We start from the raw sequence: 57671 nt of genomic DNA, 5'->3' as shown, positions 1-57671 counted from the left end.
AAAACTGATGATAGAACTGTTTAATTCTCCTACACTTATGAGTGTGTCTTTTTTATAATCTCTAATTAATATTTCCTTAAATTCAATATCTCCATTGAGCTGCAAACCAACTTTGTTGATATTAATATCTGTTTTAAATTTTCTGTTTAAGCGATTTGTAGCGTACTTACCTAAATTAGTCTGCACAGCAGGTATACCTAAAATTAAAAACACAATAAGAAAAAGAAGTAGCATAATGCCTACTATTTTTCCTATTATTTTGAGTGTCTTTTTGATAAAAATTATGCTTAAGAATTGATGAAATCTTCACTACATTTGCTATTATATTACGTTTGCAAGTAGTACTTTAGACTATACCTGGTAAAATTAACAATTATTGTGCCTATCTAAGACAATGAAAAAAGAAAATATTTATATTTTAGGTATAGAATCATCTTGCGATGATACCTCAGCAGCGGTATTGTGTAACGACAGTATTTTAAGTAATGTTGTTGCAGACCAAAAAATACACGCTGAGTATGGTGGCGTTGTACCTGAGTTAGCCTCTAGAGCACACCAACAAAATATTGTACCTGTAGTGCACCAAGCGCTTGAAAAAGCTGGTATTTCTAAAGACCAACTAAATGCTATTGCTTTTACAAGAGGGCCGGGTCTAATGGGCTCTCTTTTAGTAGGCACTTCTTTTGCAAAATCATTGGCCTTTGGTCTAAATATTCCACTCATAGATGTTAACCATATGCAAGCCCACATATTGGCTCATTTTATAAATGAAACCGATCATAAAACACCTCCGTTTCCTTTTTTAGCAATGACCATATCTGGTGGCCATACCCAAATTGTAAAAGTAAATAGCCATTTTAATATGCAAGTTATAGGCGAAACCATAGATGACGCTGTGGGTGAAGCTTATGATAAAAGTGGTAAAGTTTTAGGCTTAGGGTATCCAGCAGGCCCAGAAATAGACCAACGAGCACAACGAGGTAACCCTAAAGCTTATAAATTCACAAAACCAAAGGTAGATGGGCTTAATTTTAGTTTTTCAGGCTTAAAGACTGCAATTTTATATTTTGTACAACGCGAAACTAAAGCCAATACAAATTTTGTCCAAGAAAACTTAAATGATATTTGTGCTTCTATTCAATATACCATTATTGAAATTTTGATGTATAAATTAAAATTAGCAGTAAAACAAACTGGCATAAAACACATTGCTATTGGTGGTGGCGTGTCTGCAAATTCTGGTATTAGAAAAGCACTCAAAGAAGCAGAAAGCAAACACGGCTGGACGACTTATATCCCAAAGTTTGAATACACCACAGACAATGCTGCAATGATTGCTATTGTTGGTTACCTAAAGTACTTAGAAAACGATTTTTCTGATTTTGATGTTATGGCAACAGCACGATTAAAACTTTGATTATGCAACTATTTTACAACGCATATATTTCCGAGAATGTTACTAGTTTTAGTTTTGACAAAGACGAAAGTAGACACATTGTAAAAGTACTTCGTAAAAAAATTGGAGATGCGTTACACATTACAAATGGTAAAGGTTGGTTATTTGAAGCAACGCTAACATTGGCCGATCTAAAACACTGTTGCGTAACCATTACTTCTAAACGCTTACAACCCAAACGTAATTTTAATTTACACTTGGCTGTAGCACCTACAAAAATGAATGATAGGTATGAGTGGTTTTTAGAAAAAGCTACAGAAATAGGAATTGAAGAAATCACACCAATTATTTGTGATAATAGCGAACGTAAAATTGTAAAATTGGAACGTTTTGAAAAAATTATTCAGTCTGCGATGAAACAGTCCTTACAATATTATTTACCAAAACTGAACAAACCTGTACACTTTAAAGATTTTATAACGAAGGATGTTTCAGACCATAAGTTTATAGCACATTGCGAAGACACCAATAAAAAATCTTTAAAGTCGCAACTTACCAAAGAGAACGATATTACCATTTTAATTGGTCCAGAGGGTGACTTTAGCCCTATAGAGATTGAACTCGCCTTAAAAGCAAATTACATTCCTATAACACTAGGAACAACACGTTTGCGCACAGAAACTGCCGCTATAACAGCATGCCATTCCGTCTCCTTTAGTAATGAATAGTTTATAGTGCTTGCCGATCGGCACCTGTAATATCCAAAGCTTTATCTTGCACAACAACGATTAAGGATATATGGTCATTATCTTCAACAATTTCGGGAATTTGTATAGAACCTTGGCCTAAATGATTGTTGAGCTCAAGGTATGTTTCGTTTACTACTATGTTAGAATTAATCAGCTCTCTATTTTTATTTTCACCGCGTTTTACAGAAGTTTTACGCTCATTAATTACTAAAATACTTCTAAAATGTTTATCTGTAATATCGCCATCGATATGATAATGAAACTTCACTAAATTATCAAGTTTTGAAATTTCAGATAGTTTAATGTGGTTTATGTTTTTCTTTTTAGAATAATGCGCAATTTTTTCATTTACCAAACGCTTATCAGAACCAACTATATGTTCCTTACCATTAATTACTAATTGAGGTTTATAAATGGTACTACTATTAAATTTTAGTCCGTATATGCGCTGCTTTTCTGTATAGGTCGATTTACTAAAGGGATCGTTCCAACCTATATAATTCCAATAGTCTACATGATAAGATAGTGCTATTATTTCGTCATTTTTCAATTGATTAAGATATTCATCTGCTGGCGGACAACTTGAACAGCCTTGAGAAGTAAAAAGTTCTAAAACTACTACATTTTCATCTTTTTCTAGTTTTTCTACTTTTTCCTTACTATACAATAACAACGAAACAATTAAGATCTGAATTACAAATAATGAAAATAATGTGGACTTCATATATTTCTTTTTAAATTTACATTATGATACGTAGGTCGAAAAAAATAAAACCACTTACAATTACATTTGTAATTTCTGTCTTTTTAACATTTTCACAACTTAAAGCGCAAGATGTTGCCGTACTTAAGTACAAAGGTGGTGGAGATTGGTATAGTAATCCTACCGCTTTACCCAACCTAATAAAATACTGTAACGATAATATAGATACTAATATCAACGAAAACATCCAAACCGTTGAAGTTGGTAGTACCGATATTTTTCAATTTCCATTATTGCATATGACAGGTCATGGTAATGTGTTTTTTAATGATGATGAGGCTAAAAATCTTAGAAACTATTTAATTTCTGGTGGATTTCTTCATATCGATGATAATTACGGTATGGAGCCTTATGTAAGAAAAGCACTTAAGACTGTATTTCCTAATAATGAATTAATAGAAATATCAAAAAATCATAACATTTTTAAATCCGCTTATGAGTTCTCTAATGGCCTACCAAAAATCCATGAGCACAACGGTAAGGCTCCTCAAGCTCTCGGTATTTTTTACGAAGGACGTTTAGTATTACTTTTTACTTTTGAAAGTGATCTTGGTGACGGCTGGGAAGATCCAGAAGTACATAATGACCCAGAAGACGTAAGAGAAAAAGCCTTAAAAATGGGAGCTAATATTGTAAAATATGCTTTTGAGAATTAGTTATAAGATATAGTAAGCTAGAGAAAAGCAATTAACTGAATGATGATGCCATACAAAACCGTTTGTAAACACAATATCTAATACCTTACCTCCAACCTCTCAAGTCTAACTTCTAACTTCTAAAAATTGCAGCACACCCACTATACCGCTACCTTTAAAAAACAAAAACATCCTATCAGTTTAGTTTGCGATAATATTAATAATGCCCCAAACATTGGGAGTTTATTTCGTATTGCAGACGCCTTTAATATTGAAGAACTTATCTTTTGTGGCGATAACGTACCATTAGGCAAGCGCATTACCAAAACATCGCGTTCTACCCAAAAATATGTTAAGCATAAGCTTAATACAGATATTAATGCCGTTATTAAAGCTTTAAAAACTTCAAATCATTATATAATAGCTTTAGAGATTACCGATCTTAGTATTGAACTCAATCAGTTTAAACTAAAAACGGATCAGCCATTGGCACTAGTTCTTGGTGATGAAAACTTTGGTATTTGTGAAGATGTTTTACATATGGCAGATACTGTAGTACATATTAACATGTACGGCAATAATAGTAGTATGAATGTAGCACAAGCAACTAGCATTGCGCTTTATGAAATAACTAATCAGCTTAATTACTGAAATTTATCTTATAATCTGTTAGGTTTTAAAATCCTTATAGGTATCAAACATCATTTTCTATATCTTTAAACCATGAAATCAAAAACCATAGCTAACGGTATTTTAAGAGCATTGGGTATCATTATTGCTATTGCACTGGTCTTGTTCTTTTTGTTCAAAATACAATCCGTAATTATCTATATAGCCGCAGCAGCTGTTATATCACTTATAGGACGACCAATTGTCCTTTTTTTAAGACGTAGATTAAAATTTAACAACACCGTGGCCGTAGTGGTTACTATGATACTGTTTGTTGGCTTGCTCGTTGGGCTAATAGGTATGTTTATCCCTTTAATTTCTGATCAAGGTAAAAATTTAGCTTTACTAGATTTTAAACAATTGGAAGGTAATATTAATAAACTGTACCTGCAGGTTTATGACTATTTTGAGTTTAATAATATTGATGTTCAGCAATCCATAAAAGACTCTAATATTTTGTCTAAACTAGATTTTTCTTTAATCCCTAATTTCCTCAATAATCTTATTAATGGCTTAGGTAGTTTTAGTATTGGTTTGTTCTCTGTACTATTTATTTCATTTTTCTTTTTAAAAGATAGCCAGTTATTTGAAAACGGCATTATTGCACTTGTTCCTAAAGGGAATGAAATGCGCTCTAAACGCTCATTGAATAAAATTAAAGATCTCTTATCGCGCTATTTTGTAGGACTCATCTTTCAAATTTTAATTCTTTTTATCATCTACACTATTGTGTTATTAGTTTTTGGGATTGACAATGCGGTAGTCATTGCATTTTTATGCGCACTACTCAATTTAGTACCTTATGTTGGCCCTTTAGTAAGTGGGTTTCTTATGCTGCTACTCAGTATGTCTAGCAATCTTGGAGAAAATTTTAGCGAGGTGATTTTACCTAAAACATCTTATGTAATGATTGGGTTTATCATTGCGCAATTGGTAGATAATTTCTTTAGCCAGCCTATTATATTTTCTAAAAGTGTAAAATCGCATCAACTAGAAATATTCTTAATTATCATTATTGCTGGTATCCTATTTGGTATAGCAGGTATGATTGTAGCAGTGCCTTCATATACTGCTATTAAAGTGATTTTAAAAGAATTTTTATCCGAATATAAGATTGTAAACAAATTAACAAAGGACTTATAAATTTATCATAACCGTTTTATAGAATCAACTTAAAACGCTGAGGTTAAATAACGTTAAATCTTATACTTTAATATAAATATACTGTTGAATAAAAGGCTATTAAATACTGAAATTCAAAAATTTATAAACGACAATTTAAATTCAGACGTTTCTAGTTTATTACTAAAAGGTATTAATTTTAAAAACATATCACCTAAAGAAATTATAGAACAAATAGAGTCTAAAAAACGATCTCAAAAGAAACTTCCTACTTGGTTTAAAACCTCAAAAATTTACTATCCAAATAAATTGAATATAGAGCAAACCTCATCAGAACTAACTGCGGAGTATAAGTCTAAATTAATTTCGGGTCATAGTATTATTGATCTAACTGGTGGCTTTGGTGTTGATTGTTTTTATTTTTCAAAACAAATTAATGAAGTAACGCATTGCGAAATAAATACCGAACTCTCTAAGGTTGTTGCGTTTAATTATGAATCTTTAAATGTTACAAACATAAAATGTATTAACAAAAGTGGTATCGATACTTTAAAACAAATTAATACTCAGTTTGATTGGATTTATATAGACCCATCGCGGCGAGATGATGCTAAAAAGAAAGTGTTTTTACTATCGGATTGTACACCAAAGGTTAAGACCTTTCAGGGTTTGTTTTTAAAATATGCCAAGCATGTAATGATAAAAACTTCTCCGTTGCTAGACATTAAGGCAACTAAAAATGATTTAAAACATGTTAAAGCACTACATATCGTTGCTGTTAATAACGATGTTAAAGAGTTGCTTTGGGTTTTAGAACGCAATTATACATCGCAATTAACAATTAAAACCATTAATCTTTCTAGATCAATTCCGCAAATATTCGACTTTAATTTTAATGATGAACCTACTGCAGAAGCCAAATATAGTCTACCACTCAGCTATCTTTACGAACCCAATTCTGCCGTTTTAAAAGCTGGTGCTTTTAACAGCGTTAGTAACGCCTTTAATATTGCAAAACTGCATAAGCACTCACATATTTATACATCAGACTCACTCATAGAGTTTCCTGGTAGACGATTCAAAATAGAAAATGTAATTCCATTTAATAAGAAGGCCTTTGCAAAGGAAAAGATTAGTAAAGCCAATGTCACAACACGCCATTTTCCGCTGTCTGTTGGTGACATTAGAAAGAAACTAAAAATAAAAGATGGTGGGCTGCACTATCTATTTTTTACTACAAACATAAATGACGAAAAAATAATCTTAATTTGCTCTAAAATTTAAAAATGGAAGAATCCGTAAACACATAAGAGGTAGCGTTATCAGGATTAGAACGCGTATTAAGGCCAGTAAATAAGCTAAATGCAGGTAATATTAACTGATACGATGTTACTTGATAACAGGGTAATTTTAATCGTTGTTTTCCTTTTCCATTTATCAAAACACCAGGATGTGTGTGCCCTGAAATAGTGAAAGTCTCATTATTTTGAACCTCGTTAGCATGAATAAACTTAAATGCACCTGTGACTAATTCAGTGACAACGTCAATGTTTAATTCATCCATCAATCGCTTAGACTGTCTGTCATGATTTCCTTTAATCAATATAAGTTGAAGTGATTCAAACTGGCTTAACCATTGCCTAAATGTTATCATATCCACATTACTTTCGGCATGAAACAAATCGCCTACAATCCATAATTTAGCAACGCCAAAATGCTGTATTAAGGTCTTTAAACGTTCTAAATCCTTTTGAAGAATATCATCTGGCATTGGTATGCCATTACGTCTAAAATGCGCAGTTTTACCAATATGGATATCAGACAAAATCAGTGCTCTTTCCTTTTCCCAATAGATAGCACGTTGATTCGTAAGGATTAATTCCTCATTTTTGATGGTTATATGTTCTGTAATTACTTTCAATCTAATCTAACTTAAATGCCTGTTCTTTAATGCGCTGTATGCGTTTATCCAAATTTTCATTACTCATGGTACCACGCAAACTATCCACCTTTAACGGAAAACTTAAAGGTGTAAATGACTTGGCGTGTTTCACAATGATTTTACTTTTGGATATTCGTTCAAAGGCCTGCTGCAATCGTGCTTCCTCTAACTGTTGATTAAAGACTTCGGTATAGGCTTGTCTCAATAATAAATTGTCGGGTTCATAATCTTCCAATACTCTAAAAATGAGTCCTGAGGATGATTGTAAGCTTTTATTGTTCTTTCGTGTTCCTGGTTGCGATTGCACCACCAAACCTGCTATAACGGCAATATCTCTAAACTTTCGCGATGCCATTTCTGAGGCATTAATACTCGCAATAACATCATCCATTAGATTGTCTTTGCTTAATAAAGCTTCAATAGTTTTATCATTAACAGGAATTGGTTGGTCACTCAACAATTCAAAGCCATAATCATTCATAGCAATTGTAAAGGTTATGGGCATTATTTTACTAATACGATAAGCCATTAATGCCGAAAACACCTCATGAACCAAACGACCTTCAAATGGATACATAAATAAATGATAACCATCCTTGGTTTCTATCAATTCAACCAAAAATTCATCTGATTTTGGTATATGGGAATGCTCATCTTGTCGGCTTACTAAAGGATTTAGGAAGCGTAATTCTTTTTCTAATCTCCCAGGTTCTAATGCATCTGAGAGTTTCAACCTTAAATAGTGACTCAAGTTAGAGGTTAAAGGTAAGCGACCACCTAACCAACTTGGTGACACGGCTTTTTTTGCTTTACTCCGTCTTACCAATACGGTCATATCTTTTATTTGAACCAATTCTAATATGCGACCTGCCAAAATGAAACTTTCACCAGGTTTTAATTTAGAAACAAAAAATTCTTCAATCATACCAATGTAGCCACCTGAAAAATACTTTACTTTCAGGTTAACTTCACTCACTATGGTACCAATATTCATTCGATGCAACATACTAATACGTCGGCTTTTCACCTTGTATTTACCATCTTCGTCTAAAATTACTTTATGAAATTCTTCATAAGAATTTAACGTTTTTCCGCCTTTAGTAATATAATGTAAACACCATTGCCAGTCGTCTTTGGTGAGGTACTGAAACGCATAAATTTGTTGAATACGACTGAAAAGTACTTCTGAATTAAAACCTTCGCCTACAGCTAAAGTGACCATAAATTGCACTAAAACATCAAAGGTTAACACCATTGGGTCTCTAGATTCCATTTGCTTTTCCTTAATGGCTTGCTTTAGTGCAGAAACTTCTACCAATTCTAAAGAATGTGTAGGTACGAAGTAAATTTTAGAACGCTCAAATGGTGAATGCCCACTTCTGCCAGCACGTTGCATAAAACGCGCAATACCTTTTACCGAACCAATCTGAATGACACAATCTACAGGTTTAAAATCCACACCTAAATCGAGTGACGACGTACACACCACTGCTTTTAAATAGCCTGAAGCAATATTATCTTCAATCCAATTTCGAAGTTTTTTGTCAATAGAACCATGATGTATTGCTAACAGTCCAGCCAAATCGGGTTGAGCATTTAACAATACCTGATACCATAATTCGGCCTGTCCTCTGGTGTTTGTAAAAATTAAAGTCGTGGTGTTGGCCTCTATAATCGGTACTATTTTATCCGCCATTTTTGTGCCCAAATGGCCTGCCCAAGGCAAAACTTCAATCTCATCTGGAAGTACCGAGATGATATCTAATTTCTTGTTTTGCTTGGCAGTCACTTGAGTGACTTTTAAATTTGAATAAGGCAACAGAACTTGTTTTGCGTCTTCTAAATTACCAATAGTGGCTGTAATTCCCCAAATACGAAGCTTTGGTGAATAAAATCGTAATTGCGAAATAGCCAATTCTGTAAGTACACCACGTTTATTTCCAATAAGTTCATGCCACTCATCAATAGCGACACACTTTACACTTTTAAACCATCTGGAATTCTTCTTTTGAGAAAACAACAAATGCATCGTTTCAGGCGTAGTGAGCAACACATCTGGCATCATTCGTTCCTGCTTACGCCTCACAGCTGTTTGTGTATCGCCATTTCTAACCTGTACGGACCAATCTAAACCAATATCGTCAACAGCTTCCGTCATAGCCTTGGCCAGATCCTTAGCCAATGAACGCAGTGGACTAATCCAAAGTAATTTTAAGCCTTTGGGATACTTTTCAGGATGATTCAAATAATCGATGATCACAGCTAAAAAGACGGAAAAGGTTTTACCAAAACCTGTTGGTGCCACGACCATACCAGAATAGCCATTAGCATACCGTTGCCACGTCTGCAACTGAAACGGAAAAGGTGCATGCCCTTTTTCTGCCATCCAAGTGTTTATTATTCGTAAGCCTTCGCTGTCTCTAAATTGACTCAAGGTGCTGTGATTAATTGTTTAACGGTTTCTATGGTGTCAATCTCTTCAACAGGTTTATCTTTGCGCCATCTTGAAATTCGTGGAAATCGTAATGCTACACCAGATTTATGACGATTACTTAATGCTATGCCTTCAAAAGCAATTTCAAATACCAATTCAGGTTTTACCGTTCTCACTGGTCCAAATTTTTCTATGGCATTCTTATTTACCCATTGTGATATTTCTGTGATTTCCTTGTCTGTTAATCCTGAATAAGCCTTTGCCACAGTAACTAAGGCATCATCCTTTTTAACAGCAAATGTATAGTCTGTATATTTTGAACTTCGTCGTCCACTACCCTTTTGTGCATAAATCATTACTGCATCAATGGTTAAAGGATCAACTTTCCATTTCCACCAATCGCCTTTTTTTCGACCTGTGTGATATGGTGATTTCTTCTGCTTTAGCATTAATCCTTCGCTATTAATGGTTCTGGAATTATCTCTTATAGCATGAAGCTCTTCCCATTTTGTAAAATCAACTATAAAGGATAATTTAATATGGTTTGGTAGAGCTACTGAATTAAAAATAGATTCTAGCCGTTCTCGTCGTTGAGCAAAAGGTACTTCCCTAATATCATTACCATTGTATTCTAAAATATCATAAGCTTTAAACCCAACAGGAACGTCTTCTAAAAGTTTCTTAGTAACATTCTTTCGATTGAGCCGTTTCTGTAAATCGTTGAATAGCAACACATCATTGTCTTTCATGGCCAGTATTTCGCCATCGATTACAAAATCATCCTTAAAATTGCTCATAGCTTCCACCAACTCAGGAAACTGCTTGGTCACCAACTCTTCACCTCGTGACCATATATAGATTTCATTATTTCGCTTCACAATTTGCCCACGAATACCATCCCACTTCTGCTCAACTATCCAATCCTTTGGTTCACCTAATTCTGGTAATTCCTTTTCTAAAGCATAAGCCAAACAAAATGGATATGGTTTAGAATTATCATAATTGATATGACTACCGTTTATCAACTCTTCAAAAGCAATAGAATCTACATCCCAATTACCAATAATACTATGCATCAATTGGTTAGCATCAATATTTGTAAGCTTTGCTAATGCATTTACTAAGGTCTTTTTTGAAACACCAATTCTAAAACTACCACCAATCAATTTATTAAAAATGAGTCGTTCTTGTTGATCTAAACCAGACCACGCCTCTAACACAAACGTTTTCTTCTCATCTTCCGTTTTGGGCTTTAAGGCTTTTAATTCGGTCATCCATTCGTGTAAAGACAAGTCTAAGTTATGATGGGGTTCAGGCAACAATAAGGCCATGGTTTCGCCCAAATCACCAACGGTACTGTAACTTTCTAAAAATAACCATTCTGGTAATTGCGTTAGTTCCATACACCATTGACGCATCAGTGTGGTTTTGACGGGCCGTGATGGTCGCTTCCCAGTAAATAAGGCAATTAACCATAATTTATCTTTGTTTGGGGCAATTTTAAAATAGTTGACCAAAGCTTCAATTTTAGCATTGGTTTTGTTGGTGATTTCTATGGCGCTAATGAGGTCTGAGAATAGCTTCATCTTATTGCCGCGATAGTGGGAATCTCTTCCCGGTTAGTCGAATCACTTTCTAAAAACACCCCTAAAGTCCCCTCTAGGGGACAATTCCTCTTTTCAAGATTAATGCTCTTGCAAATTTTATACATCAACTTTGTTTTCTTTTATTTCTGCTTTTGCTAAAGCTTCATCGCCATATTCAGTAATGAGTTCATTGGCTTTAATTCCAATCTCATTCAAATATTTTGAAAATACGGCTTGCGAACCATGCGTAACATATACTTGCTCTGCTTCTGAAGCCTTAACAGCATCTATTAAACCATTCCAATCTGCGTGGTCACTTACAGCAAAACCAGCATCTACAGCTTGCCAACGTCGGTTTCCTCTTATCTGCATCCAACCAGAGCAAATGGCAGTTGCAGGATTTGGTACTCGTTTAAGCATTCGAGAACCTAAAATTGCTGGTGGTGCAATGATGATTTTATTTTGAAGCGTTTTCTTATCTAAATCTACTGACCATAATTGAGTTTCAGGAAGTTGAATTCCTGAACCTGATATAGCTTGATTTAAATTATGAATAGCACGATGTACATAAATAGCGTCACAGCCTTCTAAAAGCGACATTAAACGCTGTGCTTTTCCTAACGAATAGCCTAAAAACACGGAAGTCCTATTGTTAGATTGATTTGTTTTTACCCAATGGTGTAAATCTTGTTGAAGTGTTGCCTCCTTTTTCCAATGGTATATTGGCAAACCAAAAGTGCTTTCAGTAATAAAGGTGTTGCACTTTATGGATTCGAACGGTTTAGTGATAAAATCCGGTTGTGTTTTATAATCGCCAGTGAAAACAACCACGTAGCCTTTATATTCTAATCTGATTTGAGCAGAACCTATGACATGACCAGCAGGATGAAAACTCACTTTTACACCATTTACTGAAATAGCCTTGTTATAAGGTAAACTTTCAATATTGATATCTACGCCCAAACGATGCTGTAAAATTGCTTTAGAATCGTCTGTGCAGAGATAGTGCTTCATTCCCCACCGTGCATGGTCTGCATGCCCATGAGAAATAATGGCAAAATCTACAGGATACCAAGGGTCTAAATAGAAGTTGCCCTGCGGACAATAAATTCCTTTTTTAGTAAATTTTATAAGATTTTTTTCGGTTGACATCGCATAACGAAGCTATTGAAAAAGACACGAAATTATTGATAAGGTTTCGTTAAATTTAGATTATAAAAAGCCTTTTTGAGCGACGAGCATTTCTTCTCCCCATAATTGCACAAGAAAGGTAATGTCGATCGGAAAAAAGGAAGATGAACCATCTGTATTATATTTTACAGGACATTCTATGCGATTACCTTCAATAATTTTGCATTTATTCTCTTTGTTATCTGAAATATAAATTGCTTTCAAATCGAGTTTTTCATAAACTCTTTTTAAATCTATGATGGCGTATTTGACGAAACTAGTAGCTTCATCACATTCAGTTTTAGCACTATCTATGATGCCATAGGTAAAATAATGGGCTTTCATTTTATAGTATTCAGATTCATGCCTATCCTCTACTTTGTTTGAATCTCTTCGATATCTAATCGTAAAGTCCGAAAAATTCTCATACTTTTTCTCTCTAAACCGTTCTTGTACACTCATTATATCATCGCCATTTCTAAAAACATAATCAATGCCATCCATCATATCAATATACTTCGCATAATCTTTACGCAGCTTTACTTCCGTCCAGTTAAGTGGCTTATAAATGAGAGGAACTGCAAGCTTTTGATGCACGTAGTCTGTAAAAGCCCTATCCTTTAAATATTTAGACATGTTTACAAAGTATAATAAATAAACGATATAAGAAAGGCTTCTAATATGTTTGCATTTTAATTATATTTAACAACCTATTAAATAACACGCAACAACTGATATTTAAATAAAATGGAACTACTCGGAATTGACATTGGAGGTTCAGGCATTAAAGGAGCTATTGTTAATATTGAAACTGGTGAACTAGTTACTGAGCGCCATCGTATACCAACGCCTGAAGGAGCAAAACCTTCTGACGTAGCAAATATTGTAAAGGATTTAGTGGATCATTTTAACTGGAAAGGAAGCGTAGGTTGTGGATTTCCTGCTTTGGTTACTCATGGTGTTGCCCACACTAGTGTAAACATTCATAAAAGCTGGAGAGGTGTAAATGTAGAATCGCTTTTTGAAAAACGAACAGGTCTAAAATTTAAAGTAGCCAATGATGCGGATGCAGCAGGCTTAGCAGCAATATCTTTTGGATCTGGTAAAGGAAAAAAAGGACTGGTGTTTATGATTACACTAGGAACAGGTATTGGCTCTGGTGCATTTTATAATGGTCAGTTAATCCCAAATTTTGAATTAGGATCCATACCTTACAAAAAATACAAACGTATAGAATACTATGCCGCTAATTCTGCAAGAAAAAGGAATCATCTTTCGTATACAGAATGGGGAAAACGTGTTCATAAATTTCTTCGTTTAATTGAAAAATTATTCTCTCCAGATTTAATTATTATTGGTGGTGGTACAAGTAAAAATTTTGATGAATTTAAAGATCAAATACGAATAAAAACTCCCGTTATCCCTGCAGCTTACCAAAATAATGCTGGTATATTGGGTGCCGCTTTATTGGCAAAATAATATCCAAATTTTTAGTAAACAAAAAAGCCGCCTCTGTTAAGAAATGGCTTAATGTGATCGCGACAGGATTACTTTATGATCCAAAGCCTTCCGCTTTTAAAATAGTTCAAACAAAAAAACGCTCAAGTAAACTTGGCGTTTTTTCTTATCGAACTAAGTATTCGTGATCGCGACAGGATTCGAACCTGTGACCGTCTGCTTAGAAGGCAGATGCTCTATCCAGCTGAGCTACGCGACCATTCAAAGATCAGTTATGCTGATTTTGAAAAGAGTTAATGCAAAACGTATTACTTTTTGCAAAAGCTTAAAATAATTTTTGAGAAACTAAATTTCAACAAATCTTATTTAAGCTATTTGTCGGGGTGGCAGGATTCGAACCTGCGACCTCCGCGTCCCAAACGCGGCGCGATAACCGGGCTACGCTACACCCCGAAAAATCGGTTATCATTTTGCGGAGAGACCGGGATTCGAACCCGGGCAACACTTACGCGTTGACAGATTAGCAATCTGCTCCATTACCACTCTGGCACCTCTCCTAAAATTATTTAAAGAACGTTCTTTAAAAATGCGGTTGCAAATGTAGCTTTTCAATTTTAAGAACGCAACAAAAATTTTTAGTTTTTTATAATAAACTTTAAGATTATTCGGGATACTCAATCCTTAAGTGATAAATATTAGCAAGCTTATGTTTTAAGACCTTCTTTATGGACTGAATTTCTTTAAAGGTAATATTAGCATTTAAAAACTGACCACTTTCCATCTGTTTATCTATAATGTTCTCTACAAAGTCATTAATCTTTGCTGTTGTTGGCTCTTTTAAACTTTTAGATGCCGCTTCAACACTATCACACATCATTAAAATAGCGGTCTCTTTACTAAATGGCTTAGGCCCATTATACTTAAAGTCTTCTATATCTGTTTCCTCTGCTACAGCTTTCTCTTTCATATAAAAATAATAGACAACACTTGTTCCATGGTGCGTTCTTATAAAATCAATAACCCGATCTGGAAGGTTATTCTTTTTAGCAATTTCAATGCCTTTAAGAGTATGCTCAATAATAATTCTGGCGCTTTCTTTACTAGACAATTCGTTGTGTGGATTAATGCCTGTACTTTGATTTTCTGTAAAAAAAGTAGGGTTAACCATTTTACCTATGTCGTGGTATAAGGCACCTACCCTAACCAACATGGCATTTGCACCAATCTCATTTGCAGAGGCTTCTGCCAAATTAGCAACATTTAATGAGTGATGAAATGTGCCTGGCGCTTTATCAGAAAGTTCTTTTAAAAGTTTTGTGTTTGTATCTGACAACTCTAAAAGGGACACATCTGAAACTAAACCAAAAATCTTCTCATAAATATATATCAGTGGTTGAACAAATAAAGTCGCTAACCCACACAAAATAAAAAGACCAAATGTTTCCCATTTTAAACTAGTTACCTGTCCTTCTTGAATTACAAAAAAAGCAAAATATGCAATAATGTAGATGAGTGTAATCTGACCTACTGAAATAAAAAGATTCGCTCTTTTATACAATTCAGACACGGTTAAAATGGTTACAATTCCTGCTATGATTTGAAGAAACATATACTCGTAACTATTTGACACAATAAATCCTAAGAGTAATACTGTTAAGACATGTGCAAAAAGCCCTAGTCTAGCATCAAAGAACGCCTTTAAAACTAAGGGTAAAATACAGATAGGCACAACATATATATATTGTGAATTAAAATTAATAACCAAAGTGGTTAAAACAATCATTAAAACAATGTTAAAGAAAATAAAAGTTACTTTAGTATTGTTTAAAAACACATCCATTCTATACTTACGTAAAAAGAGTAGCAACATCAGTAAAGCTAAAGCCACCAAAAGTGTATAGGCTACTAAAACCCAGTTATAATTTGTGGTATTCCAAGCCTGAGATTCGTACTCAGACTTTAGTGAATTTAAAATATTATACTCTTCGTTTTCTACGATCTGCCCTTTAGATATTATCAATTGATCTTTATTTATAGAACCTCTAGTCGCTGATATCTTAGATAATTCTTCCTCTAAAGCATTTAGGGTTAAACTTTCGTTAAGCGTTATGTTAGGTTTTATAATATCAAAAAATAGAGATATCATTATGTTGCGCATATCACTAGAGATTGAATTGGCAAAATGATCTTCTAATGTTCGACGTAATTCTCCAATCTTAATTAAATCCTCGTAAAGTAGTTGCTTAACCACAGTATTAGAATTACTAAGAATTACAGGCTTTTTATTGGCATAGCTATAGTCACTATCTAAAATTCCATTAAGATATAATTGATTAATTAATGATTTTCCGGATTTGTATAATCTTGAAGTATTGGAATCTATAGTTAGTGTGTCAGTAAAAACCTGATTAAAACGAGCTTCATAATCCTTTAAAACCAAGCTCTTTACTTCTGATTTAATATCAAAATATATAGAAGCATTATCTTCTATTTCTAATCTTTCATCATTAATTTCTGCTTGAGATTTTTTTATTGCAAAATTAAAAGGTGCATATAAGTTCTCGGATTGCCATGGCTTTCCCTTTTCAAAGGTATATCTAAATTTTCCTGTTTTTGGAAATAGGTAAACTATAAAAAGCGTCGTTAATAAGAACAAAAGCAACTTGTATACTAGAGCATGATTCTTATACCACTTATTTAGAATTTCTTTCATAACAATCAAATGTAACAAATATTAGAAATTTAGAGCTCCATAATCTCCTAACATTCTAAATTTATATCAAAAATTGATTAATTTCGTAGCACTAATTTTAAATTATTAAAAATGAACAAGGACGTCGTTATCGTTTCTGCAGTGAGAACTCCTATTGGTAGTTTTTTAGGTGATTTATCTAGCATACCTGCACCTAAATTAGGCGCCACAGCTATTAAAGGTGCACTAGATAAAATTAACTTAAAACCAGAGATGGTTGACGAGGTTTTAATGGGTAATGTGGTACAAGCTGGTACTGGCCAAGCTCCTGCAAGACAAGCTGCGATTTATGCTGGTATCCCTAACACCGTTCCTTGTACTACTGTAAATAAAGTTTGTGCTTCGGGAATGAAAGCCGTTATGCAAGCTGCACAAGCCATTAAATTAGGTGATGCTGACATAGTTGTCGCTGGTGGTATGGAAAATATGAGTGCCATACCACACTATTACCACGCAAGAAGCTCCACTAAATTTGGCTCAGTTACTTTAGAAGATGGCATGCAAAGAGATGGCTTGGTAGATGCTTACGACAAAAACGCTATGGGTGTCTGTGCAGATGCTTGTGCTGTAGAATATAATTTTTCGAGAGAAGATCAAGATGCTTTTGCTATTCAATCTTATGAGCGTTCTAAAGCGGCTTGGGATGCCGGAAAATTTACTGATGAGATTGTCCCTGTTAACGTTCCTCAAAGGCGTGGTGATGATTTAATTATTGATAGAGATCAGGAATATACCAATGTAAAAATGGAAAAAATTCCGGCACTAAGACCTGCATTTACAAAGGAAGGCACAGTAACGGCTGCAAATGCTTCTACTATTAATGACGGCGCCGCTGCAATAGTTTTAATGAGCCGAGAAAAAGCGGAAGAATTAGGGCTTAAACCAATTGCGTCTATAAAGAGTTATGCCGATGCTGCGCAAGATCCTAAATGGTTTACAACAGCACCAGCAAAAGCGTTGCCTAAAGCACTAACAAAAGCTAATATTGAAATAGACGATGTTGACTATTTTGAGTTTAATGAAGCATTCTCAATTGTTGGTTTGGCTAATATGAAAATATTAGGACTTAATGACACTAAGGTTAATGTTAATGGAGGAGCTGTTTCATTAGGCCATCCATTAGGATGCTCTGGCGCTCGTATTTTAGTCACTTTAATACATGTACTTCATCAAAACAACGCCAAGATTGGAGCTGCTGCCATATGTAATGGAGGAGGAGGCGCCTCTGCTATGGTTTTAGAACGTCCTTAATATCTTTTTATGCAGTACGGCATTTGTAATCTTGGAATAGTTCCTATACGTTTAGAACCTAGTGATACTAGTGAAATGGTAACGCAGTCACTTTATGGCGATTGTTTTAAGGTTTTAGAACAACGTAAAAAATGGAGTCGTATTCGTTTTGCATTTGATAAGTATGAAGGATGGATTGATAATAAGCAATATATAGAAGTTAATCATGATGTTTATAAAACCCACGTTGATTTAGGTTTAAACCTAGCTTCGGATTTAGTAGAATATGTTTCTGATACCTCAAATCAACTTTATCCAATTCCTATTGGCTCTAACTTAAATTGTATTGACACGTTTAACCACCGTTTTGATGGAAACCGAATAACTTCTAAAAGATCTAAATCTCACTTAATTAGTACGGCATTTTTATATTTAAACGCTCCTTATTTATGGGGCGGAAAAACCCCTTTTGGCATAGATTGTTCTGGGTTTACACAAATGGTTTATAAATTGAATGGATACGTTTTATTAAGAGATGCATCACAACAAGCTAGCCAAGGCTCTGCTTTAAGTTTTATAGAAGAGAGCGAACCAGGTGATTTGGCTTTTTTTGATAATTCCGATGGCCAAATTATACATGTAGGTATAATTATGGAAGATAACTATATTATCCATGCCCATGGCAAGGTGCGTATTGATCGTTTAGACCATAGTGGCATATATAACGTAGAAAGAAACACCCATACACACAAGCTAAGAGTTATTAAAAAGATTATATAAAAAAAGCGACTTGTAATAAAGTCGCTCTTTTTATCCGTAAGGTATTTTTAGTTTCCACCAGCTGAAGATTCTATAGCTTCAACTTTTGATTTCATTGTTTTAAACATTTCTGTTTCCCCTAATGCACTGTAAATATTCATTAATGTCCTAGCCGCATCTACATTAGTAGTATTAAGTTCTAAAGCCTTTTCTAAATAAGGAATAGCCTTTTTATATATTTGAGAACGTTCTTCCTTCAGTTCGTCATAACGTCTATTATCAGCTGAGCTCGTACCTAAGCCATTCATTTCTTCAACAATTGCAGCTTCTCCCTGTAGTATAACAACGGCCAAATTATTGTAGGCATCAACGTAATTTGGGTTTAATGCAATGGCTTTTTCATAATATTTCATGGCATCTGTTACATTATTACCTTCAGCTGCTAAAACGCCTAAATTATAAAATAACTCCGCATTATTAGGATCCTTTCGGGTAGCTTCTTCCATCAGATTTTTAAACTTATCTCTATTGCCCATTTTTAAATGCACATTAGCTTCAGATAATATTAAACCTACATCATCAGGGTTTTCAGATCTGGCATCTGCCATCGCTGCAAGAGCCTTCTCATCTTTTCCTTGAGCTACATAAATTAAAGCAATATTTTTTACAATTTCAGCTTTTTTTGATTCGCTCTTTTTATCTATTGGCTTGGCATAAGTTTTTGACTTTACCGCAAAATCTCTTGTAGTCTTATCACTAAATGCTTCTTCTACACCAGTTTCTACGTTGGTAGCGTAATAATTCATTTTTACTCCAGAATAATTCATATTCTTAAGCTTTAGATAGTTCTCTAATGCTAAATCATAATCTTGCACGTTAACTGCTGATGACGCCGCATAATATAAATAAGCGGTGTCTTTAGGCGACATCATATAAGCTTTACTAAATTTCAAAGCTGCAGCTTTATAATCTTTATTATTGATGTCGTTATTAGCCTTTGTTAAAAAGGCATTTAATGCGGTCTTTTTAATTTCGGTTGCCTCTGCGGTATACTTAAGTTTACCTAATTTAGATTCTAAATCCGTAAGCTTATTTAAAGCAATAATAGCATTGTCTACATCGGCATCTGATCCACTTCCTATAAGTGCCTTTGCCTTTAATAAATAATACTTGGCCTTTGTTTTATCGTCCATATTACCTATTAGGGCATCGGCAGCAGTTACTGCTGACTTGGCATCTGCAAAATTCGATTTTTTTAGTGCTTTTTCTAGGGCTTTTACTTCATCCTTTTGAGCAAAGGACATGGTTGCAAAAACTAGCGATAGTATTAAGGTGAATAACTTTTTCATTGTTTAATAAATAAATTTTGTTGTTAATTTTAGTTTTCTGTTTCATTAGTATCAAGAGCCGTGCCATTTTCTGTAGTATCTTGGTTTTCTGATACTTCAATATCGCTCTCGTCGGTTTCTTCATCTTCATCTTTCATCACTTTAGCGACTGCTGCAATAGAATCTTTACCTTTTAAGTTAATGAGTTTAACACCCTGGGTTGCTCTACCCATTACTCTTAAGTCGGCTACTTCCATACGAATCGCTATACCAGATTTATTGATAATCATTAAATCATCTTCGTCTGTAACGTTCTTTATAGATACTAAATTACCTGTTTTTTCTGTTATAGAAATAGTTTTTACACCTTTTCCACCTCTATTGGTAACTCTGTAATCCTCTAAACTAGAGCGTTTTCCATAACCGTTTTCAGACACTACAAGAATATTACTTTCCATGTCGTTTACTGCAATCATACCTATGACTTCATCTTTTTCATGACCTAGTGTAATACCTCTTACACCAGAGGCATTTCTGCCCATTGGCCTTGTTTTAGCTTCTTCGAAACGAATGGCCTTACCAGACTTTAAGGCTAACATTACTTGACTTTCTCCTGTGGTTAGTTTGGCTTCTAATAAGGTATCATCTTCTTTTATCGTAATGGCATTAATACCATTGGTACGTGGTCTAGAATACTGTTCTAAAGCTGTTTTCTTAACCTGACCTTTTTTGGTTGCCATTATGACATAATGACTGTTAATATACGCTTCATCCTTCAAGTCTTGAGTACAGATAAAGGCCATTACCTTATCATCTTGCTCAATATTTATCAAATTCTGAATTGCTCTACCCTTAGACGTTTTAGTGCCTTCTGGGATCTCATAAACACGCATCCAGAAACATTTTCCTTTTTGTGTAAAGAATAACATGTACTGATGGTTTGTACCTACAAATAAATGTTCTAAGAAATCCTCGTTACGGGTTGTAGAGGCTTTTTGCCCCACTCCACCTCTATTCTGTGTTTTATATTCTGTAAGTGACGTTCGTTTTATGTACCCAGCATGAGAAATTGTAATAACTACTTTCTCGTTAGGTATCATATCTTCGATACTTAAATCCCCACCTGCATATTCTATTATTGAACGACGCTCGTCTCCATACTTATCGCGCACAACCTCAAGTTCTGACTTAATAATATCCATACGACGATCTTTCTTTTCTAAAATATCTTTAAGATCTTCAATGGTTTTCATCAATTCGTCATACTCAGCCCTTAGTTTATCTTGCTCTAGTCCGGTTAATTGACGCAGACGCATTTCTACAATCGCTTTGGCTTGTATTTCAGTTAACTCAAAACGCTCAATCAACTTGTTTCTTGCTTCTTCAGCATTGGCAGACGCTCTAATAAGTGCAATTACTTCGTCTATATTATCTGAGGCAATAATTAAACCTTCTAATATATGAGCGCGTTCTTCTGCTTTACGCAGCTCGTACTTTGTGCGTCTAACCACTACCTCGTGTCTATGCTCTACAAAATAATGTATTAACTCTTTTAAATTTAAAAGCTGAGGCCTACCATTTACTAAAGCAATGTTGTTGACACTAAAAGAAGATTGAAGTGCTGTATATTTATATAATTTATTTAGAACAATATTAGGAATAGCATCACGCTTAAGAACATAAACAATACGCATTCCGTTTCTATCCGATTCATCTCTAATGGTAGAAATCCCTTCTAGTTTTTTATCATTAACCAAATCAGCAGTCTTTTTAATCATGTCTGCTTTATTAACTTGATAAGGAATTTCGTTTACGATGATGCACTCGCGTCCATTTACTTCTTCGATATTAGCCTTGCCTCGCATTACAATACGACCACGTCCTGTATGAAATGCTTCTTTAACACCATCGTACCCATATATAGTACCTCCAGTAGGAAAATCCGGTGCCTTTACATGTTGCATTAACTCATCAATTTCAATATCATTATCATCAATATATGCAATTGTACCATTAACAACCTCTGTGAGGTTATGAGGTGGCATATTAGTCGCCATACCAACTGCAATACCAGAAGCTCCATTAACTAATAAACCTGGTATGCGTGTTGGCAATACTGTTGGCTCTTCTAAGGTATCATCAAAATTTAACTTATGATCAACGGTGTCCTTATCTATATCTGCTAGCATGTCCTCAGAAATCTTACGCATACGTGCTTCTGTGTAACGCATTGCTGCAGGACTATCACCATCTACAGATCCAAAGTTTCCTTGACCGTCAATTAACATATAACGTAGACTCCATTCTTGTGCCATACGAACCATGGTGTCATAAACGGATGTATCACCATGAGGGTGATACTTACCTAAAACCTCACCAACAATTCTCGCGGACTTTTTATGCGCTGTATTAGCCCTAACACCAAGCTCATGCATACCATATAGTACACGTCTATGCACCGGCTTAAGACCATCTCTTACATCTGGTAACGCACGTGACACAATGACTGACATTGAGTAATCAATGTAAGCCGATTTCATTTCATCTTCAATGTTAATTGGAATGAGTTTTTCTCCTTCTGCCATATATAAAATTAATTAGTATTCGTTGTAGGTTTTCAAACCGTGCTAATATAAGAATTTCGGCAGTGTTAAGAACGGATAGAAAAACAGTTTTTAATAGTTTTTATTAACAATTTTTAATATCTTTTTAGTTAATAAGTATCCTATTATTTACTTTGATTTGAAATGCTTTTTTAGTCTCTTCGTCTAAGTATAATATTTAAGGTATGGTTTTTGACATGTACCTCATATGTTTTTATTATTTTTAATGCAGAAAGGAATATACTATGGACGATAATTTTTCCCCTAGAGTAAAAGATGTTATAGCATACAGCAAAGAAGAGGCCCTACGTTTGGGTCATGATTTTATAGGTACTGAGCACTTAATGCTTGGGTTATTGCGCAATGGTAATGGTAAAGCCATTGATATTCTTGGTTCATTGGACGTAGATCTTAATCATTTAAGAAGAAAGGTTGAGATTTTAAGTCCAGCAAACCCAAACATCACCACAATATCTAACCAAAGAAAAAACTTGCACTTAACAAGGCAAGCAGAGCGTGCTTTAAAAACCACCTTTTTAGAAGCAAAATTATTTCAAAGTACGTCAATAAATACGGCACACTTACTATTGTGCATTTTAAGAAATGAAAATGATCCTACCACAAAGCTTTTAAACAAGCTAAAGGTAGATTATGATAACGTAAAAGAAGAATTTAAATCTATGATTACAAGTGACGATGATTACCTAGACGAACCAAAAGCAGAATCCTTCTCAGACGATGAAATTAACGAAGAAGATTCTAAACAACAAAACCCTTTTGGTGGCAGCACCTCTGGTAAAACAAATAAAAAATCTAAAACTCCTGTTTTAGATAATTTTGGTAGAGACTTAACTATTCTTGCCGAAGAAGGCAAACTAGATCCTGTTGTAGGCCGTGAGAAAGAAATTCAGCGTGTGTCCCAAATATTAAGCAGGCGTAAAAAGAATAACCCATTACTTATTGGTGAGCCAGGTGTTGGTAAATCTGCAATTGCAGAGGGCTTAGCCCTGCGTATAGTTAAACGTAAAGTATCTCGTACACTCTTTAACAAACGTGTTGTAACACTAGATTTAGCCAGTCTAGTCGCAGGAACAAAATATAGAGGTCAGTTTGAAGAACGGATGAAAGCTGTTATGAACGAGCTAGAAAAGAATGATGATATTATTCTTTTTATAGATGAAATTCATACCATTGTTGGTGCTGGTGGCGCAACCGGAAGTTTAGATGCTTCAAATATGTTTAAACCAGCTCTAGCTAGAGGCGAAATTCAATGTATTGGAGCAACAACTTTAGATGAATACAGACAATATATTGAAAAAGATGGAGCATTAGAGCGCCGCTTTCAAAAGGTCATTGTAGAACCTACTTCGGTTGAAGAAACTATTGAAATCCTTAATAATATTAAGTCTAAGTACGAAGAACATCATAACGTTGATTATACGGATGAAGCTATTGAAGCTTGTGTAAAACTAACAAATCGTTATATGACAGAACGATTTTTACCCGACAAAGCCATAGATGCATTAGATGAGGCTGGCTCTCGTGTTCATATAACAAATATTGATGTACCTAAACAAATCCTTGAATTAGAACAACAACTTGAAAAAGTTAAAGAAACTAAGAATACTGTTGTAAAAAAACAGAAATATGAAGAGGCCGCAAAATTAAGAGATGATGAAAAACGTCTCGAAAAAGAATTGGCTACCGCACAAGCTAAATGGGAAGAAGAAACTAAACTACATAGAGAAGTTGTTACCGAAGACAATGTAGCCGATGTAGTATCAATGATGACAGGCATTCCTGTAAACAAAATAGCGCAAACCGAGCTTAATAAGTTAGCACAACTACCAGAACTTATTAAAGGTAGAGTTATTGGTCAGGATAATGCTGTTGCTAAGGTTGTAAAAGCCATTCAAAGGAATAGAGCTGGTCTTAAAGACCCAAATAAACCTATTGGTTCGTTTATATTCTTAGGCCAAACAGGTGTTGGTAAAACACAATTAGCTAAAGTGTTGGCGCATGAGTTATTTGACAGCAACGAGGCTCTTGTAAGAATAGATATGAGTGAATACATGGAAAAATTTGCTGTATCTAGGCTTATTGGTGCACCTCCAGGTTATGTTGGCTATGAAGAAGGTGGACAGTTAACCGAAAAGATTAGACGTAAACCTTATGCTGTTGTGCTTTTAGATGAAATAGAAAAAGCACATCCAGACGTGTTTAATATGCTACTACAAGTCTTAGATGATGGTTACTTAACAGATAGCTTAGGTCGTAAAATTGATTTTAGAAATACAATCATTATTATGACGTCAAATATCGGCGCTCGAAAACTAAAGGATTTTGGTACTGGTGTTGGTTTTGGCACCTCAGCAAAGGAGTCTCAAGAAACAGACTATGCAAAAGCTGTTATAGAAAATGCACTGAAAAAAGCATTTGCACCAGAATTCTTAAACAGAATTGACGATGTTATAGTATTTAACGCTTTAGAGAAAGAAGACATTAATAAAATTATTGATATTGAATTAGTAAAATTAATTTCTAGAATCAAGGATTTAGGTTATAATCTTAAACTTACAGACAAAGCAAAAGACTATATTGCAGATAAAGGATTTGATAAGCAGTATGGGGCAAGACCTCTAAACAGAGCTATTCAAAAATATGTAGAAGATGCATTAGCAGAAGAAATTATTAATGCAAAAATCCAAGAAGGTGATACCATTACTATGGATTTAGACACTAATAATGATGAGCTAAAAATAAAAGTAAAAAGTTCTAATGAGACTACAGAGTCTTAATTAAAAATAACAGTAAGGATTAACTAAAAAAACTCCTTCAATTGAAGGAGTTTTTTTATTGGCCCTAATCATAGAATAGTGCATAACCATGAAAGACTTCCTCACTTTCGACTTTTGTGACATGACAATTTATGACAAATATGTCGTTGTTGTTATAAAAGAAGGAATCAACATTACACCAGAGCACAATATGATTTTGGTTAATGTTACTGATAAATATTTTGCTAATAAACCCTTTGTTTACATTACCCATCGTGTTAACTCGTATTCAGTAGATCCGAAAATCTATTTTGAAACGGCTAAAATCGAAAATTTAAAAGGATTTGCTGTAGTTTCAGAAAACCATCAGGCTAAGGTAAACGCACAAATAGAAAAGTTATTTTTTAATAAACCATTTGAAATTTTTTCGAGTTTAGAACAAGCTTTTAAATGGGCAGTCGCTTTGGTCAATTAATCTTAGCTGCTTTTAGTGTTTGTCTACTCCATAATTATTTAAAAATAACTCTTCTACTTCAATATCAACATCTCTTAAAAATTGAATTGAAGCCTCAATATCTATATGTAGTATTTGATCTTCTTTTATAAACGGTACTACCTTTCGATAATGTTTTAAAAACGATTCTAATAACGGTGACGTTTTGTGAGGTCTTCTAAACTCTAAAGCTTGCGAAGCATTCATTAACTCAATAGCTATAATGCGCTCTACGTTTCTAATGAGCGTATACGCTTGTGTTGCCGCATTAGCTCCCATACTAACATGGTCTTCTTGCCCATTACTAGAAACTATACTATCTATACTGGCTGGTGATGCCAATTGTTTATTGGCACTAACAATACTTGCTGCTGTATATTGTGGGATCATAAACCCTGAATTTAAACCAGGATTATCCACCAAAAATGCAGGCAATCCTCTTAACCCAGAAACAAGCTGAAAAATACGGCGCTCAGATATATTACCAATTTCAGCCATAGCTATTTTTAAGTAATCCAAGGCCAATGCTAAAGGCTGCCCATGAAAATTTCCTCCAGATATAATTAAATCTTCTTCAGAAAATATATTTGGATTATCGGTAACCGAATTAATTTCGGTTAAAATCACTTTTTCAACAAAATCTAAAGTATCCTTTGTTGCCCCATGTACTTGAGGGATACAACGAAATGAATAAGGGTCTTGTACGTGTTGTTTTTTTCTTTTTATAAGCTCACTATCCGCTAAAAGCTCATTAAAACGCTTAGCAACTTTACGCTGCCCTGGATGTGGCCTTACTTCATGCACCAGATCATGAAATGGATCTATTCTTCCATCAAACGCATCCAAAGAGATGGCTGCCACGATATCTCCCAAGTACGAGGTTTTATGAGACATTAACAAAAGATAGACACCGTAAGCACTCATAAACTGTGTTCCGTTTAATAATGCTAAGCCTTCCTTTGCTTGGAGTTGTATAGGTTGCCAGCCAAAATTATCTAATAATTCTGACGCGTCATAAACCTCTCCTTTATGCACAACATTACCTTTGCCTAATAGTGGTAGAGCCAAGTGTGCTAGCGGTGCCAAATCACCAGAAGCACCTAAAGAACCTTGTGTGAATACAAACGGAAAAATATCATTATTAAAAAAATCTATAAGACGCTCTACTGTTTGTAATTGCACACCACTATGTCCATAACTCAAAGATTGAATCTTTAGAAGTAGCATAACCTTAACAACAGATTCTGGAACACGATCTCCAGTACCACAAGCATGAGACATGACAAGGTTTTCTTGTAGTTTGGTTAAATCCTTATCAGAAATCTTTACATCATATAATGAACCAAAACCTGTATTTATGCCATACATAGGTGTTTTATTGGTTGCTAATTTCTCATTTAAATAAGTCTTACACGCATTAATACTTGCTATAGAAGCTTCTGAAAGTTTTAGCTTTTTGTTATCCTTAAAAATGTTATATATCGTAACAATATCTAACTTCTCTGAGGATATAATATGATAATTAGCCATTACGTGTAAATTACTTATCTCAAAATTGAGAATAAAATTTGATTTTGCAACGCATTGTTAATAAGTCAGTTCTACGTTTTTTTAAAATTATGTTTAGTATCAAAAAAAAACCTTCATTACTAATCAAGGCTTTATCTACTAATCTTGTTTTTGTTTTTGTTTCTCGCCTTGGGCTTGTTCTTGTTCTGGTTGCTTAAATAAGTCTATATAGGCTATTCCTAATGCTTCAATAATATGGCTAGCAATTAAACTTTGATAACCAAAATCTTCTAAAGATATATCCGCAGACTTACCATGTAAGTACGTACCAAAAATAGTTGCATCTAACGGTAAATAACCTTGAGCAACCAATCCTGTTATTATCCCTGTTAATACATCACCACTTCCTGCAGTTGCTAAACCAGGATTTCCTGTAGTATATATATATAACTTATCCCCAAATACCGTTATAGAATTAGCTCCCTTAATTAGCACAATAACGTTGTGTTTGTTAGAAAAGGCCTTTACTTTCTTTAGTTTATCAAAATCGTTAGACCAAGACCCTATTAATCGTTCTAGTTCTTTTGGATGCGGTGTTAATATAGTTTGCTCTGGCAATAGTTTTAAAAGTGCTTTCTTTTTTGCTAAACAATTTAAACCATCAGCATCTATTACTAATGGCAGTTTATTTGATTTTAGAAAGACTTCAAAAGCATTTATTGTAGCGTCAGCAGTACCCATTCCTACACCTATTCCAACAACGCTAGGTTCTATATCAAAATGAATTGTATCTATTAACTCTTCACCATTTGTAATAACCATTGCTTCTGGTAAAGACGCTTGTATACTATGGTAACCGCATTTAGGAATATAAGCTGTTACCAAGCCTGCGCCAGAACTTAAAGCTGCTCTACTTGCTAAATTTACAGCTCCAATTTTACCATAACTACCTCCCACTATTAAGGCATGACCAAAATCACCCTTGTGAGCAAATTTATCTCTCGGTTTGTAAATTGGTAAGACCTCAAATTTAGAAATGAGTTGAGCCTCTGTTTCGGTCTGCATTAAAAATGCTCTATCTATACCAATATCTATAACTTCCCACTGTATTGTATACTTAGCGGTTTCAGGCAAAAAGAAAACTAGCTTAGGCGATTGAAAACTTAAAGTATAATTTGCAAAAACAACAGCTTCATTATCTTCAACTGCCTTATCAGTATATAAACCAGATGGTATATCTATAGAAAGGGTAAATGCCTTTGAGGCGCTCCAAAGCTTAAATAAACCTACAACCCAATCATTAGGTGGCCGATTAAGCCCTATACCAAATACTGCATCTACTATAATGTCTCGCTCTTCTATAACGATATCTGAATAATCGCTTCCGCAACTCAGCACGTTTGGCCAATCTTTGGTAACATCTTTTATTCGATCATAATTGGTTAAAAAGCCTTTAGTTCGTTTATCACTACAATTTACAATATAAGTAATCACATTATAACCGTGGGTTATTAAATGCCTTGCTAAAACTAAACCATCACCTCCATTATTTCCAATACCACAGAATACGTGTATTGGTACCTGTGCACCCTGCATGCGCATATGAATCCAATTAAAAATTTGGGTTCCTGCACGTTCCATTAAATCAATAGGTGATATATTTTGTCGTTCTGCTGTTAATTTATCACCTGTATAAATTTGTTCTTTAGAATATAGCTTCATGTAAATTATTTAATACCTTCTATTTTAGGCTAATTATATTTCGTTTTTAGGATTTAAAACGTCACTTTTTTGACAAATCTTCAAAAAGAAAGCATTTGTTTGTTTCTATCCGTAAATGTAATACATTTGATGCTTTATGCCTACAAAATTAAACATATCATCAACTCAAAAGCTCACCTTAATGATGTCTTTTTTTACGGTTATAATTTCTTCTATTATTACCCTTTGGGGTAATTTATAAGTATATGCTCTCCGACCCTTTTTTGTCCTATTCGATATTTTTATTATTACAAATTTACAATTATGAAAATCCTAAAATTTGGAGGAACCTCCGTAGGCTCTGCCAAAAACATAAATAAAGTTATATCCATTCTTAAAGCACAATCAGCTGATTCTAAAATTGCTGTCGTTGTTTCTGCTGTGGGTGGTATTACAGATAAATTATTAGAGGCTGCAGATTTAGCATGCCAAAAAGATCAAAGCTACATAAAATGCTACAATGCTATTTGGTCTAAACACAATAAAGTTATTGAAGGTTTATTTGATTCGTTTAAAGATAACGCAAGCATTAAAGAAAAGCATAATGAATTGTATGATTTAATTTCTGAAAAATTAAGTAGCTTTAAAGAACTTTTAGATGGAATTTACTTAATTAACGAGCTTACACCAAAAACCAAAGACAAATTATTAAGCTTTGGCGAACAATTATCTTCCACCATAATACAATACGCTCTAGTAGCTCACAATCTAGATTCTGAAATTAAAAATTCTCAAGAACTCATTGTTACGGATTCTAATTTTAACAAGGCTAATGTTAATTTTAAAATAACCAATTCTAATATTGAATCATACTTTAAATCCAATACTAATGCCATCGTTTTATTGCCTGGATTTGTATCAAAATCTACAACTGGCGAAATAACAACACTTGGACGAGGCGGATCTGACTATACAGCCGCAATAATAGCATCCGCATTAAACGCTAACGAACTTCAAATCTGGACAGATGTTAGTGGCATGTTTACAACAAATCCAAAATTAGTAAAGCAAGCTGCTCCTATTAGCGAGTTATCTTATAAAGAAGCCATAGAGCTTTCGCATTTTGGTGCCAAAGTTCTTTATCCACCAACCGTAATGCCAGTTCTTAAAAAAGGTATTCCTATACGTATTAAAAACACTATGGATCCAGAGGCGATAGGCACCACAATAATAGAAACCGTAAAAAGCAATGGTTCGGTCGTAAAGGGTCTTAGTAATATAGAAAATATTGCGCTTTTAACACTGCAAGGCAATGGTATGGTAGGTGTTCCTGGCTTTAGTAAACGCTTATTTGAGACGCTTGCACAAGAAAAGATTAATATTGTCCTCATTACGCAATCCTCGTCTGAACATTCCATCTGTTTTGCAATCTCAGACAGTGATGCTCAGCGTGCAAAGGAACTGATTGATACTGTTTTTGAGTATGAAATTACACTTCAGAAATTAGATCCAATTGTTGTTGAAACTAATTTATCAATCATAGCCGTTGTAGGTGATAAAATGAAAAGTCACCAAGGCATCAGTGGTAAAATGTTTAGCACCTTAGGAAAAAATAATGTAAATATTAGAGCTATAGCACAAGGAGCTTCAGAACGTAATATATCTGCTGTTGTTCATAAAGACGATGTAAAAAAAGCACTAAACAGCCTGCACGAACAATTCTTTGAAATTAAGAATAAACAAATTAATCTTTTTATTGCTGGTGTAGGTAACGTCGGAGAACGATTAATTGAACAATTGAAACAACAGAATTCCTATATTAAAAAACATTTTAAAATCAATCTCAGAGTTATTGGCTTATCCAACTCGCGTAAAATGCTTGTTAACGATGAGGGAGTTGATTTGAGCAGTTGGAAAAATGACCTTTTAGAAGGTGAGGACGCCACTTTAGACGGATTTTTTAATTATGCCAAAAAGCTTAACCTAAGAAATTCTGTATTTGTTGATATCACGGCTAATAAAGATGTTGCAAACATATACTCTAACTACTTAAAACAAAGTATTTCAGTAGTTGCGTGTAATAAAATTGCCTGCTCAAGTTCTATTGAATATTACAATGATTTAAAACAACTATCTAGGCAATATAATGCAGCTTTTTTGTTTGAAACTAACGTCGGCGCTGGGCTTCCTGTTATAGACACCTTAAGACATCTCATAGCGTCTGGTGATAAGGTACATTCTATAGAAGCGGTTTTATCTGGTAGTCTTAATTTTATATTTAACACGTATAATGACAAGACTACATTTTATGAGGTCGTAAAACAAGCACAGGAAGAAGGGTATACAGAACCAGATCCAAGAATAGATTTAAGTGGTATTGATGTAGCGCGTAAAATTTTAATTTTAGCAAGAGAAAGTGGCCATTTAATAGAGTTAGAGGATATTAATATAGATAACTTTTTAACCAATAATGCCGTTAATGCAACAACCGTTGCCGACTTTTTTGAAACACTAAAATCAGACGAAAGCCATTATCAAAGCCTTTATAAATCTGCCGTAAAAAATAACAGTCAATTAAAGTTTGTAGCAGAATTTAAAAACGGAAAAGCCAAAGTTGGTTTAAAAGAAATCCCAAAAAGTCATCCCTTCTTTAATCTAGAAGGAAAAGATAATATTGTAATGTTCTACACCCAACGTTACCCAGATCAGCCAATGATTATTAAAGGTGCAGGTGCAGGTGCAGATGTTACTGCTTCTGGTTTGTTTGCTGATATAATGAGAATTGCTAACGGCTAGTTCACAAATTAAGCACCCATTAGAAATGAATAACGAAATAAGACTATTTTCACCTGCCACAGTAGCCAATGTTGCCTGCGGATTTGATGTGCTCGGCTACTGCTTAGACGCTATAGGTGATGAAATGGTAGTAAGAAAAACTGCAGAAAAAGGTATAAGAATTACTAAAATTGAAGGTTATGATTTACCATATGAAGCAGAGAAGAATGTTGCTGGTGTTTCTGCATTGGCCATGTATGAAGCCTTACAACCAGATTGTGGTTTTGAGATAGAAATTTATAAGAACATTAAACCCGGAAGTGGAATTGGCAGTAGTTCTGCTAGTGCCGCAGGTAGTGTTTACGGTATGAATGAATTATTGGGAAAACCCTTAGATAAAACAAAGCTTACCTACTATGCAATGAAAGGGGAAGCACTAGCTAGCCAATGCGAACATGCAGATAATTTAGCACCAGCTATTTTTGGCGGCTTCACTTTAGTAAAGAGCGCTTGTCCTTTACACGTTTTAGAGTTACCAACACCGCCAGATATTTTTGCCACTTTAATTCATCCACAAATTGAAATAAAAACCTCTGAGTCTAGAGCCATCTTGCCAAAACAAATTCCACTTCAACATGCTATTACACAATGGGCTAATGTTGGTAGTCTGGTGCATGCACTACACACCAATAATTACGACCTACTAAAAGAAGCCTTAATAGATGTTGTAATTGAACCACACCGTAAACAACTCATTCCGCATTTTGATGCTGTTAAATTAGCAGCTAACAATGCTGGTGCATTAGGTTGTGCTATTTCTGGTTCTGGACCTTCAATTTTTGCATTGAGTAAAAGTGAAGCGACTGCAAAAGCCGTAGAATCTGCTATGCAAGAGGTTTACTCAAAAACAGATATAGAATTTGAAACGTACGTTTCTAAGATTAATACCCAAGGTATAAAAACATTATAATGAATTATTATTCACTTAATAGAAAAGCACCTCAGACTACCTTTGCGGATGCTGTAGTTAGAGGCTTAGCGCCAGACAAAGGTTTATATTTTCCGGAATCTATAACACCATTAGAAGCTTCATTTTTTGAAACTATTAAGGACAAATCTAACGCAGAAATAGCGTTTGAAGCTATTAAGCAATTTATCGTACCCGAAATACCAGAAGCTGTTCTAAAAACCATAGTTGAAGACACCTTAAATTTTGATTTTCCTATTGTAAACATCGACAAAAATATTTCAACATTAGAGTTGTTTCATGGACCAACAATGGCATTTAAAGATGTTGGCGCACGTTTTATGGCAAGATGTCTAGGTTATTTTAATAAAAATAACACCAACGAAGTTACCGTTTTAGTAGCTACATCTGGTGATACAGGCGGAGCTGTAGCCAATGGTTTTTTAGGAGTAAAAGGGGTTAATGTGGTCATATTATATCCGAGTGGTAAAGTTAGTGATATACAAGAAAAACAACTCACAACGTTAGGCCAAAACATTACAGCTTTAGAAGTTGATGGTGTATTTGACGATTGCCAAGACATGGTAAAACGTGCATTTATGGATGATGAACTGACTAGCAAAATGCAATTAACGTCTGCCAACTCAATTAATGTAGCACGTTGGTTACCGCAATTATTCTATTATTTATTTGCATACAAACAATTAAAAGGAACCTATAAGGATATTTCATTTTCTATTCCTAGTGGTAATTTCGGAAATATTTGCGCAGGCATGGTAGCCCAAAAGCTAGGTTTGCCAGTTAAGCACTTTATAGCGTCTAATAATGCAAATGATACTGTTGTTAAGTATATGGATACAAAATCTTATGAACCAAAACCATCGGTACAGACAATTAGTAATGCCATGGATGTTGGTAATCCAAGTAATTTTATCCGTATACAAGAACTGCACAATAATGATTTTGAAGTCCTTAAAGCAAATTTATCATCCTACAGCTTTTCAGATACAGATACCAAAACAGCACTTTTAGAATTATTTAAAGATTACAATTACATAGCAGATCCGCACGGAGCTGTTGGCTACTTAGGCGCTAAAACGTATTTAGAAACTAATGATAGCCATGTTGTGTTTTTAGAAACAGCACACCCTACTAAATTTTTAGATGTTGTAGAGGCAGTTATAGAAGAAAAGGTTGAACTGCCTAAACAAATTGAATCTGTTATTCATAAAAAGAAAGTAGCAATACCTATTAATTCTTATGATGCACTAAAATCGTTTTTAATAGAGAGAGCATAGTGTAATATCCTATTTGAGCTTAGCCTTTAGTTTTACATAGTTAAAAAAATATTTTCTTTCTGTAAATAGAGTACTAATTAAATTTCATTTTAACCTAAATATAGGTGACTTATGCCTTTTTTATAAGCTAGAGGTTTCAATTAATTACATTTATAAAGTAATTACAATTTATAATGAAAAGACATACTAGTTTTATTGTTTTGGTTGGTTTGTTTATGGCTTTTGTTAATAGCCAAGAATTAACCTTACAAACAAATCTAGATCCTGCGGTGAGCGAAACATCTGGTCTCATTTTTATTAACAACAGCCTTATTACACATAACGATTCTGAAAACACCAATCAACTTTTTGAAATTGACGCGTCTAACGGCAATGTTATAAGAACAGTGACCATTACAAATGCTACCAATGTAGATTGGGAAGATATAACACACGACGATACTTATATTTATATAGGTGATATTGGTAATAACAGCGGCACAAGAACAAATCTTAAAGTCTATCGTATTTTAATTGCAGATTTTTTTGCAAGTAATACCGTTACTGCTGATCTTATAAATTTTAGTTATAACAATCAAACCAATTTTACCCCTAGCCCATTTGCAACAGATTTTGATGCTGAAGGGCTAATACACTATAATGAGAACCTATATATATTCACTAAAAACTGGGTAACTACAAACACAAACATTTACATGCTACCTAAAACAGTTGGTGACTATAGTATCTCACCAATGGATACAATAATAGTAGAAGGATTAGTTTCGGGTGCGGAATTTAACCCAAACAATAACGCTATTTTATTAACAGGTTACGATAGTAATGGTGCTTTTATTATTGAACTAAAGGATTTTAGTTCTGGATTATTTTCTAATGGTAGCGTTTCAAAAATAGCACTTAGTGTACCCAATAATTATTCACCTCAAATTGAAGCTGTTACTGTAATAAATGAGCAGGATTATTATATAACGGCAGAGCAAAGCACCAGTAATGCTTCGGGTTTGTATACATTTAGTACCTCTACCCTAGGTACTTCAGATTTGCAATTGCCTAAACTCTCGTTTTATCCAAATCCTGCTAACACTATAATTACGCTAAATACCAATAATCTTAAGGCAGACATATATGACACCAGCGGTCAGTTAATAAAAACTTCTGAGGAAAGACATATTGATGTATCTAATATCTCACCAGGATATTACATTACTAAAATTGAAGATAAAACCAATGGTAATTTGGTTTACAAAAAACTTATTATCAACTAATTAAACAGCCTTACCAAGAGCTCTTTTAGTAAATCTCCTTGGCTTATATTATTAGCACCTACACCCTTACTCTTAATATCGAATTCTCGTAATAATGCAATATTAGCACTAACCTTTTTCATAGGGTAATTGCGAGCAGCCGTTAAATACTCATTTACAAAATAGGGATTGACACGTAAAGCAGAAGCCACACTTCTTGGGTTTTTATCAGACATGCCATGTAGATGCAATAGTTGCGAAAAAAAATTAAATAACAACGCCACTGTTACTACAATTGGATTATCCTTTGGATTATCTGCAAAATGCTTTGCAATTTGGTAGGCCTTAATAATATGGCGTTCACCGACGGCTTTACGTAATTCAAAATTATTAAAATCCTTACTAATACCTATATTTTCTTCAATATGATCTGGTGTTATTTGCGTCCCTTTTGGCAATATTATCTTTAGCTTATTTAGCTCGTTATTAACTTTACTTAAATCTGTACCTAAAAACTCAACCAACATTAGTGCTGCCTTAGGAGAAATTTCATAACCATCACCTTTTAGCACACGTCTAATCCAATCTGGCACTTGGTTTTCGTAAAGTTTTTTACTTTCAAAAACTACACCTCCATTTTTTGTAATGGCTTTGTAAAGTACTTTACGCTTATCTAACTTTTTATACTTGTAATTAACAACGAGTACGGTTGTAGGCTGAGGCTGTTCGGCATATTTGGCAAGTTTTTCTATAGTTCTACTTAAGTCTTGTGCTTCTTTCACAATGACCACTTGCCGTTCTGCCATCATAGGATAGCGCTTGGCGTTACTGACAATATCATCTACACTAACATCGCGTCCATATAATACCATTTGATTGAACCCCTTTTCAGACGCTTCTAAAACATTATTTTCAATAAACTGAGAAATCTTATCTATGTAATAGGCTTCTTCACCCATTAAAAAATAGATAGGCTTAAGATCCCCTTTCTTTATTGCTGTAACTAATTGTTTTACGTCCTCCAAAAGCTTAAATAGTTTGCTGTTGTGGTATTATAATTTTAATTTTGTGCAGTGCAAAAACTCAACTTTCCAAAGTTTGAATACCGATTCAAAAGTACAGAAAATAAAGTTTCTATTTTTGATGTTATTCGGAAAAAATTCATCATTCTTCAGCCCGAAGAATGGGTAAGACAGCATTGTGTTCATTTTTTAATTGAACATAAAAAATATCCTAAATCTCTAATCAATGTTGAGAAAGAATTAGCTATTAATGATCTAAAAAAACGCTACGATGTTGTGGTCTTTAATCCAGATGGTAGTATTTTTATAATTGTTGAGTGTAAGTCTTATGATGTTGCAATATCTCAAAACACTTTTGATCAGATCGCACGTTATAACTTAGCTCTAAATGCTAACTATTTAATGGTAACTAATGGTATTAATCATTATTATTGCCAAATGGATAAAATTAACCAACGTTATATTTTTTTAAAAGACATACCGCAATATTCTAAAACATAAGTGTACGATTACAAAGACATAGCAATTGTTATACTCAACTGGAACGGTAAGTTACTTTTGCAGCAATTTTTACCTTCGGTTACTGCGTTTTCTGGCGACGCCAAAGTTTATGTTGCAGACAATGCATCTACGGACAATTCTGTGGGTTTTGTAACAAGCCACTATCCGCAAATAGATATCATTATTAATTCTACAAATGGTGGTTATGCAAAAGGCTATAATGATGCTCTAAAACATATTAAAGAACCACTACTTTGCTTATTAAACAGCGATATTGAAGTTACAAAAAACTGGCTACAGCCTATTTTAACAGCGTTTAACAGTGATGCTAAAACCGCTATTGTACAGCCAAAAATTTTAGACTTTAAAAATAAGTCTAATTTTGAATATGCTGGTGCTGCAGGTGGTTTTATAGATAAATATGGCTACCCGTATTGCAGAGGACGAATTTTTGATACTGTTGAAATTGATAAAGGCCAGTATAACGACCTAACTGATATTTTTTGGGCCTCTGGTGCCTGTTTTTTCATAAAAAATAAAGCATTTAAAGATCTCAATGGTTTTGACGAAACCTACTTTGCCCACATGGAAGAAATAGATCTTTGTTGGCGAGCATTTAACAACGATTACAAGACAAAATATACAGGTACCTCTGAAGTATACCACGTAGGTGGAGCCACGCTTAGCACTACCAATCCAAAAAAAACTTATTTAAATTTTAGAAATAGTTTATTTACGTTAGTAAAAAATACAGACAAACATGTTTTTATAAGAACAGTAATACGAATGAAGCTCGATGGTATAGCTGCTTTACGGTTTTTAATACAACGCAAACCATTATACTTTTTGGCCGTATTAAAGGCTCATTTTTCATTTTACAAAAACTTACCTAAATTATTAGCTCAACGCAAAAAAACTCCCAAAAAGGCTAATTATTTTAAGATCAAATCCGTAGTTTGGTATTATTTTATAGCAAAAAACAGAACTTTTTAGTGGTTTATAAAAATTGTTAAATTTTATGTTAATCCATGTATACTACTGTCTTCTTTTCTATAATTTTGGGATGTTACAATTAACGATTTAAACTATATTATCAAATTATGAAAAAACTAATGTTATTAAGTGTTTGTTCAATGCTATTTTTTGGTTCTTGCGTATCTAAAAAGGACTATTTAGCACTTGAGGCAAAACAACAGGAAACAGAAGATTTATTAAATAGTGCTACGGTAAAGCTAAACAAATGCTTATCTGATGCCTCTGCATCTAATGCCAGAGTTGAGGCTATGAAAGAGCAATTGGCAGATATGCGAAAAAGTAACGAAGCGCTTATAAGAAATTCGCAAGACTTAACTGAGTTAACAAGTAAAGGTGCTACTAATTTAGAAAAATCATTAGAAAGTCTTAGAGAAAGTAATTTAAAAATTACGCGCTTACAAGATGCCCTAACGCGCAAAGATAGTGTAACCTTAGCTATTGTAACGAGTCTTAAAAAAGAAGTAGGATTAAATGATCCAGATATTGAGGTTAATGTAGAAAAAGGTGTGGTATTTATTTCTATTGCAGATAAATTATTATTTCAAAGCGGAAGCTACAATGTAACGGCAAGGGCAAATGAAATCTTAGGTAAAGTTGCTAAGGTAATCAACAGTAAACCAGATTTTGAAGCCATGGTAGAATCTCACACTGATAATGTATCTTACAGCAAACCACCATTATTAGATAATTGGGATTTAAGTGTTAAGCGTGCTACATCCGTTGTAAGAGTGCTAGAAAGTTTAGGTGTTAATTCTCAACAATTAATCGCGGCAGGTCGTAGCTCTTATGTACCACTTGTAGAAAACGACACTGCAGAAAATAGAGCTAAAAATAGACGTACAAGAATTGTGGTTTTACCAAAAATTGACCAATTTTACGAAATGGTAGAAGAAGAAATGAAAAATTTATCTGCCGGAAATTAAAAGTTCTTAAAGTTAAAATAAAAAAAACCCAACGCTTGGCGTTGGGTTTTTTTGTCTTCTAATTAAAATTTCTATAGGATTTAACAAGTCTAATAAACTCTGCTCTGTAACCTTCAGCATCTTCACCTCTCCCATTCTCAGCAAGCTCTAAAACTTTGGAAATTGATGCATTATTAGTAAACTTAGAGTTACGTAATTGCATACCAAAAAGGGCTATTGCACATGCAAAGTTCATATCTTCCGAGGCTTCAGTTTGGTTTGCACCTTGAACATGAATTATTTCTATACTTTTTGAACCTTTTGGTTTTTTATATCTAAACTTTACAGTAAATAATTCGTTATCATAATCCACTGTAGATGTCTTCTTTGTATATTTTAAATCGGGAAGTTTTTTTAAATAATCACTTTTCACTCCAAATGGAATGATTTCATATAGTGCGGTAACCGCATGTCCACTGCCTAATTCTCCAGCGTCTTTAGTATCATCAACAAAATCCTCATCCGCTAATAATCTATTTTCATAACCGATCAATCTATAGGCATGGACTTTATTAGGATTGAATTCAACTTGAATTTTTACATCTTTAGCGATAGTGAATAAGGTACCGCCAAATTCTTTTCCGAAGATTTTTTGAGCTTCTTGCATGTTATCAATATACGCATGGTTTCCATTTCCTTTATCAGCTAAAATCTCCAATTTTGAATCTTTATAGTTTCCATAACCAAATCCTAATACCGATAAAAATACACCAGATTTGCGTTTCTTTTCAATTAAAGCTTGCATATCATCGTCACTAGATGCACCAACGTTAAAATCACCATCTGTTGCTAAGATCACTCTATTATTCCCATTTATTTTAAAATTTTGTTCTGCAAGTTTGTATGCCAACTTTATACCAGCTCCACCAGCAGTAGACCCACCAGAATTTAAATTCTCTATTGCATCAATTATTTTATCTTTTTTATCACCAGAAGTTGGTTCTAAGACAACACCTGCAGCACCAGCATAAACAATAATGGAAACCATATCTCTTTTTCGCAACTGTTTAACTAAAAGCTTAAAAGCTTTTTTTAACAATGGTAATTTATTCTGTGAGCTCATTGAACCTGAAACATCTATCAAAAATGTGAGATTAGAAGCAGGTAACTCATCATTTTTATAGGTTTTCCCTTGTAAGCCAATCCTAACAAGTTGTGTATCATTATGCCATGGCGTCTTTACTACTTCTGTGCTAATAGAAAATGGATGCTTATCTTTAGGCTGTGGATAGTTATAATTAAAATAGTTAATCATTTCCTCAATTTTAACAGCACCATACGGTATATTTTGCCCATTATTAATCATCCTTCTTAAATTACTATAAGATGCCTTATCAACATCAATCGAGAATGTTGATAATGGAGATAGGTGAACTGCATTGAAGTCGTTTTCTGTAATTTTAGCATAAGCTTCATCGTTTTCAATACGATATTTACCAGATTTTGTTGTTATAATAACACATCCATGATTGGCTTTATTACCAAACATATTGATTGCTTTCGCTGGTTTGTAAGTATTTATATGCTCAATAGTATTGGGATCTAAATTTTTAATTATATCATTATATCCTTTAGTAATTGCAATGCCATCAACAATATATAAAGGTTCAGCTTTTACTTGCGAAGAAACTATACCTTTTAATTCTGCATTTGGATTATCAAAAGATTGCGTGGTAGACGATTTAATGTCTAATCCTGCAACTTGCCCGCTCAGTGTTTGAGCAAATCCTGCACTTGGTTGCTTAACAATAGATTCAGATACTATTGAAACTGAGGACACTCTAGATGTAGCCTTTTTTGTAGTACCATATCCTATAACTACAACTTCATCTAAACTATTGTCCGATTCTAAAGCAAAATTATAGATATTAGCTATAGCTATTGCTTTCTTTGCATTTTTCATACCAATATAACTCACTACTAAGACGTCCCCAATATTCACTTTTAAAGTGTAGTTTCCATCAAAATCAGTTTGTATTCCGTTAGATGTTCCTTTAATAGTAACATTAGCTCCGGGTAAGGGTAAGCCATCATAGGCCGTGGTTACAGTTCCGGAAATTGTTTTTTCTTGTCCGCTAAGTTGTGTAGTAAATAATAATACAACTACTAAGTTTAAAATGATTTTCATAATGATTGTGTTATAAGTTTAATACAAACCTAAAAGCAATCATATATTTAAAAAACAACTAATGAGTGAAGTGTGTCTTTGAATGAGTCTAAGCTAACATGTGATTAAGTCTAAAGTTTTAGCGCGTTGAATTTTTCCATTGACAGTCTCTACAAACTTGTCTACTATGCAGATTTGCTTAGGTACTTCAAACTTTGCAAGTCCTTTAACGCGTTTAATTTTATTATTAATGCTTTCAACTGTTTCTCTAGGGTTTTCTATAATAAGGACAAGGCGTTCCCCTAAGTCTTCATCGGCTTGTCCTGCAATAATAAAACGATCCTCGATTACAGATTGTAATTTTTCTTCGATTTGCTCAGGAAATAGTTTTACACCTCCAGAATTAATAACGTTATCAAAACGTCCAAGTAGTTCAAAACTAAACTCAGATTTTAAATCCACAACATCATTAGTTACAAGAGCTTCATTTACCAGCTTTTTGGCATTAACAATTAAGCACTGACGCTCATCTTGTGCAAACATAACATTGGGTAAAGCTTTAAAGTAAGTTTCTCCTTTTAACACTTTAGATTGTAGTTGTCTTACAGCGACATGTGTTACTGTTTCCGTCATACCATAAGTTTCGTAAACCTTTAATTTAGATGTGCTTATAGTTTCTAATAAAGGTACATTCACTTTAGTTCCGCCAACAATAATAGTGTCTATATTTTTAATATGGTCTAAACTGTTTTTTAATTGCAACGGAATCATGGCACAAAAGCCGTAGTGCTTAGTCCTATCTAGCTTTAATTTAGATCTAGGTTCAATATAATCCATTTCTAAACCCAATACCATAGCCCTAACCAGCATCATTTTACCAGCTATATAGTGACTTGGCAAACAATGTAATGCAGAGCTGCCTGGTTCTAAATTAAAAAACTTACCTGTAGCTAATGCAGAATTAACCATGGCTTGCTTTTTTAGTCTTATGACCTTAGGCTTCCCTGTAGAACCAGAGGTATTAACCGCTATATCATCGTTATCATTAAGCCAATCAGTTAAAAAATTACCTATGCTTTTTTCATAAGTTTCACCCTCTTTTATAAGATTATAAGCTAACTCTATTAAATTATCATAAGTATAACCAATTCCATTTAGTTTAAACAGTTGGTGAACGTTCTTATACTCTGGGTGCATTTGGTTTAGTCTAGAATTTTGTAATCTTCTTTTGGAGGTTCTGTTACGCGACCAAACAAGCGTTCTTTCCAGTTGTTCCACCCATAGACTTTAGAGAGTATAAATAATATAATTGGAAACATAACAAACACTGGTATAGCAATATCAACAAGTGCTGCATTACTAGGATCTGACGTGTCTTTAAATATTGAATAGGTCTGAAATGCCGTCCAGTCTGCCGTTACCAATAGCGCTGTAAATAAATTATTTGCAGCATGAAAACCTAAGGCTAATTCTAAACCATCGTCCATTAAGGTCATTATTCCTAAAAATAAACCTGTACCTATATAATACACCATAATAACATAACCCAATTTTTCCACCTCAGGATTGGCTATATGTAGCATTCCAAAAACTACAGAAGTAATAATCAATGGTACCCATTTATTTTTTGCTGCCAAACCAATCCCTTGCATCAAATAGCCTCTAAAAAGGTATTCTTCGCAACTGGTTTGTAATGGCACCATAAGTATAGCAATAACAGCTAATATTATAAATTTATTAAAATCGAAATTCCATTCATAATGCTCTGGAGACATAAAATAATCTAAAAGCACTAATCCAGAGGATAATATTCCCCAAGCAAAAAAGATGATCCAAAACCGTTTCCAATCTATTTTTTTACGAGCTGTAGTTAATTGTGTAAGCGTCATTTTATGCAACCATTTGTTTACAATTAAAATACCAACAAGTCCAACAGCAAAAGACAACAGCATTAAAAACAAATTAAGATTAGACTCTAAAAGCGTCATCATGTTATTTTCGTTCAGCTCAAATAAATTTAATCCTTGGTTTTGTGCCTCTACAAAAACAGCTGCAGTAAATGGCAGTTGCCCTAGGATAACAAAAGCAATAACTATTACTGTTCCAACAATGTATCGCCATCCATCATATAATCCTTTATAGGCTTGCTGTATATAATTCATAAGTCTAAATTAAATTTCCAATCTTGTGTGTTATCGTATTGCAAAGTACCATTTTTTACGGTTAATGGCGAATCAAAATTATTAGTGAATAAACTCCCTGTTCCTAAGCCTTGCGGTAGGTTATTATTCAAAGTATAGGTCCATTGCGCTATGGCATTTAACCCAATATTACTTTCTAATGCACTTGTTATCCACCATTTAACATTAAGCTTTTCAGCTATTGAAATCCACGCTTCACTTCCTTGATATCCGCCTATTAAACTTGGTTTTAAAATGATGTATTGCGGGTTTATAGTTTTAAGAAGTTCCTTTTTGTCTTCAGTTGAAAATACGCCTATTAATTCTTCATCCAAAGCAATAGGAAATGGCGTTTGTTCACACAGAGATGCCATGTCGTCTAACTGTTTTGGTTGTATGGGTTGCTCTATAGAATGTATATTATAATCTGATAGTTGCTTAAGTTTTTCTAAAGCATCAGTTGCAGCAAAAGCACCATTGGCATCCACTCTTATTTCTATATCAGCTACTGAAAATTCTTTTCTTATAGATTTTAGAATGTTGAGTTCTGTTTTAAAGTCTATAGCTCCAATTTTTAGTTTTATACAGTTGAAGCCACTTTTAATTTTTTCTATTATTTGTTGGCGCATAAAATCTTCTGTACCCATCCACACCAAACCATTAATAGAAATTGCGTCATTGGCTTTTGTAAATGCTGAAGGAAATAGGATATATTTATTTTTACTTTCTAAAGATTTAAAGGCCATCTCTAAACCAAACTGAATACTCGGTTGCTCTGTAAGCTCATATAGTAAAGCCTCTAATCCCAAATTAATATTATCACAAGCCCATCTTAATTTATCTTCATAATCTGGTCCATCATCAATAGATAAACCTCTAAGAATTCCACACTCGCCAATACCTTTTTTGGTATTCTCTTCAAGACTAATAAACCAAGTTTCTTTAGTGGTCATTACACCTCTAGATGTACCACTTGGTGTCTTAAAATTTAGAATATACTTTTTATATTGTGCTTTTAACATAAAACCAAAAATAAGCATCCGCAGTCTAATTTCTGTGTTTTTAGAATAAAAAAAGGCATCACAAGTAGTGATGCCTAAGCTATTAACTTATTAATTCAATTAGGGAAATTACATAAATTTTACTTTACCAGTCTCCATATCATAGACTGCTGGTACTATTTTAATTTTACCGCTTTTTTCTAGCTCTGCCATCTTAGGTGATCGTTTTCTAATATCTTCAACGGTTTGTTTTGCATTGTTCGTTATGACAAGGTTAGTAAAATCTGTGTTTTTAGATGTTTTTTCACCTTCAGTTTCAACATTTGTCATAGAGGGTTTAATTTCATCCAACAAATCTTGTAACGCATTCATATTCATTGAAGCCGCATCTGTATTATCTATAGCATGCTTTACTGCACCGCAAGAGGTATGTCCCATTACAATTACAACTTTAGAACCTGCAACCGCAGTAGCAAATTCCATTGAGCCTACAATATCCTTATTTTCAATATTACCGGCTACTCTGGCAACAAAAATATCACCAATGCCCAGATCAAAAACATCTTCTACAGGTACTCTACTATCAACGCAAGATAATACTATAGCTTTTGGATATTGACCTATGGTAGCTTCTCTACGCTGCGCCGAATGATCTCTCATCGTTAAATTATTACTTACAAAATTCTCATTACCTTTTTTTAGGCGTCCAATAATTTCATCTGGACTCATATCTGCCTGTTCTTCGGCAGTTAAAATACTTTTAACAGGGTTTTGTTTTACAATACTGTCTACCGAGGAAACGTTAGTGCTTGTCTCTGAATCCGCACTAGATGCAACAAAATCGCAACCAAATACCGTAATAACTAAAGCTAAAATGGATAAATTTTTTATTCTTGTTTTCATAACTAAATAGAGTTTAATTAATTTTAAAAATTGTGATGCATACTAAGTTGCAACTGCCCTTTTCCCCAGTTAACGGTCTTTTGATTCATCCAACCTAACTGAAATCTTATGGTATTATTAAGCACATAGCCTAAACCTAAATAGGTTCTGTTTCTGTCAAATAATTCTACCGACTGACCATCTCCTATTTCGTTTTGGCCATTAATAAAAAGTTCGTTATACAGTGCTGCGTAAATTGCTTTAGGTCCCAAATCTTTTTTGTTGATAGGGATATTTAAAAAGAGATTATACCGATAACGCGTTCTAAAATCTTGATTTTCTACAAAACGTTGTTCGTATCTAAATCTATGTGTTAAATGAAAGCGTCCAAATTTAGAGGGATACAAAGCTTCTTGGTATATTCTATTTTCACCACTAGTATTATCGTTTTCTCCTGGTAAACCAGAGGTAATATTTGCGTAACCTAATGTAAATTTTAATTTGGTATCTTTTGGTGTAAATGTAAAACCCGAGCGGAGTAATAATTGCTCCATATCACCAATGCCTTGCCAATCTCGATATTGAAAATCTCCTTGAATCCCAAATTGACTATCTTTAAATTGGTGGTTGTAAAAATACATGTACCAAGCACCTGTTTGCGATTCGTCTACATTTTGTGCCTTAATATTATAGTTTACGATAAAACACATCACAATAAAAAGCTTTAGTTTCATAGTTGATTAATTTATTTGCAAATATAATAGCAATACTATTAATTGTAAAAACAAATGACTTTGTTTAACTATTATTTAACGTCTTAAAAAATTTAATTTGAAGGTATAGTTTAATTTCATTATAACAGGTAAAAGATCCTAGATGATTTTTGATACTTCTTCTTTAAAAATAATATCACAGTACTTAAGATATACATCGAATTTATTGCTACTAACATTGCACGGTTTACTTTAATGCTGCTGCCAAACCTTAAATTTTCCGAAAGTAAATGATTCTAAACAAACAAGATGTTAAAGCCAGAACAAAGAAGCTGATGCACAAGTCAAAATAAAAATTTGGACTGATATATTAGGTTAATAAATATTGAAATCGTTTCTAACGCGTTTATCTACGCAGCTGTTCCGTAAATTAGTCTTTTGTAGTGAAGTAAAATTAATTAACTACAATGGTTTCACCAATATCTAAAAGCGCTAAGGTTTTATTTTTGGCAGCAAATTTAGCTTTTGCCTTAGGCTTATCAATTTCTATATAACCAAAAGTATCGTAATGATAACCAAATATATGATCGCATTTTACAAAATCACTTGCCATAATTGCATCTTCTACACCCATGGTAAAGTTGTCGCCTATTGGCAAAATAGCTAAGTCTAAATTAAATTGATTACCAATGAGCTTCATATCATAGGTTAAAGCTGTATCACCTGCAATGTATATGGTTTTATCTGCTTCAATTATAAAACCGCCTGGCTGACCGCCATACTTACCATCTGGAAACGAAGAGGTATGGATAGCATTAGCATATTTTACGTTTCCAAAATCAAAAGACCACGAGCCACCATGGTTCATTGGATGCCCTTTAAAACCAAGGTTTTGATAATGAACCACAATTTCATAGTTAGACACAATTATAGCTCCTGTACGTTTAGCAATAGCCTCAACATCTAAGATATGATCTTGGTGCGCATGTGTTATAAAAATATAATCAGCCTTAAGACTATTTATATCTATATGAGATGCTTTTTCATTTCCACTAATAAAAGGATCTACAAGTATGTGTGTATTATTTATTTCTATAGATAAACAAGCGTGTCCGTAATATGTGATTTTCATAATAAAATATAGTGTTTTTGATTAATATAGAATATAACCAACACCTAATAACAAGGCTAATACAAATGTTGATAAAGCCAATACTTTTAATTGACTATCAAAATCAGCAGGCGTTTCTGCAGATTTTATTACTATTAAATGCCTAATTAGAGGTATATAAGCAATAAGGTATAAAAAATTATAAGGCTCTACATAATATAAAATTGAAAATATAAAAGTTACCACAAGCGCTCCAATGACTAAAACAAAATGGTATTGTTTTGCTTTTTTTATGCCCAATTTTACAGCGACGGTAACCTTACCAACTTCTTTATCTGCATTTAAATCTCTCATATTATTTAAATTCAGTACGCCTACACTCAATAAACCTAAAATAATTGCTGGTAAAACTATTACATGATCAACCTTTTGCATGTATAGTACATAACTCCCTATTGTACTTACCAAACCAAAAAATATAAAGACAAAAATATCACCTAAAGCTCTGTAACCATAAGGAGAATCACCCATAGTATAATTTAATGCTGCATAAACAGAAACACCTCCAAGACATAAAAACAATAGAACAAATAAAAAGTTAGTGGGTCCAAATGCCGCCCAAATTAGCGCAATGCTCAAAATAATAACTACGATTATATTAAACTTAATGGCTTCGAGCATTTCTTCTGGAGTTATTTCACCACTCTGTACAGCTCTAGTTGGGCCTACTCTATTAGCATTATCAGCACCATTTTCGCTGTCACCAAAATCGTTTGCAAGATTTGATAATATTTGCAAGCTAATGGTTGTTAAAATCGCTAAAACTAAAACCCACCAACTGAAACGTCCGTTGTAAAATGCAAAGCATGTTCCGGCAATGATACCAGATGTTGAAAGCGGTAATGTTCTAAGGCGCATGGCTTTAAGCCATGGTTTTATTTCTTTCATTACAAACTAAATTAAGGAATCCATTTTTTAGGAAAATTAGGTTTTCTTTTTTCTAAAAAGGCATCTCTACCTTCTTTAGCTTCATCCGTCATATACGCCAACCGCGTTGCTTCACCTGCAAATACCTGCTGTCCTACCATACCATCATCTGTTAAGTTCATAGCAAACTTTAACATCTTAATAGACGTTGGAGATTTTGCTAATATTTCTTGAGCCCATTGGTAGGCTGTACTTTCTAATTCGTTATGAGGAATTACTGCGTTTACCATTCCCATTTCGTAGGCTTCTTGAGCCGAATAATTACGTCCTAGAAAAAATATCTCTCTTGCCTTTTTCTGTCCTACCATTTTAGCCAAATAAGCAGAGCCATAACCACCATCAAAACTGGTAACATCGGCATCGGTTTGCTTAAAAATAGCGTGTTCCTTACTCGCTAAGGTTAAATCACAAACTACATGCAAACTATGACCACCACCTACTGCCCAACCTGGAACAACTGCAATAACGGCCTTTGGCATAAAACGAATGAGGCGTTGTACTTCTAAAATATTGAGTCTATGATAACCATCCTCGCCTACATAACCTTGATGTCCTCTGGCTTTTTGGTCTCCACCAGAACAAAAACTCCATATACCATCCTTTGTAGAAGGCCCTTCTGCACTTAATAAGACAGCGCCAATATCTACATCTTCATTAGCATCATAAAACGCATCATACAACTCTGAGGTTGTTTTAGGACGAAAAGCATTACGTATATCTGGCCGATTAAACGCTATCCTAGCAACACCATTACATTTAGAATATGTTATATCCTCGTAAGTTTTGGTAATTTCCCAATCTATTTGGCTCATTTAAAAAAATTTAGAAACAAAAATAAGGAATTAATGACAATGTGACTTAGTCTTTAACGACCAGATCATAAATTCATTCTCCATCACCTAACATCTTTTAAAAACACCTAAAACATTCTTTATTAGCTTTTTATGTGACTATTTAAAAAACTGGTGTCTTATAATTGCCAAGGTTATCATTACCAAGGCATAGCTATAATTAAATTTTCTTAAAATGAGCATTAGTAATACAGAATTTGGATCCCAAATTATCAAAAGGACTATACTAAAAGAAGGTAGTATTCACTTTTTTAATCATTTAGCGGTTATAGAATTTAACGAAGGAGTACATATTGATTTAATTAGTGTGAAAAGTACACTTGATGAATTATTATCCTATTTTGGAAAATCGAAACCATTTGGTATTATTACCAATAGAATAAATTCGTATTCCGCATCAACTTTAGATATTAAGCATGCAAGGCAAGCCTTACCCAATTTAAGTGCCTACGGCATTATATGGCATAATGAGGCTGGGAGAATGAATGCTAAGATTGAGAGTAGTTTCTGCCAGAGAAAAGATATTTGTTTTGATAATCTTTATGACGGATTACATACTATTTATAGGCGTGTTAAAGCACGATTAAAAAAATCACTCAATTAGAGAAATACCATTTTCATTAATAGTAATTACACGATCTTTATAAAGCGCACCAATTGCTTTTTTAAAACTTTTTTTACTCATTTGTAAGTGTTCCTTTATAGATTCTGGGCTAGATTTATCATGTAAAGGGATAAAGCCACTATTGTCGTTTAAGGCTTCTAAAATAAATTGAGCATTAGGTTCTATATTTCTATACCCTATTTGGCTAAGAGATATGTCTAATTTATTATCATCACGTACCTTTTTAACAATCCCTTTTAATCGATCTCCGACACTGATATCTTTATAGATGTCATCATTAAACACTAATCCTAAATGTATATTATTTACAATAACATTCATACCAATTTCTGATGGGTGAGATACAATAATATCAACCTCATCAAACTGTTTAACCGTTAATTGCTTATTATCTAAAAAACGATTGGTTTTACTAGACGCTACTAAGCGCTCGGTTTCTTCATCTAAGTAACAATGTACTAAATACCAGCTACCTGCTTTCATTTTAAATGCCTGTTCTTTAAACGGACAGAACAATTCTTTTACCAAACCCCAATCTAAAAAAGCGCCAAATTTAGTAACTTGATTACAACGCAATAACGCAAAATCACCCTTTTTTGCATAAGGTTGGTCTGTCGTTGCAACAGGGCGTTCTTCATTATCTAAATATACAAAGACATCTAACTTATCTCCAATCTCAAAATCTTGAGGAACATAACGATTAGGAAGTAAAACCTCACCTTCTTTTCCGTCTCCCAAAAACAAACCTGGCTCTGTATCTCTTAGTATTTCTAACGTATTGTATTCACCTAAATGTATCATACCGCAAAGGTAGGAATAAGTTATAATTAGCGAGTAAAACTGAAGGTTTAAAATAAAAAAGGTCTTTCGTTAACCGAAAGACCTTTTTTATAATTTTAAATTTAACGCTATTAGTAAACAGATGCCTTTTTAAAATGAGTACATAATAAGTAATATACAACTGCTCTGTATTTAGTTCTATTAGATCTTCCGTAAGTATCAATAACAGAATCTATAGCCTTATCCAAATCAGCACTATCTTTTAGTCCTAATTTTTTAATTAAATAGTTATTTTTAACTGTTGCTAATTCTTTTGCATCAGAACCAGAAACCGTTGAAGAATCTGCATTATAAATTGAGGGCCCTAGACCTACAGTTACTTTAGTTAATAAATCCATGTCTGGGTTAACACCACACTTGTCTTTTAAATCAGCTGCATACTTTGCAATTAATTCGTCTCTTTTACTCATCTTAATTATTGTTTTTGGTTATATAAATTGTCTCACTAAATATAGTTATTTTTAAGACACATTAAAAACGATTATGTCACATCTTAACGATATTTAACGTTGACTTTACTTTATGTGTTTAAAATAATTGAGTAAAATTTCATCATTTAATTGAGATGGAGTAAAAATCTCAAGTAATTTTGGTTGCTTAGATGGCTCATAAAAAGTTTTTAAACGCATCTCTAGTTCGTTTTCATTATCGGCTTTAGCATAGTCAAACTTATACATCTCGCACAATTTATCTGCTGTAAGGTGGTGCTTGGTTTCAAAATAAGTATCAAAATTGTCGGTATTCTTATGTCCTGGTAAAATTCTAAAAATACCACCTCCTTTATTATTAATAACAATAACTCTAAAGGTATTAGGAATATAATTGTTCCATAATGCATTACTATCATAGAAAAAACTTAAATCACCTGTAATAAAAGTTACGCGTTCTTTAGACACTACTGCTGCACCTATTGCTGTGCTGGTACTTCCATCAATACCACTAGTTCCTCTATTACAAAACACGGTAATATATTTTTGTATTTGAAATAATTGTGTGTATCGAATCGCAGAACTATTACCCACTTGCAACTGACTATATTTTGGTAGATTTTTTAGAAGCCTATTAAATACCGTAAAATCTGAAAAGGGTATGTGCTTAAGATACGTTTGGTGAAGCGTTCTTCTTTTCTGCCTTACCTTGAGCCAATAGAATTTATAGTCACTTTTTGAATAGAATGTTATTTGTGGTAAAAATGTCTTAAAAAATGTATTTGGCGAAAGTTTTATGTGTTTACTCAAACGAAAGAACGTATCATTAGCATTGTAGACATCCACATGCCAATGTTCTTTTGGTTTATATTGTCTTAAAAAAGCTTTTATTTTTTTTGAAACCACTAAACCACCAAATGTTAAAAGTAGATCTGGTTGTAATGCGCTTAAATCTGCTTCTTCTAATGGAGCAATGATTTTATCTATACCTGAAAAAAAATCTGGATGATGGAGGTTAGATGTCGTTTCAGTAAATACTAATATGCTGTCATCATCGGCGATTTCTTGCAACCATTTGCTTTCGATTGAATTTGGTTGCAATACACCAACCAATATCATTTTGCGTTTTGCGTTTTGCCAAAGATCTAAAAGACTCTTAATCTCAAAATCATCAACCTTTTCTAACGGAATCTTTACACTAAACGAATTTGGGTTAATAGAAAGCTTTTCTACCGTTTCATATAGTGGCTCTTCAAAAGGAATATTTAAATGTACAGGGCCAGATTTTAATGTGGCTATAGTGAGAGCATCATTAATTTCAGATTCATTATAAGACTGAATATCTTTTTGAAGCCCTAAGAAACGTTCAAGCTTATTCTCAATACTCTTTAATATTGGCAAATCACCATCTAAAACCTTGGGTCTATCTTTTAAATCTAATTTTAGATTTCCACTGTAATGTACATGGTCACCGTAAACGTTTTTTTGTTTTATAGTTTGACCATCACCAATATCTACTAAATGTTTAGGACGATCTGCAGATAAAACGATTATAGGAATACTGCTGTAATACGCTTCTGCAATTGCAGGGTAATAATTTAACAAAGCACTACCCGATGTGCAAACAAGTGCTGTTGGTTGTTGCAATTGTTGCGCAATTCCCATGGCAAAAAATGCAGCGCACCGCTCATCAACAATACTATAACAATTAAAATAATCATTGTGGGTAAAGCCTATGGTTAAGGGCGCGTTTCTGCTTCCTGGTGAAATAACAATGTGCCTTACATTATGTGCTTTGCATAATGTAACAACAGTTTGAGATAAGGGAATTTTAGAATGTTTCATCTAAAGACAAAGATAAGGAATCTCAATAGTTTTAATCTAAAACCTTATTGATAGTTTTGGTTTTGTTTATGGTTTCTTCCCACTCTTTTATAGGATTAGAATCCTTAGTAATACCGCCTCCAACATAGATACAGACTTTATCATCTTTAATCTGTGCACATCTTAGGTTAACATAAAAATTTGATGCTGTGATTATGGTAGTATAGGCATTATTTTCTACATTTTTACGATTTGTATTTCTACTTTTAACCTGTTTTAAATTAAGCTCCCCTAAAAAACCAGTGTAAAACTGGCGATTGTAATTTTCATTTTTAAGTATAAAATCTTTAGCTTCTTGTTTAGGGAAACCGCAGACCGCAGGTGTTGGATGCAAGGCTTCAATAATTGATTTTAAGGAACATCCATCCTTAATAGTACTCATTACATAACTCTTTAAATGCAACAAGTTACCTGCTTTAACAGTATCAACATCAGATACTTTTGTTTTTGTTGTAAACGGTGCTATTTGTTTTACAATGTAATCGGTTACAATTTGTTGCTCGTCATATTCTTTAGATGTCCAATTAGGTTGGCTCGTTTCTAAATAAGGCTGAGTACCAGCCAGCGATATCATTGTACAGCGCTTGCCTTCTACCTTAAATAATAATTCTGGTGTGGCTCCTAACCATAACCCAACTTTAGGATGATACCAGCAATATACCATCGCATTTTTGTAGGTGTTAAATAGACGTTTAAAAATCGTAATTGGATTGTACGATTTTAGAGGCTTCTCTGCTACTCTAGAGAGTACAACCTTTTCTAATGTTCCAGATTTAATGGTTTTAATACCATTATTAACAAGCGCTAAATGTCTGTTAGCATCGTTAGATTTAACCGCAGTGGTCGTAAAATCTTCAGTAGTAATAAACGAGGTTTCTAAATTATAATGTTGGCAGTGCTCTATTGGCAAAAGCACACTTAAATTATTAATATCAAAAGGTGCAAATACAAAACCACACTCGGTAAAGTTGCTTGTAGTATGTAATCTATCATCCGCTTGCAACCAACATTTTATGATAGAATTTATAGGCCTACTGTAAACTACAAAAGGAAGCTGATTGGCATACTGATTTTCTAAAGCTTCAAAAAAAGCATCTGTAGTCATCAATCTATTTCTTTTTAGGCAATGAAATGGTAGATAATCTGCAGACAGAAATTAAGTTTTCTGCGTCATCCGTAACTCTAATATCTAGTAATTGTGTGGTGCGTCCTTTATGTAAAAATGTAGCCTTTGCATAGATAAACCCTTCTGAAACACTCTTTAAATGGTTAGCAGTAATTTCTAAACCCCTAACAAAGTATTGTTCTAAATCTGTAAAGATATGCGACGCAAAACTACCAACACTCTCGGCCAAAGCTGCTGTAGCACCGCCATGTAAAACACCGTCTGGCTGATGCACTTTAGAGGTCACTGGCATACGCGCAACTAAAAAATCATCTCCATAATCTGTAATTTTAATATCTAATGTTTCCATCAATGTGTTTTTACTTACAGCATTGACCTTAGCTAAGAATTCTTCTTTAGACTGTTGCATAGAAATACATTATTTTTAAAGTCGAAAACAAAGATACTGAGAATAATGAATTCCCTCGAAAAAGAAATCACTTATAAATCCAAGAACTCCTACTCTACATTAAACGCACTTACAGAACATACAAAAACAGTTTGGTTTGTATGCCATGGTATGGGTTATTTGAGTCGCTATTTTTTACGGTATTTTAAACATTTAAATCCTGAAGAAAACTATATCATCGCTCCACAAGCACCAAGCAAGTATTATATTCAGCCCAAAATGCATGTTGGTGCCAATTGGTTAACACGAGATGAGACTAATGTAGGAATGCAAAATATCCTCAACTATTTTGACGCTGTTTTTGAGGCTGAGCAAATCCCAAATAACAAAAACTTAATCCTTTTAGGATACTCACAAGGTGTTAGTGTTGCCATGCGTTATATGGCAAAACGACGGTTGCAATGCTCGCAATTGGTGTTACATTCTGGTGGTATTCCGAAGGAACTGACTGCTGAAGATTTTACTTATTTAAATAAAAGCACTAGAGTAAAACTCATTTATTGTACTAAGGATGGATACTTAGATGAAGCACGGATAGAACAAGAATCCCAAAAAGTAAAGGAACTATTTGGCAAAAGAATTACCATACTTCCTTTTGATGGTAAGCATGTGGTGAATGTGGATTTTATTAATGATTTGGTTTAGAATTGAGAATATAACCAAAACTGTCCTCGAATTACCTAATCTTTACAATTACAAACCCAACACAATAATCTTTTTAATGATAAACTTCTCTACAGGAGATTGCCACAGCCACATAAAAAAATGTGGCGTCGCAATGATAATCCGATTGAGTTTTTTAACTCGTTTGTTGAAGCGTTTTATTCTTTTCTTTCAGCTTTGCTAGTTGCTTTTCTAAAAACGTAATGGCTTCTTCTGTTTTATAACTTGCTTTAGAAGCAAAATCTTTTAAGTCGTCTCTAAACTTATCTTTACCCGATTTTGCGGCTTTAGACACATCGTCTTTAACTTCATTAAAGTCATCCACAAATTGATCTTTAACTTCCTTACCTTCTTTTTTTAGATGGTCTCTGGTTACACTACCTTTATCTGGTGCCAATAACACACCCGCTGCTGCCCCTATTAATGCGCCTATAACTAGTGCGCCTTTATACTGAATCATATCTTTTTCTTTTTTTAGTTAAACGTTGTTTTACTTATATGTAGTAAAACTTAGTGTTTTGTTACAAATTAGTTGATTAACAATATTTACATGTAATACTTAATATGTCAAATTAAAAAAATAGTTCAATCAGATCTTTAGATTAGCCTTTATCAATATTTTTAATAATTAACATCTATTTCTCAATACTTTTTTCTATCAATAATGTGTCTTTCTCAATTCTCAAATTATAAATATAATTTTTAAATGTAGCATTGGAATAATAGCCGAAATATTTTCCTGTTTTTTTCTTGTTTTGGTAAATTTCCAAAAGATAGCCACCATCAATTCACCAAAATTCACATCAAATATTGCTCTAATAATATCCTTTTTAACACAATGTATTCATAAATGAAATGTAGTAGATAAATGTGATTTTCTTTTTAGGCTTTAAACAAAATAGCAGAAAAGAACATAATTTTAGGTTTAGCTCTTAACCACTATTTTTACATATTTTTGTTTGCCGTATTTATTATTCAAACACAAAACTATTTATCAAAATATTCATTTACAATTAATGAATCTGCTAAGATTTGAATATAATAAGTACTACCTGATGGAATACCATTACTGTAATAACCAAATGTCTTTTGGTTTATAATTTTATTTTCAGTAAATATCTTTGTAAAATATGCACCATCATGTTTTGGACTGTTTATCTTAAAATCTATAAATCCTTTTCTTTCTTCATTCTTTTTTAAATTTTCTAACATAACTTCATTGAATCCATTAGAAACAATTATCGAATCTATTATCTTGCCAGTATTATTTTTTATTATAATATTGGTTCCGAACTCACTACAAGAATTAAATAATAATATTGAAAGAAAAAAGCAAATTTTTAATAATCTATTCATCGGTCGGTATTAAAGTTGTTGAAGAAGTTATTCCATGAGTACCATCACTAGCTTCCTAAGTAGAAGGATTGTCCCAAAAAATAGGATTATTATACTTAATAAGTATTAAACAAAATACTTGTATTAGCCTTTGTCTATAAGAATTATAATTAATATCTATTTTTCAATACTTTTTTCTATCAATAATGTGTCTTTCTCAATTCTCAAATTATAAATATAATTTTTAAATGTAGCATTAGAATAATAGCCGAAATATTTTCCTGTTTTTTTCTTGTTTTGGTAAATTTCCAAAAGATAGCCACCATCAATCCCCTTAAAATTCATGTCAAATACTGTACTAATAGTATCACCAGAATTAATACTCTTTCTAAAATAGCTTTTACTTATTTTTTCTGTTCCATATGTTATTCTGAGTGTGTCAATAGTAAACCCTGAATTATTCTTTATTAATAATTCTGTTCTTTTGTCTTTAATACATGAAGAAAATAATGATAAAAAAATGACTAAAGTTAACATCTGTTTCATAAACTTATTGATTAGTAGGTGTTAATTGCGTTGAAGCGTTTATTCCAAAGTTTGGTGGAGTTACTAAGTCAAGAGGCGATAAGTAGAACAAATTTCCAGCCAATAATTGAGAATAAACAGAATTGGAAAGATCCTGGTCTGAAACAAAAAAACTTGCATCTTCACCAATCGTATGACCAATATCATTATTATGCAAATCCATTTGGACTTCTAAAATTAAATTTGCAGGAACCTCACTTTCATGTGCTGTAGAAAAAAGCCTAGCAACAGTATCACCAGCATCATTAGAATTCATTGCATTAAAAAATGCATGTCTAAAGGCATCAGATTTATCATTTCTAGAACTGAATCCAAATCTATTTTCAGTTTCTGTCTCAGCTGGTTCTTTATTTGCTCTAATAATTAATGCTTGCACAGGATATAAAGCTACCAGTAATTTTTCCTCTTCTGTCAAATCTCCTAAACCTTCATCATCTAATTCAAATGAAAAGTTATTTATAATAAAATTTTCATCAGTCCACCAATTAAAAGACAACCCATCATCCTTGCCTGGGTAATTTGATAAATTAAAAAAGCATGTGCTCATTAATTATATCAACAGCTAGTTGACTGTATTCATCTTGATTTAAGGTGGTACTTTCATCTAAAAAACTATTTAAAGCATTAACAATTTCAATATCTGCTTCTAGCGCAATCCAATCCGCTTGGTATTGGTTTGTCATATACATAATCAATCTATCAAATAATTGGTTACCCTCACTACTAATTAGGAAAAATAATATATTATTCCAAAAAAATTCTTATATCAATAATTCTTCCGCTTTAATCCCCAAGAATTTAAAATACTGTCGGCAATTTTTTCACTTACTTCAGTTGTTTTTAATTTCCAAAACACCTTAAATAATTGGCTTGGATCGTTTGAGGAAGTAAGGCTATAGCTATCAATGTTGCTATATTGGTATACCCAATCTCCTTTTTTATGGTAAATGGTATCTTTTGTCATTCTATTTACTTCTTGATTTTCCCTATAATAATATCTAAAGCTTAAACTCTCATAGTAAATT

53 protein-coding genes and 3 tRNA genes (1 of these 56 running past the window's edge) are annotated in these 57671 nt (G+C 33.5%); 20 read left to right on the top strand and 36 right to left on the bottom strand.

Going from position 1 to position 57671, the window contains the following annotated elements:
* Positions 1–234: the start of a translocation/assembly module TamB gene (locus Q0800_RS01370; RefSeq protein WP_299126931.1), read on the bottom strand. It extends 4167 nt beyond the left edge of the window; the window shows 234 of its 4401 coding nt (coding positions 1–234); it begins with the start codon at positions 232–234; the stop codon falls past the left edge of the window.
* Positions 235–394: 160 nt separating this feature from the next.
* Between Q0800_RS01370 and tsaD the strand changes: the two genes are divergently transcribed.
* Together tsaD and Q0800_RS01360 are read left to right on the top strand one after the other, a co-directional pair.
* Positions 395–1417 (top strand): tRNA (adenosine(37)-N6)-threonylcarbamoyltransferase complex transferase subunit TsaD, encoded by a 1023-nt coding sequence (gene tsaD / locus Q0800_RS01365; RefSeq protein WP_299126927.1) that lies wholly within the window; start codon positions 395–397, stop codon positions 1415–1417.
* Between the two features lie 2 nt (positions 1418–1419).
* The gene (locus Q0800_RS01360) at positions 1420–2124 is read left to right on the top strand and encodes a 16S rRNA (uracil(1498)-N(3))-methyltransferase (RefSeq protein ID WP_299126925.1); all 705 of its coding nucleotides are present in this window, start codon (positions 1420–1422) and stop codon (positions 2122–2124) included.
* Between the two features lies 1 nt (position 2125).
* Here Q0800_RS01360 and Q0800_RS01355 read toward each other — a convergent pair whose 3' ends face one another.
* A complete protein-coding gene (locus Q0800_RS01355; RefSeq protein ID WP_299126921.1) occupies positions 2126–2869 on the bottom strand; it encodes a DUF1223 domain-containing protein in 744 nt (247 codons plus the stop codon).
* Positions 2870–2892: 23 nt separating this feature from the next.
* Between Q0800_RS01355 and Q0800_RS01350 the strand changes: the two genes are divergently transcribed.
* The 4 genes from Q0800_RS01350 (at position 2893) to Q0800_RS01335 (ending at position 6618) form a co-directional block, all read left to right on the top strand.
* Positions 2893–3564, top strand: a complete 672-nt coding sequence (locus tag Q0800_RS01350) for a DUF4159 domain-containing protein (RefSeq protein ID WP_299126919.1) — start codon at positions 2893–2895, stop codon at positions 3562–3564.
* Positions 3565–3690: 126 nt separating this feature from the next.
* Positions 3691–4194 carry a TrmH family RNA methyltransferase gene (locus Q0800_RS01345; protein WP_299126917.1) on the top strand — a complete coding sequence of 168 codons (504 nt, stop codon included), beginning with the start codon at positions 3691–3693 and terminating at the stop codon, positions 4192–4194.
* A gap of 72 nt (positions 4195–4266) precedes the next feature.
* The gene (locus tag Q0800_RS01340; protein WP_299126914.1) at positions 4267–5355 is read left to right on the top strand and encodes an AI-2E family transporter; all 1089 of its coding nucleotides are present in this window, start codon (positions 4267–4269) and stop codon (positions 5353–5355) included.
* An 84-nt stretch (positions 5356–5439) separates the two neighbouring features.
* A complete protein-coding gene (locus Q0800_RS01335) occupies positions 5440–6618 on the top strand; it encodes an RsmD family RNA methyltransferase (protein WP_299126912.1) in 1179 nt (392 codons plus the stop codon).
* On the opposite strand, the gene pdeM is transcribed toward Q0800_RS01335, so the two are convergent.
* The 5 genes from pdeM to Q0800_RS01310 all read right to left on the bottom strand — a co-directional run bounded on the left by pdeM (position 6608) and on the right by Q0800_RS01310 (position 13102).
* Complete coding sequence (pdeM, locus tag Q0800_RS01330) at positions 6608–7255, bottom strand: ligase-associated DNA damage response endonuclease PdeM (RefSeq protein WP_299126910.1); 648 nt, start codon at positions 7253–7255, stop codon at positions 6608–6610. The two genes, Q0800_RS01335 and pdeM, sit on opposite strands and share 11 nt — an antisense overlap.
* A 1-nt stretch (position 7256) precedes the next feature.
* The gene (locus Q0800_RS01325) at positions 7257–9710 is read right to left on the bottom strand and encodes a ligase-associated DNA damage response DEXH box helicase (protein WP_299126908.1); all 2454 of its coding nucleotides are present in this window, start codon (positions 9708–9710) and stop codon (positions 7257–7259) included.
* The gene (locus Q0800_RS01320) at positions 9707–11296 is read right to left on the bottom strand and encodes an ATP-dependent DNA ligase (protein WP_299126906.1); all 1590 of its coding nucleotides are present in this window, start codon (positions 11294–11296) and stop codon (positions 9707–9709) included. The genes Q0800_RS01325 and Q0800_RS01320 overlap by 4 nt, the downstream gene beginning before the upstream one ends.
* Positions 11297–11413: 117 nt before the next feature.
* Positions 11414–12448, bottom strand: a complete 1035-nt coding sequence (locus Q0800_RS01315; RefSeq protein ID WP_299126904.1) for a ligase-associated DNA damage response exonuclease — start codon at positions 12446–12448, stop codon at positions 11414–11416.
* 60 nt (positions 12449–12508) lie between these two features.
* A complete protein-coding gene (locus Q0800_RS01310) occupies positions 12509–13102 on the bottom strand; it encodes a hypothetical protein (RefSeq protein ID WP_299126903.1) in 594 nt (197 codons plus the stop codon).
* Between the two features lie 111 nt (positions 13103–13213).
* Between Q0800_RS01310 and ppgK the strand changes: the two genes are divergently transcribed.
* A complete protein-coding gene (gene ppgK / locus Q0800_RS01305; RefSeq protein WP_299126899.1) occupies positions 13214–13945 on the top strand; it encodes a polyphosphate--glucose phosphotransferase in 732 nt (243 codons plus the stop codon).
* A gap of 164 nt (positions 13946–14109) precedes the next feature.
* On the opposite strand, the gene Q0800_RS01300 is transcribed toward ppgK, so the two are convergent.
* From Q0800_RS01300 to Q0800_RS01285, 4 genes are all read right to left on the bottom strand, one after another.
* A tRNA-Arg gene (locus Q0800_RS01300) sits at positions 14110–14183 on the bottom strand.
* Positions 14184–14302: 119 nt separating this feature from the next.
* Positions 14303–14377, bottom strand: a tRNA-Pro gene (locus Q0800_RS01295).
* 20 nt (positions 14378–14397) lie between these two features.
* Positions 14398–14481, bottom strand: a tRNA-Ser gene (locus Q0800_RS01290).
* 104 nt (positions 14482–14585) lie between these two features.
* Positions 14586–16637 carry an HDIG domain-containing metalloprotein gene (locus tag Q0800_RS01285; protein ID WP_299126898.1) on the bottom strand — a complete coding sequence of 684 codons (2052 nt, stop codon included), beginning with the start codon at positions 16635–16637 and terminating at the stop codon, positions 14586–14588.
* Positions 16638–16748: 111 nt separating this feature from the next.
* On the opposite strand from Q0800_RS01285, the gene Q0800_RS01280 reads away from it, so the two are divergent.
* Both Q0800_RS01280 and Q0800_RS01275 read left to right on the top strand, forming a co-directional pair.
* Positions 16749–17927, top strand: coding sequence for an acetyl-CoA C-acyltransferase (locus tag Q0800_RS01280; protein WP_299126896.1), 1179 nt, complete (start codon positions 16749–16751; stop codon positions 17925–17927).
* A 9-nt stretch (positions 17928–17936) separates the two neighbouring features.
* The gene (locus tag Q0800_RS01275; RefSeq protein WP_299126894.1) at positions 17937–18686 is read left to right on the top strand and encodes a C40 family peptidase; all 750 of its coding nucleotides are present in this window, start codon (positions 17937–17939) and stop codon (positions 18684–18686) included.
* Positions 18687–18733: 47 nt separating this feature from the next.
* On the opposite strand, the gene Q0800_RS01270 is transcribed toward Q0800_RS01275, so the two are convergent.
* Positions 18734–20014 (bottom strand): tetratricopeptide repeat protein, encoded by a 1281-nt coding sequence (locus tag Q0800_RS01270; RefSeq protein WP_299126893.1) that lies wholly within the window; start codon positions 20012–20014, stop codon positions 18734–18736.
* Between the two features lie 29 nt (positions 20015–20043).
* Positions 20044–22578 (bottom strand): DNA gyrase subunit A, encoded by a 2535-nt coding sequence (gyrA, locus tag Q0800_RS01265; protein WP_299126892.1) that lies wholly within the window; start codon positions 22576–22578, stop codon positions 20044–20046.
* 263 nt (positions 22579–22841) lie between these two features.
* Here gyrA and Q0800_RS01260 point away from each other — a divergent pair, with 263 nt between their 5' ends.
* Entirely contained in the window at positions 22842–25394 is a 2553-nt protein-coding gene (locus Q0800_RS01260; protein ID WP_299126891.1) for an ATP-dependent Clp protease ATP-binding subunit, read from the top strand.
* Between the two features lie 88 nt (positions 25395–25482).
* Positions 25483–25848, top strand: coding sequence for a hypothetical protein (locus Q0800_RS01255; protein ID WP_299126889.1), 366 nt, complete (start codon positions 25483–25485; stop codon positions 25846–25848).
* Between the two features lie 12 nt (positions 25849–25860).
* Here the strand turns inward: Q0800_RS01255 and hutH are convergent, their stop codons facing one another.
* Both hutH and Q0800_RS01245 read right to left on the bottom strand, forming a co-directional pair.
* Complete coding sequence (gene hutH, locus Q0800_RS01250; protein WP_299126887.1) at positions 25861–27396, bottom strand: histidine ammonia-lyase; 1536 nt, start codon at positions 27394–27396, stop codon at positions 25861–25863.
* 138 nt (positions 27397–27534) lie between these two features.
* Positions 27535–29097 (bottom strand): NAD(P)H-hydrate dehydratase, encoded by a 1563-nt coding sequence (locus Q0800_RS01245; protein WP_299126886.1) that lies wholly within the window; start codon positions 29095–29097, stop codon positions 27535–27537.
* 303 nt (positions 29098–29400) lie between these two features.
* Between Q0800_RS01245 and thrA the strand changes: the two genes are divergently transcribed.
* From thrA to Q0800_RS01225, 4 genes are all read left to right on the top strand, one after another.
* Positions 29401–31872, top strand: a complete 2472-nt coding sequence (gene thrA, locus Q0800_RS01240) for a bifunctional aspartate kinase/homoserine dehydrogenase I (RefSeq protein WP_299126884.1) — start codon at positions 29401–29403, stop codon at positions 31870–31872.
* A 25-nt stretch (positions 31873–31897) separates the two neighbouring features.
* The gene (locus Q0800_RS01235; RefSeq protein WP_299126882.1) at positions 31898–32821 is read left to right on the top strand and encodes a homoserine kinase; all 924 of its coding nucleotides are present in this window, start codon (positions 31898–31900) and stop codon (positions 32819–32821) included.
* The gene (gene thrC, locus Q0800_RS01230) at positions 32821–34116 is read left to right on the top strand and encodes a threonine synthase (protein WP_299126880.1); all 1296 of its coding nucleotides are present in this window, start codon (positions 32821–32823) and stop codon (positions 34114–34116) included. Before Q0800_RS01235 ends, thrC begins: the two co-directional genes overlap by 1 nt.
* A gap of 173 nt (positions 34117–34289) precedes the next feature.
* On the top strand, positions 34290–35381 hold the full coding sequence (locus Q0800_RS01225; RefSeq protein WP_299126879.1) for a T9SS type A sorting domain-containing protein: 1092 nt from the start codon (positions 34290–34292) through the stop codon (positions 35379–35381).
* Here Q0800_RS01225 and holA read toward each other — a convergent pair.
* Positions 35378–36385, bottom strand: a complete 1008-nt coding sequence (gene holA / locus Q0800_RS01220; protein WP_299126878.1) for a DNA polymerase III subunit delta — start codon at positions 36383–36385, stop codon at positions 35378–35380. The genes Q0800_RS01225 and holA overlap by 4 nt on opposite strands.
* Positions 36386–36433: 48 nt before the next feature.
* Between holA and Q0800_RS01215 the strand changes: the two genes are divergently transcribed.
* From Q0800_RS01215 to Q0800_RS01205, 3 genes are all read left to right on the top strand, one after another.
* On the top strand, positions 36434–36883 hold the full coding sequence (locus Q0800_RS01215; protein ID WP_299126877.1) for a type I restriction enzyme HsdR N-terminal domain-containing protein: 450 nt from the start codon (positions 36434–36436) through the stop codon (positions 36881–36883).
* Positions 36884–37876 carry a glycosyltransferase family 2 protein gene (locus tag Q0800_RS01210; protein ID WP_299126876.1) on the top strand — a complete coding sequence of 331 codons (993 nt, stop codon included), beginning with the start codon at positions 36884–36886 and terminating at the stop codon, positions 37874–37876.
* 107 nt (positions 37877–37983) lie between these two features.
* Positions 37984–38841 carry an OmpA family protein gene (locus Q0800_RS01205; protein ID WP_299126875.1) on the top strand — a complete coding sequence of 286 codons (858 nt, stop codon included), beginning with the start codon at positions 37984–37986 and terminating at the stop codon, positions 38839–38841.
* 58 nt (positions 38842–38899) lie between these two features.
* Here the strand turns inward: Q0800_RS01205 and Q0800_RS01200 are convergent, their stop codons facing one another.
* The 9 genes from Q0800_RS01200 to Q0800_RS01160 all read right to left on the bottom strand — a co-directional run bounded on the left by Q0800_RS01200 (position 38900) and on the right by Q0800_RS01160 (position 48673).
* A complete protein-coding gene (locus Q0800_RS01200) occupies positions 38900–41008 on the bottom strand; it encodes a von Willebrand factor type A domain-containing protein (protein WP_299126874.1) in 2109 nt (702 codons plus the stop codon).
* A 93-nt stretch (positions 41009–41101) separates the two neighbouring features.
* A complete protein-coding gene (locus Q0800_RS01195; protein ID WP_366518822.1) occupies positions 41102–42265 on the bottom strand; it encodes an AMP-binding protein in 1164 nt (387 codons plus the stop codon).
* Entirely contained in the window at positions 42190–43149 is a 960-nt protein-coding gene (locus Q0800_RS01190; protein WP_299126873.1) for a CPBP family intramembrane glutamic endopeptidase, read from the bottom strand. The genes Q0800_RS01195 and Q0800_RS01190 overlap by 76 nt, the downstream gene beginning before the upstream one ends.
* The gene (locus Q0800_RS01185; protein ID WP_299126872.1) at positions 43146–44189 is read right to left on the bottom strand and encodes an o-succinylbenzoate synthase; all 1044 of its coding nucleotides are present in this window, start codon (positions 44187–44189) and stop codon (positions 43146–43148) included. Before Q0800_RS01185 ends, Q0800_RS01190 begins: the two co-directional genes overlap by 4 nt.
* Before the next feature lie 108 nt (positions 44190–44297).
* A complete protein-coding gene (locus tag Q0800_RS01180) occupies positions 44298–45071 on the bottom strand; it encodes a carbonic anhydrase family protein (RefSeq protein WP_299126870.1) in 774 nt (257 codons plus the stop codon).
* A 23-nt stretch (positions 45072–45094) separates the two neighbouring features.
* Positions 45095–45784, bottom strand: coding sequence for a DUF2490 domain-containing protein (locus tag Q0800_RS01175; RefSeq protein WP_299126868.1), 690 nt, complete (start codon positions 45782–45784; stop codon positions 45095–45097).
* A 433-nt stretch (positions 45785–46217) separates the two neighbouring features.
* Positions 46218–46895, bottom strand: coding sequence for a metal-dependent hydrolase (locus tag Q0800_RS01170; protein ID WP_299126866.1), 678 nt, complete (start codon positions 46893–46895; stop codon positions 46218–46220).
* 21 nt (positions 46896–46916) lie between these two features.
* Positions 46917–47822, bottom strand: coding sequence for a 1,4-dihydroxy-2-naphthoate octaprenyltransferase (gene menA, locus Q0800_RS01165; RefSeq protein WP_299126864.1), 906 nt, complete (start codon positions 47820–47822; stop codon positions 46917–46919).
* An 11-nt stretch (positions 47823–47833) separates the two neighbouring features.
* A complete protein-coding gene (locus tag Q0800_RS01160) occupies positions 47834–48673 on the bottom strand; it encodes a 1,4-dihydroxy-2-naphthoyl-CoA synthase (protein ID WP_299126863.1) in 840 nt (279 codons plus the stop codon).
* A 214-nt stretch (positions 48674–48887) separates the two neighbouring features.
* Between Q0800_RS01160 and Q0800_RS01155 the strand changes: the two genes are divergently transcribed.
* Positions 48888–49316 carry a hypothetical protein gene (locus tag Q0800_RS01155; protein WP_299126861.1) on the top strand — a complete coding sequence of 143 codons (429 nt, stop codon included), beginning with the start codon at positions 48888–48890 and terminating at the stop codon, positions 49314–49316.
* Here the strand turns inward: Q0800_RS01155 and Q0800_RS01150 are convergent.
* The 5 genes from Q0800_RS01150 to Q0800_RS01130 form a co-directional block, all read right to left on the bottom strand.
* Positions 49305–50138, bottom strand: a complete 834-nt coding sequence (locus Q0800_RS01150; RefSeq protein ID WP_299126859.1) for a S1-like domain-containing RNA-binding protein — start codon at positions 50136–50138, stop codon at positions 49305–49307. The genes Q0800_RS01155 and Q0800_RS01150 overlap by 12 nt on opposite strands.
* A gap of 110 nt (positions 50139–50248) precedes the next feature.
* Positions 50249–50587 (bottom strand): DUF2853 family protein, encoded by a 339-nt coding sequence (locus tag Q0800_RS01145; protein ID WP_299126858.1) that lies wholly within the window; start codon positions 50585–50587, stop codon positions 50249–50251.
* A 105-nt stretch (positions 50588–50692) separates the two neighbouring features.
* Entirely contained in the window at positions 50693–52450 is a 1758-nt protein-coding gene (locus Q0800_RS01140) for a 2-succinyl-5-enolpyruvyl-6-hydroxy-3-cyclohexene-1-carboxylate synthase (RefSeq protein ID WP_299126856.1), read from the bottom strand.
* A 31-nt stretch (positions 52451–52481) separates the two neighbouring features.
* Complete coding sequence (locus Q0800_RS01135; RefSeq protein ID WP_299126942.1) at positions 52482–53594, bottom strand: chorismate-binding protein; 1113 nt, start codon at positions 53592–53594, stop codon at positions 52482–52484.
* A 4-nt stretch (positions 53595–53598) separates the two neighbouring features.
* On the bottom strand, positions 53599–54024 hold the full coding sequence (locus Q0800_RS01130) for a hotdog fold thioesterase (RefSeq protein WP_299126855.1): 426 nt from the start codon (positions 54022–54024) through the stop codon (positions 53599–53601).
* A 45-nt stretch (positions 54025–54069) separates the two neighbouring features.
* On the opposite strand from Q0800_RS01130, the gene Q0800_RS01125 reads away from it, so the two are divergent.
* Complete coding sequence (locus Q0800_RS01125) at positions 54070–54708, top strand: esterase (RefSeq protein ID WP_299126853.1); 639 nt, start codon at positions 54070–54072, stop codon at positions 54706–54708.
* Between the two features lie 154 nt (positions 54709–54862).
* Here Q0800_RS01125 and Q0800_RS01120 read toward each other — a convergent pair whose 3' ends face one another.
* From Q0800_RS01120 to Q0800_RS01095, 6 genes are all read right to left on the bottom strand, one after another.
* Positions 54863–55186: a YtxH domain-containing protein gene (locus tag Q0800_RS01120; RefSeq protein WP_299126852.1), complete on the bottom strand. Its 324-nt coding sequence runs from the start codon at positions 55184–55186 to the stop codon at positions 54863–54865.
* A gap of 527 nt (positions 55187–55713) precedes the next feature.
* A complete protein-coding gene (locus Q0800_RS01115; RefSeq protein WP_299126851.1) occupies positions 55714–55938 on the bottom strand; it encodes a hypothetical protein in 225 nt (74 codons plus the stop codon).
* 300 nt (positions 55939–56238) lie between these two features.
* Positions 56239–56607 carry a hypothetical protein gene (locus Q0800_RS01110; RefSeq protein ID WP_299126850.1) on the bottom strand — a complete coding sequence of 123 codons (369 nt, stop codon included), beginning with the start codon at positions 56605–56607 and terminating at the stop codon, positions 56239–56241.
* A 4-nt stretch (positions 56608–56611) separates the two neighbouring features.
* Positions 56612–57193, bottom strand: a complete 582-nt coding sequence (locus Q0800_RS01105; RefSeq protein WP_299126849.1) for a hypothetical protein — start codon at positions 57191–57193, stop codon at positions 56612–56614.
* Complete coding sequence (locus tag Q0800_RS01100; RefSeq protein WP_299126848.1) at positions 57174–57329, bottom strand: hypothetical protein; 156 nt, start codon at positions 57327–57329, stop codon at positions 57174–57176. Before Q0800_RS01100 ends, Q0800_RS01105 begins: the two co-directional genes overlap by 20 nt.
* A gap of 83 nt (positions 57330–57412) precedes the next feature.
* Positions 57413–57671: hypothetical protein (locus tag Q0800_RS01095; RefSeq protein ID WP_299126847.1), on the bottom strand; the 259-nt coding region annotated here is incomplete at its 5' end.

It is taken from the genome of uncultured Winogradskyella sp. (assembly GCF_937958655.1).
Classification (GTDB): Bacteria; Bacteroidota; Bacteroidia; order Flavobacteriales; family Flavobacteriaceae; genus Winogradskyella.
Note: the sequence above shows the minus strand (reverse complement) of the source record. Positions and strands in the feature narration are given on the sequence as shown.

Coding starts and splice junctions, on each gene's coding strand:
- Q0800_RS01280 (WP_299126896.1), top strand. CDS start 16,749: ATGAACAAGGACGTCGTTATCGTTTCTGCAGTGAGAACTCCTATTGGT.
- thrC (WP_299126880.1), top strand. CDS start 32,821: ATGAATTATTATTCACTTAATAGAAAAGCACCTCAGACTACCTTTGCG.
- Q0800_RS01180 (WP_299126870.1), bottom strand. CDS start 45,071: ATGAAAACAAGAATAAAAAATTTATCCATTTTAGCTTTAGTTATTACG.
- Q0800_RS01310 (WP_299126903.1), bottom strand. CDS start 13,102: ATGTCTAAATATTTAAAGGATAGGGCTTTTACAGACTACGTGCATCAA.
- Q0800_RS01205 (WP_299126875.1), top strand. CDS start 37,984: ATGAAAAAACTAATGTTATTAAGTGTTTGTTCAATGCTATTTTTTGGT.
- Q0800_RS01225 (WP_299126879.1), top strand. CDS start 34,290: ATGAAAAGACATACTAGTTTTATTGTTTTGGTTGGTTTGTTTATGGCT.
- Q0800_RS01125 (WP_299126853.1), top strand. CDS start 54,070: ATGAATTCCCTCGAAAAAGAAATCACTTATAAATCCAAGAACTCCTAC.
- Q0800_RS01350 (WP_299126919.1), top strand. CDS start 2,893: ATGATACGTAGGTCGAAAAAAATAAAACCACTTACAATTACATTTGTA.
- hutH (WP_299126887.1), bottom strand. CDS start 27,396: ATGGCTAATTATCATATTATATCCTCAGAGAAGTTAGATATTGTTACG.
- Q0800_RS01320 (WP_299126906.1), bottom strand. CDS start 11,296: ATGAAGCTATTCTCAGACCTCATTAGCGCCATAGAAATCACCAACAAA.
- Q0800_RS01315 (WP_299126904.1), bottom strand. CDS start 12,448: ATGTCAACCGAAAAAAATCTTATAAAATTTACTAAAAAAGGAATTTAT.
- Q0800_RS01175 (WP_299126868.1), bottom strand. CDS start 45,784: ATGAAACTAAAGCTTTTTATTGTGATGTGTTTTATCGTAAACTATAAT.
- Q0800_RS01115 (WP_299126851.1), bottom strand. CDS start 55,938: ATGTTAGAAAATTTAAAAAAGAATGAAGAAAGAAAAGGATTTATAGAT.
- Q0800_RS01120 (WP_299126852.1), bottom strand. CDS start 55,186: ATGATTCAGTATAAAGGCGCACTAGTTATAGGCGCATTAATAGGGGCA.
- Q0800_RS01255 (WP_299126889.1), top strand. CDS start 25,483: ATGAAAGACTTCCTCACTTTCGACTTTTGTGACATGACAATTTATGAC.
- gyrA (WP_299126892.1), bottom strand. CDS start 22,578: ATGGCAGAAGGAGAAAAACTCATTCCAATTAACATTGAAGATGAAATG.
- Q0800_RS01145 (WP_299126858.1), bottom strand. CDS start 50,587: ATGAGTAAAAGAGACGAATTAATTGCAAAGTATGCAGCTGATTTAAAA.
- Q0800_RS01235 (WP_299126882.1), top strand. CDS start 31,898: ATGAATAACGAAATAAGACTATTTTCACCTGCCACAGTAGCCAATGTT.
- Q0800_RS01140 (WP_299126856.1), bottom strand. CDS start 52,450: ATGAAACATTCTAAAATTCCCTTATCTCAAACTGTTGTTACATTATGC.
- Q0800_RS01110 (WP_299126850.1), bottom strand. CDS start 56,607: ATGAAACAGATGTTAACTTTAGTCATTTTTTTATCATTATTTTCTTCA.
- Q0800_RS01355 (WP_299126921.1), bottom strand. CDS start 2,869: ATGAAGTCCACATTATTTTCATTATTTGTAATTCAGATCTTAATTGTT.
- Q0800_RS01135 (WP_299126942.1), bottom strand. CDS start 53,594: ATGACTACAGATGCTTTTTTTGAAGCTTTAGAAAATCAGTATGCCAAT.
- Q0800_RS01160 (WP_299126863.1), bottom strand. CDS start 48,673: ATGAGCCAAATAGATTGGGAAATTACCAAAACTTACGAGGATATAACA.
- Q0800_RS01200 (WP_299126874.1), bottom strand. CDS start 41,008: ATGAAAATCATTTTAAACTTAGTAGTTGTATTATTATTTACTACACAA.
- Q0800_RS01260 (WP_299126891.1), top strand. CDS start 22,842: ATGGACGATAATTTTTCCCCTAGAGTAAAAGATGTTATAGCATACAGC.
- Q0800_RS01100 (WP_299126848.1), bottom strand. CDS start 57,329: ATGACAAACCAATACCAAGCGGATTGGATTGCGCTAGAAGCAGATATT.
- Q0800_RS01340 (WP_299126914.1), top strand. CDS start 4,267: ATGAAATCAAAAACCATAGCTAACGGTATTTTAAGAGCATTGGGTATC.
- Q0800_RS01155 (WP_299126861.1), top strand. CDS start 48,888: ATGAGCATTAGTAATACAGAATTTGGATCCCAAATTATCAAAAGGACT.
- Q0800_RS01275 (WP_299126894.1), top strand. CDS start 17,937: ATGCAGTACGGCATTTGTAATCTTGGAATAGTTCCTATACGTTTAGAA.
- Q0800_RS01105 (WP_299126849.1), bottom strand. CDS start 57,193: ATGAGCACATGCTTTTTTAATTTATCAAATTACCCAGGCAAGGATGAT.
- thrA (WP_299126884.1), top strand. CDS start 29,401: ATGAAAATCCTAAAATTTGGAGGAACCTCCGTAGGCTCTGCCAAAAAC.
- Q0800_RS01285 (WP_299126898.1), bottom strand. CDS start 16,637: ATGAAAGAAATTCTAAATAAGTGGTATAAGAATCATGCTCTAGTATAC.
- ppgK (WP_299126899.1), top strand. CDS start 13,214: ATGGAACTACTCGGAATTGACATTGGAGGTTCAGGCATTAAAGGAGCT.
- Q0800_RS01190 (WP_299126873.1), bottom strand. CDS start 43,149: ATGAATTATATACAGCAAGCCTATAAAGGATTATATGATGGATGGCGA.
- menA (WP_299126864.1), bottom strand. CDS start 47,822: ATGAAAGAAATAAAACCATGGCTTAAAGCCATGCGCCTTAGAACATTA.
- Q0800_RS01170 (WP_299126866.1), bottom strand. CDS start 46,895: ATGAAAATCACATATTACGGACACGCTTGTTTATCTATAGAAATAAAT.
- tsaD (WP_299126927.1), top strand. CDS start 395: ATGAAAAAAGAAAATATTTATATTTTAGGTATAGAATCATCTTGCGAT.
- Q0800_RS01360 (WP_299126925.1), top strand. CDS start 1,420: ATGCAACTATTTTACAACGCATATATTTCCGAGAATGTTACTAGTTTT.
- Q0800_RS01150 (WP_299126859.1), bottom strand. CDS start 50,138: ATGATACATTTAGGTGAATACAATACGTTAGAAATACTAAGAGATACA.
- Q0800_RS01185 (WP_299126872.1), bottom strand. CDS start 44,189: ATGTTAAAAGCACAATATAAAAAGTATATTCTAAATTTTAAGACACCA.
- Q0800_RS01245 (WP_299126886.1), bottom strand. CDS start 29,097: ATGAAGCTATATTCTAAAGAACAAATTTATACAGGTGATAAATTAACA.
- Q0800_RS01270 (WP_299126893.1), bottom strand. CDS start 20,014: ATGAAAAAGTTATTCACCTTAATACTATCGCTAGTTTTTGCAACCATG.
- Q0800_RS01130 (WP_299126855.1), bottom strand. CDS start 54,024: ATGCAACAGTCTAAAGAAGAATTCTTAGCTAAGGTCAATGCTGTAAGT.